We start from the raw sequence: 57,671 nt of genomic DNA, 5'->3' as shown, positions 1-57,671 counted from the left end.
CTGCGTCAGGCAAAGCTGGTTCCTGCACGGCCGCGAACGCAGCGAAGACGGCGAAGCGGACGTGAGCTGGCTCGGCCTCGACGGCGGGGCGGTCGACTGGGATGACCCGGCACTCGCGGGGTTCTGCCTGCTGCTCAGGGAATCGGCCGAGGCGCCGGCCTATGCGACCGACGGCGATGTCGTGGCCGTCGTCTTCAACGGATCGGACAAGCCGGTATCGACCCGCCTGCCCGGCCTGCCGGGCAAACAGATCTGGCTGCGCGCGCTGGATACCGCCCAACCGGAAGCGCCGAAAGCAGTCTGCAAAAACACCTCGCAGGACATCCCGGCGCGAAGCCTGGTGGCTTTTGAAACCGGGTTGCTGCTGTGATGCCCCGTTCCGCCGGCAGCACCGCACTGCAGGACCTCGCCGGGATCATGGGGGTGCTGCCGCGCTGGCGCGACCTTTCGGGCAGGGAGCATGTAACGGGGCCGGAAACCCAACGCGCCCTCCTGACCGCCATGGGCCTTTCGGTCGAGACAGAGACCGCGGCAGCGGCCACCCTCAAGACACGCCAGGACGAGGAGGCCAAGCGCCGCATTCCCAAGGAGCTGGTCTTGAACGCGGGAGAGCGGACCGCGATCCCGCTGACCGCGCCCGTGAAGTGGCACCTGGAGTTGGAACAGGGTGAGGTTCTCTCCGGCGACGGCGAAGATCGGATCGTCATCACACCGCCGCCCGGCCTCCACCGCCTCCACGTCGGCGACCAGACCGGCCTGGTGATCTCCGCGCCCCGGCGGGCGCCCTCTGTACAGGATGTCGTGGGGCCGCAAGGGGATCGCGGCCGGGCCTGGGGCGTCACAGCCGCGCTCTACGGCCTGCGCTCCGCGCGCAATCTCGGTCTCGGCGATTATGACGACCTTGCCGTTGCGGCTGCGCAGTTGGCCCGGCGGGGTGCCGACTTCATCGGCATCAACCCGCTGCATGCGCGCGGGGCGGCCAGCGACGACATCAGCCCCTATGCGCCCTCCTGCCGAACGGCCTTCGAACCGCGCCACATCGCCCTCGATGCGGTTCCCGGGTTCGACGACTGCAGCGAAGCCCGGCAGTTGATCGACGCGAACGCCGACCGCCTTGCCCAGGCCCGGGCAGGCACACTGGCGGACTACGCCACGCACGACACCATCCAATCGCCGGCTTTGCGTGCCCTTTTCCAGGCCTTCCGTTCAGCCGCGCAGGAAGCCGCTACCGACCACGCCGCCTGGCGGAAAGACCGCGGTGCCGCCCTGGCAGGCTTTGCCCTCTTCGAAGCGCTTTCCCTGCGGCATGGCGCGGACTGGCGGCGCTGGCCCGGCGCTCTACAGGACTCCAAAGGCAGCGCCGCAGGGGACTTTGCGGTGGAGAATGGCGGGGAAATCGCCTTCCACACCTGGCTGCAGTGGCTCGCGGACCGCCAGCTCGGCCGGGCCCAGGCGGCAGCAAAGGGCGCGGGGATGCGCTTTGGCCTTTACCTCGACCTGGCCGTCGGCGTGCGCCCCGGCGGCGCCGACACCTGGACCGCGCCGTCGTGTTTCGCCGAGGGAGTCTCGCTGGGTGCGCCGCCGGACGCCTTCAACCCCGGCGGACAGGTCTGGAATCTGGCGCCGTTCAACCCGATGGGCCTGCGCGCAGCGGCTTACCAGCCTTTCATCGCGATGCTGCGCAGCGCCATGCACCATGCCGGCATCATCCGTATCGATCACATCCTGGGCATCAACCGCAGCTTCTGGGTGCCGGAAAACGGTTGCGACGGCGGCTACGTCGCCTACCCCATGGAAACACTGCTCGCCCTGATCCGCCTGGAGGCCCGGCGCAGCGGCTGCATCGTCGTCGGCGAAGACCTCGGCTCCGTTCCCGATGGCCTGCGCGATCACCTGGCGGAGGCGGGGTTGTTGGGTTGCGCGGTGATGCAGTTCGAAAAAAAGGACGGGCGCTTCCGGCCACCCGCCGACTATCGCCCGGCGACCCTCGCCAGCTTCGGAACGCACGATACCCCGACCCTGCGCGGCTGGTGGTCGGGCTGGGATATCGACCTGCGCCACGACCTCGCACAAAGCCGGAGCGCCGCAAGACAGGCCGAGCAGCAGAAGCGCAGCCTGGACCGCAGCGCCTTGGCCGGGCTGCTGGTTCAAGAGGGATTGCTGCCCGGTGATATCGATCCTGCCGCACCGCCCTTGGAAGCCAACGATGCCATCGCCGCCGCCCTGCACGGCCTCCTGTCCAGCGCGCAGTCCGGCTTGATCGCAGTGCAGCTTGACGATGCCTTGGGCGTAGTCGAACAGCAGAACCTGCCGGGCACGGTGACTGAATATCCCAACTGGCGCCGCCGTTATCCCATTGGCGTCGACCGCCTTGCCGAGGACGAAGGGCTCGCCGGCATTGCCGAGACGCTCGCACCGGCCTCTCCCGAAGATCCGGTCAAAAAGGAGAACCAGCCTTGGCTGTGAAGACCGTCGCAACGAAGCCCATCGAGGGCCAGAAACCCGGAACCTCGGGCCTGCGCAAACAGACCCGCGTGTTCATGGAACCGGGCTATCTGGAGAACTTCGTCCAGTCCATCTTCGATGCCATCGGCGGCCTGCAGGGAAAAACCCTGACCCTCGGCGGCGACGGGCGTTACTTCAACAAGCGCGCCATCCAGATCATCCTGAAGATGGCCGCGGCCAACGGGGCGGCCCGCGCCCTGGTGGGACAGAACGGCATCCTCTCCACACCGGCGGCCTCGGCGGTGATCCGCGCGCGTAAAACCGACGGCGGCCTGATCCTCTCGGCCAGCCACAACCCGGCGGGCGAAGACGGCGACTTCGGCCTGAAGTACAACATCCCCGCCGGCGGTCCGGCGCCCGAGGCGGTGACCGAAGCCATCTACCGGCACAGCCGGGAAATCCGGGAATACCATATTCTGGAGGCGGCGGACCTGGACCTCTCCACCTGCCGCGAAGTGCAGCAGGGACCCATGACCGTCGAGATCATCGATCCGGTGACGATCTACGCCGATCTCATGCGCAAGCTGTTCGACTTCGATGCCATCCGCGCACTCTTTGCCGGGGGTTTTTCGATGCGCTTCGATGCCATGCATGCGGTTACCGGACCCTATGCCCGGGCGATCCTGGAGGGCGAACTGGGCGCGCCGGAGAGCACGGTCATCAACGCCGCGCCCCTGCCCGACTTCGGCGGCGGCCACCCCGACCCCAACCCGGTCTACGCCAAACCACTGTTCGACCTGATGATGGGCCCTGACGCGCCGGACTTCGGTGCCGCTTCCGATGGCGACGGCGACCGCAACATGATCCTCGGGCGCGGGGCCTACGTGACCCCCTCCGACAGCCTGGCGGTATTGGCGGCAAACGCCCGGCTGGCACCGGGCTATGCCGCAGGCCTCAAGGGGATCGCAAGGTCGATGCCGACCAGCCGCGCCGCCGATAGGGTTGCCGCCAAGCTCGGCATCCCGGCCTTTGAGACGCCGACGGGCTGGAAGTTCTTCGGCAACCTGCTAGACGCCGGCAAAGCGACGCTCTGCGGCGAGGAAAGCGCCGGCACCGGCTCCGACCATGTCCGTGAAAAGGACGGCCTCTGGGCGGTGCTGCTATGGCTCAACATCATCGCCCGGCGCGGCGAATCGGTGCAGGAGATCCTGAATGCGCATTGGGCCGACTACGGCCGCGACTATTACTCGCGTCACGACTATGAGGGCGTCGACAAGGCCGCCGCAGAAGCGCTGGTGGCGGACCTGCGCGCGCGCCTGACGGAACTGCCCGGTCAAACCTTCGCCGGTCTGACCGTCGCCGCCGCCGACGACTTTTCCTACAACGACCCGGTCGACGGCTCGACATCGAGCGGACAGGGCCTGCGCCTGTTTTTCGCGGAAAACGCGCGCGCCGTACTGCGCCTTTCAGGAACCGGAACCGTGGGGGCAACCCTCAGGGTTTATCTGGAACGCTTCGAGGACGATCCCGGCAAGCTGGCACTCGATGCACAAGATGCCCTGGCCCCGGTGACCGCCGCTGTCGAGGAGATCACCGGGCTGAAATCCCGCCTCGGCCGCGACGGCCCCGACGTGCGGACCTGACCTTGACCGGAATAATAAATCACCAGGAATTATTTGCCTGGGACAGGAGAAATCAGCATGCTGGGCCAAGCAGATATGTCTGACAGGCAACGGCACCCAACCCCGGCACGAACGGCGCTGACCAGCATGCAAGGCGACAACCAGATCCGCGGCGGCGACCAGCTTGGCCTGCGCGCCTACAACAAGCGGATGATCCTCAACCTGATCCGTCAGGCCGGCGCCCTGCCGAAGGCCGAGATCGCCCGCCTGACCGGGCTGAGCGCCCAGGCCGTTTCCGTCATCGTCAACGCGCTACTGAAGGAAAAGCTCGTCCGCAAGGAAAAGAAGGTGCGCGGCAAGGTCGGACAGCCCCATACGCCGATCGCGCTGAACGCCAACGGCGTGTTGTCGGTCGGCGTCAAGATCGGGCGGCGCAGCCTGGAGCTGATGCTGGTCAACTTTCACGGCGAAGCAATCGTCTACCAACAGTTCCCCTACGCCGCGCCGCGCCAACGCGCGGTGGCCGCGCTGCTGCGGCAGGAGCTGGCGAACCTTCTGGCGGGCGTCGACGAAACACTGCGCGATCGCATCATCGGCGTCGGCGTGGCCATGCCCGGTCAGATCTCGGCCTGGACCGATGTCATGGGGCTCGACCCTGCGGAACTGATGGACTGGGACCAGATCGACATCGTTGCTTTCATTGCCGAGCAGACCGGCCTGCCGGTGGAAATCCACAACGACGCCACGGCGGCCTGTGCCGCGGAAATGGTTCTGGGGGGCGCCCTCACCTTCTCCAACGCGCTTTATCTCTACGTCGGCACCTTTATCGGCGGCGGCGTGGTCATCAACGGACAGTTGTTCGAAGGGGCACAGCACAACGCCGGCGCCCTGGGCTCCATGCCGGTCGCAACCGCGGGCGGCGGGCGCGAGCAACTGATCCGCCAGGGCTCGCTTTTCCGCCTGGAAAGGACGCTCCGCGAGGCCGGCATCCGCGAAGCCGGAATGATCGCCGACCTGGTCCAGGACCCTCGCGCCAAGGACGCCTTTGGCCAGTGGCGGCAATCCGCCGCCGCGCCGGTCGCCCAGGCCATCGCCGCCGCCCTCAGCGTCATCGACTTCGAAGGCGTGGTCATCGATGCGATGCTGCACCCCCCTGAAGTCGAGGCCTTCGTTCAGGATGTGCGCGACGCCCTTCTGAGGATTGACATGACCGGCACGAGCCCCATGGTGCTGCGCCATGGCAGTATCGGTCCGAAAGCCCGTGTCACAGGGGCGGCCCTGCTGCCGCTGATCCGCCAGTTCTCGCCCGATCAGGAATTGTTGGTCAAAAAGGCGGTTGCCGCCGCCTGACGACCATTGATCACAGCACGTTTTATGCTTTGCCGCCCTGCAGGCGGTGAAGCGCCCAAAAGGTTCGAATGTTGAGCGAAGCAAAAATCCAAGATCTTGTCCCGGAACCCGATGCAGCGGCCCTGCGCCGTTCGATCGAGTATCATCTGAAGTATACGACGGGCAAGGACCCCTCGGCAGCTACGCTGACCGATTGGCGGCTCGCCGTATCGCGGGCCGTGCGCGACCTGGTGATCGCCCCCTGGTTCGAGACCACCCAGCGCGTCTACACCGAGGACCAAAAGCGGGTCTACTACCTGTCGATGGAGTTCCTCATCGGCCGGCTTCTCGAAGACGCGATCCTGAACCTGGGCCTCGATGACAAGCTGCGTTCGATCGTCGGCAACTTCGATGTCGACTATGCGGCCCTGCTGACCGACGAGCCGGATGCGGCGCTCGGCAACGGCGGCCTGGGACGGCTGGCTGCCTGTTTCATGGATTCGATGTCCACCGTCGGCCTGGCCGCCTATGGCTATGGCATCCGCTACAATCACGGCCTGTTCCGCCAGTCTTTCGAGAACGGCTGGCAGGCCGAAGAGGCCGAGGACTGGCTGCGCCAGACCCATCCCTGGGAATTCGAACGGCCGGAAGCCCATTACCCCATCGGCTTCGGCGGCGCGGTCAGCGTCGACGGCGCCAAGGCCACCTGGACCCCGGCGGAGACGGTCCTGGCCGTCGGCTACGACACACCGGTGCCCGGCTGGCGCGGGCGCTGGTCCAACACCCTGCGTCTCTGGTCGGCCAAGCCGGAGCGCGAGTTCGACCTGGAGCCCTTCAACAGGGGCGACTACATGGCGGCGGCCGCCCCCTCCGTCCTGGCCGAGACCATCAGCCGGGTGCTCTATCCCGACGACACCACCGCACAGGGAAAAGAGCTGCGGCTGAAGCAGGAATACTTCTTCACGGCCGCCTCTCTGGCCGACATCGTCAGGCGCTTTCTCGCCCACCACGACGACGTGGCAAAGCTGCCGCAGTCCATCGCCATCCAACTGAACGACACCCATCCCGCCATCGCCTGCCCGGAACTGGTGCGGCTGCTGATGGACCATCACGGCCAGCCCTTCGAGACCGCCTTTGAGATCGCCCGCGGCTGCCTGCACTACACCAACCACACCCTGATGCCGGAGGCCCTGGAACGCTGGCCGACCGATCTGATGGGCCGAGTCTTGCCCCGGCACATGGCATTGATCGAGCGGATCGACGATCATCACGCCAAATCGGTGAAGCGGCCGGAGAGCGTGAAAATTCTCGACGGCGGCGAGGTGCGCATGGGCGACCTCGCCTTCATCGGCGCGCGCCGGGTGAACGGCGTCTCGGCACTGCACACCGAGCTGATGAAGCAGACCGTCTTCAAGGATCTGCACGAACTGCACCCAGAGCGCGTGGTCAACCAGACCAACGGCGTCACGCCGCGGCGCTGGCTCTACAACTGTAACCCCGCTCTGCGCAGTCTGCTGAACGATACCATCGGGGAGACATGGGTCACCGACCTGGACAGGCTCGAAGCCTTGTTGCCGCTGGCCGACGATACGGCCTTTCGCGCCCGCTTCGCCGCCGCCAAGGACACCAACAAGCGCCGCCTCGCCGACCATCTGAAACACAGCATGGGTATAACGCTTGACCCCACGGCGATGTTCGATATCCAGATCAAGCGTATCCACGAGTACAAACGCCAGCTGATGAACATCCTTCACGCGGCGGCGCTGTGGAACGCCATCCGCCAGAATCCGGAAAAAAACTGGGCGCCGCGCATCAAGATCTTCGGTGGCAAGGCGGCACCGGGCTACGTCATGGCAAAGCTGGCGATCAAGCTGATCAACGACATCGGCGCGACGATCAACAAAGACCCGGCCATGGCCGGGCGCCTTCAGATCGTCTATCCGCCGAACTACAACGTTTCCATGGCCGAGCTGCTGATCCCCGCCGCCGATCTGTCCGAGCAGATCTCCACCGCCGGCATGGAGGCCTCGGGCACCGGCAACATGAAACTCTCGGTGAACGGCGCCCTGACCGTCGGCACCCTGGACGGCGCCAATATCGAGATCGGCGAGGCGGTCGGCAGCGACAACATTTTCATCTTCGGTTTGACGGCAGCGGAAGTGGCGGCCACCCGCGCCGCGGGCTACGACCCGGCCAGTCATATCGCCGCCGAACCGCGCCTCGCCGAGATCCTGGAGCAGATTGCTTCTGGCGCCTTTTCGCCCGACGACCCGGGCCGCTACACAGACCTGGTTACCAACCTGCGCGAGCACGACTGGTTCATGGTGGCGGCGGATTTCAGCAGCTACTGGGATATCCAAAGCAAAATCGACGAAGCCTGGCACGATCGCGACGGCTGGCACCGCAGCGCGGTTCTCAACACGGCGCGCATGGGCTGGTTCTCCTCAGACCGGACCATTCGCGGCTATGCCCGCGACATCTGGAACGCCGGAACGGCCTACTGAGAACCCATGGCCATGCCGCTCACCGATCCCGCCCAGGATGCCGCCCTCGCCAACGGCGATCATGGCGATCCCTTTGCCTATCTCGGCCTGCATCCGCTGGCCGAAAGGCGCAGGGTGCTGCGTGTCTTCCGGCCGGGCGCGGCGACGGCGATGCTCCTGCCGGAACAGAAACGCCGTAAGCCAGTGGCCCTGGCACCGCAGGGTGATGAGGGCCTCTTCGCCGCTGAGCTGAAAAGCGATCCCGGTGCCTACCGGCTGCGCTTTACGGCGCAAGACAGCGAATGGGAGGAGGAAGACCCCTTCCGCTTCGGCCCGGTGATCGGCGAGATGGACGAGCATTTCCTCAGCGAAGGCTCCCACCTGAACCTCTGGCAGGTGCTGGGGGCCCATCCGATGGTGCACGAGGGCGTGTCCGGCGTGCACTTCGCCGTCTGGGCACCCTCGGCAAAGCGGGTCTCGGTCATCGGCGACTTCAATCACTGGGATGGGCGGCGCCATCCCCTGCGCAAACGCGGCGCCACCGGCGTCTGGGAGATTTTTCTGCCGGATCTGCACGAGGGTGCGTCCTACAAATACGAGGTCAAGGACAGCAGCGGTGCTCTCCTGCCGCAGAAGGCCGACCCCCTCGGCTTCGGGTCGGAGCATCCGCCGGCCACCGCCTCGGTGGTGCGCAACCTGGGAAAGCGGCGCTGGGACGATAGCGATTGGATGAACAGGCGCGAGGCCGCCAGCCGGCGCGACCAGCCGATATCCATCTACGAGGTTCACCTCGGCTCCTGGAAGCGGGCCGGTGATGGCGGACGCCCGCTCAGCTACCACGAACTGGCTGCCGATCTGGTGCCCTATGTCCGGAACATGGGTTTCACCCACATCGAAATGCTGCCGATCACCGAGTATCCCTTCGACGGCTCCTGGGGCTACCAGCCCATCGGCCTCTATGCCCCGACGATCCGCCACGGTACGCTCAACGAGTTCCGCGACTTCGTCGAGGCCTGCCACAGCGCTGATCTGGGCCTGATCCTGGACTGGGTGCCCGGGCACTTCCCGACCGATACCCACGGCCTCGGCCGCTTCGACGGTACCGCCCTCTACGAATACGCCGACCCACGCGAGGGTTTTCATCAGGACTGGAACACCCTGATCTACAACTACGGCCGGCGCGAGGTTCAGAACTATCTGGTCGCCAACGCGCTCTATTGGCTGAAGGAACACCATCTGGACGGTCTGCGCGTCGATGCCGTCGCCTCCATGCTCTACCGCGACTACTCCCGCCAGGAAGGCGAGTGGATACCCAATGCCGAAGGTGGCCGGGAGAACCTGGAGGCCATTGCCTTCCTGAAGCGTATGAACGAGGTCGTCTACGGCGAATGCCCGGGGGTCATGACCCTGGCCGAGGAATCGACCTCCTTCCCTGGTGTTTCCCAGCCGACCAGCGCCGGTGGCCTGGGCTTCGGCTACAAGTGGAACATGGGCTGGATGAACGACACACTGGACTACATGAAGCGCGATCCGATCCACCGCCGCCACCATCATCAGCAGATGACCTTCGGCCTGCACTACGCCTTCTCGGAGAACTTCGTGCTGCCGCTCAGCCACGACGAGGTGGTTCACGGCAAGGGATCGCTGCTGACAAAGATGCCCGGCGACGGCGACGTGCGCTTCGCCAACCTGCGTGCCTACTACGGTTTCATGTGGGGCCATCCCGGCAAGAAGCTGCTGTTCATGGGCCAGGACTTCGCCCAGACCAACGAGTGGAATCATGACCAATCTCTAGACTGGCACCTGCTGTCGGACCCGCTTCATGCCGGTATGCAGGCGCTGATCCGCGACCTCAATGCGCTCTACCGCGCAACCCCGGCACTGCATGCGCTGGACTGCGAGAGCGCGGGCTTTGAATGGATCGAGGCCGACGCCGCCGAGGAATCGATCTTCGCCTGGACCCGACACGGCCCGGGTGACACGGCGCCGGTGGTGGTGGTCTGCAACTTCACGCCGGTAGAGCGCAGCAGCTGGCGCCTGGGCGTACCCGCCGCCGGCCGCTGGGTCGAGCGCATCAACAGCGACGCCACCACCTATGGCGGCCGGGGCCGCGGCAACCTGGGCGGCGTCGAAAGCAAGGCCGTGGTCTGTAACGGCAGGGCGGACTCCATCGAGATCATCCTGCCCGCCCTCTCGACCCTGATCTTTGAGCTGAAACGCTAATCCACCACCAGGCTGCCGTTAACGCTCACTGGCAGTGACACCCGCAGAGGCCCCGGCGATGAACCCGAAGGCGATGGCCGTCAGCAGGCCGTTGCCAGACAGGTATCCGGAGACCGATGGCCCGGACACGCCGCAAGCGGCCCCGCCACCGGCAAAGAGGTTCGGAAAGGCCAGCCCCGCCTGATCGACGACGCGGGCGCCTTCGTCGATCATCAATCCCCCCTGGGTATGGAACAGCGCGCCGGTTACCTTCACGGCGTGAAAAGGCGGCGCCAGAGCCGGCTTGACCGTAAAGTCGCGGCCAAAACGGTCTACAGCCCGGCCCGCCTGCAGCTCGGCGGCCTCGCTCAGCGTTTCAGCCAGGGCCCTCTCCGGCAGGCCCGTCACCTTTGCAAGGCCGGCAACATCGGCGGTTTCGCGGATCGCCCCGGCCTGCACCGCTTGCCGGTAGTCCGGAAAGGACAGCGCAAAGTCGTGGATACGCCGGTCATAGAGGTTCCAGGCAACACCGCCGGGCTGGGCCAGGATCTCCACCGCTTGTTCCGAATAGCCACCGTTCTCATTGGAAAAGCGCCGCCCTTCGGTGTTGACCTGGATGCCGCCCTCCATCATCAGCGCCCAGGAGATGAGGATGCCCTGAGGGTGGGCGAGCGAGCCATGCCCCTGATACCCCGACAGATGCTCCAAACGGGCGCCCAGCGCCTCACCCCAAAGCACGGCGTCGCCTTGATTGCCGGCATGGCCGAAGTACGGCCCCCCGGCGATCTCAGGAATGTAGCGGCGCACGAGATCCGGATTGCCACCATAACCGTTGCAGGCCAGCACCAGCGCCCCGCAACCGATGACCTCCCGCGCGCCGTCGGGACGCTCGACTTCAACGGCATCGATACGCCGTCCCTTGCCTTCGAAAAGGCGGATCACGCAGGCATCGGTGACGACAGGAATCTCCGCAGCCTGTGATGCCGCAAGAAAGCGGGCAAGCAGGGCTTCCCCCGTCTTCTCCGGTACGGCATGCATGCGGTGACGAGAATGGCCGGGATAGAGAAAATCGTCGAGCACGATCCAGTCGATACCGAATCTGTCCGCCAACCACTCAAGCGCCGGACCTATCGTCTCGCTGGCAAGCTTGACGAGATGCGACTCAGATTTGCCTTGCGATTTCGCCATGATATCGGCCGCAAGGCGTTGCGGGGTATCGTCGTCGATACCCCGCGCAAGCTGGAACCGCGTCGCCGGCGCCGGCACGAAACCGGACGACATGGCGGTGGAGCCAGAGGGCGAAGCATCGCGCTCCAGCACGATCACCTCTGCACCGGCGGCCTTGGCACGCAGGGCGGCGACCAGCCCGCAGGCCCCCGCCCCGATAACCACGACATCCGCCGTCGTGCCGATATCGGCGGGCACTTCTCGGGAAACCTCGCCGGACGCCATGCTTTACAGACCGGCGATCAGGCTTGTCGCGGCGGCACAGGTCGTCACCCCGGCGACCGTGGAAAGATCGCCGACCGCCCGCTCGTGAACTTCCAGGGAGAAGGCGGCACAGCCGTCCGACAACACGGTTGTCCGGAAATCGCGCAGATGGGCATCGCGGACCGTCGAGGCGACACCGCCGTTGGTCACGATACCGCAGACCAGAAGCGTCTCGATGTCCGCCTTTTTCAAAACCCATTCCATCCGCGTCATGTAGAAGGCCGAATAGGCCACCTTCTCCACGACGAGATCCGCCGGCTGCAGTTCGTCGACCAGGCTGTGGCCCCAGCTTCCGGGTGAGAAGTCGCCTTTTCCCAGGAACGGGCGAAGGTCTTTCAGGTGCGGCGAGATGAAGGGTTCGCCCCCCTTGCCGGGCACCAGCGTGAACTGTGCCGAAACGATCCAGCCACCCTTGTCGCGCAGCGCCCTGGCAAGCGGCAGGACCCGGCCCGGCAGAGCGGCGATGTCAACGCTTTTCTGGCCGCCGCGGGCGTAAGCGCCTTCAGGGTGCAGAAAGTCGTTCTGCAGATCGACGATCAACAGAGCGGTCTTGGCAGGGTCGACAATGCCGGGATTCAAGATCAGCTCTCCACAGCCGTGATGACAAGATTGCCGAAAGCATCGACTTCGGCCTGCAGACCCGGATCGACGAAGATCGTGGCATCCGGCTGCTCGAGAAGCGCCGGCCCCGGCAGAACCGCGCCAACCGCCAGTTCCAGGCGTTCATAGACAGCGGCTTCGTGTTGCCGCCCCTCGGCATAGATCTGCCGGGTTCCGCTGCGGCAGGCCTCGGCCGACTTGCCGCCCTGCGGCGCGAAGACCGCCATATCGAGCTCGGCCCGCCGGCCGATCACCGCGATGCGATAGTTCATCACCCGCATCGGTATGTTCTCCAGCAAGCGCCCATAGGCCGCACGATAAGCAACCTCGAAAGCACCGCCGATCGCTTCGCGCGTCAGGCCCGTCTCAGGCATCACGATGGCGACGCCGACGGTGTGGGTCTGACCGAGGTAGAGCATGTCGAATTCGTAGACCCGGTCGATGCCGCTGAAGGTCACGCCGGCGCCGGTAAGCAAGGCCTCGGTTTCCTCGGCAACCTGGATCATCTCCCGGCCCAGCGCCTCCGCGTCGATCTGATCAAGAGGGCGGTTGACGGTCTGTACCCGGTCGTGGCGCATGTCCGCGACCACGCAGCCCAGCGCCGAGGTGACGCCCGGGAAGCGCGGCACAAGGGCCGATCCCAAGCCGACCTCCTTGATCAGCGCACCGGTATGAAGCGCGCCGCCACCGCCAAACGGCATGGCGGCAAACTTCGCGGGATCGTGTCCCTTCTCGATGGAGACGAGACGGATCGCACCGGCCATCTTTGCGTTGGCGAGCCTCAGCACCGCCTCCGCCGCTTCCTCGATCTCCAGCCCGAGCGGATTCGCGATGTGCCGTTCGATTGCCCGCCGGGCCGCGGCAATATCGAGCTTTGCCAGCTTGCCGCCGATCGGCCGGTCGGGGTTGATGCGGCCCAACACCAGGTTGGCGTCGGTGACCGTGGGGCGCTCGCTGCCGAGCCCGTAGCACACCGGGCCGGGGTCGGAGCCCGCAGACTCAGGCCCGACCTGGAGCAAGCCGCTGGGATCGACCGAGGCGATGGAGCCGCCGCCCGCGCCGATGGTAGTGATCTCGATCATCGGCGTGCGGACGACCATGCCGAAGTCGATGGCGGTCTGGGCCGCCAAAGCCGCCTCGCCCTCAGCCACCAGGGACACATCGAACGACGTTCCCCCCATGTCGCAGGTGATGATGTTGTCGAAGCCCGCCGCCTTGGCGATGGCGGTGGCGGCAATGACCCCGGCGGCAGGACCGGAAAGCGCCGTGCGCACCGGATAGCGCTTGGCGGTATCGACCGACATGACGCCGCCGTTCGACTGGACGATCAGAATGTCGCCGTGAAATCCCTTGCCGCGGAGCCCGGTTTCCAGGCGGTCAAGATAGGAAGAGACGACAGGTTGCAGATAGGCGTTCAGGGTTGCCGTCGACAGCCGCTCGAACTCGCGGATCTCAGGCAGGATCTCTGTCGCCGCCGTCACATAGGCGTTCGGCCAGACCGAACGCACCGCCGCTACCGCCCGCATCTCGTTGTCGTTGTTGGCGTAACCATTGATGAAAAAGACGCAGACCGCCTCGCAGCCGCGCTCGGCAAGCGCGCTGGCCTGGGCGCGCACCTCGTCCTCTGCCACCACCCGCAACACGGAGCCGTCGGCCAGCACTCTTTCACCCACCTCCACCCTATCGGTACGCGCGACCACCGGCGTGAAGCTGCCCTTCAGCCCCCAGGTTGTCGGCCGGTCGCGGCGGCGCATCTCCAGGACATCGCGAAAACCCTCGGTCGTGATGATGCCGGTGCGCGCACCCTTGCGCTCCAGCAATGCGTTGGTGCCAACGGTCGTGCCGTGCACCACGGTGCCGATCTCGGCAAAGTCGCCGATCCTGCTGGCTATGCCTTCGACAAACCCTTTGGATTGATCGCCCCGCGTGGAGGGCACCTTGGCGGTGGATACTCTGCCGCTGACCTCGTCGAGGATGAAGACATCGGTGAAAGTACCACCGACATCGACGCCAATCACATAGCCCGGCTTGATCATTGCGCAGCCTCCCGCGCGCGCAGCTCGCTGGTCGCCGCATAATCGATGCTGCCGTCGGGCCCGATCACAACCCCGAACGCCGCCCTGGCCTGTTCCCGGCTCACATAGCCAAGCCGATGATCCCGGTCGACGCTTTCGACGGGACGGGCAAAGGGTTCGCCGTAGCCGCCACCGCCCGGCGTTTCCAGGCGCAGCTTCTGTCCCCGTTCAATGTGGATGTCGACCATCTTCGACAGCATCGGCGGTTCGTGCAGTCCGTCGCTCTGCTCGTAGGTGAAACGGTTCGCGGCAGCCGAATGCCCACCCAGAATACCGCGCGGCGCCACCTTGCCGCGCTCGCCGAACAGGAAGACGTCGGCCTGTTCCTCGAGCAGTTCGATCTCATAGACCGCGCCAAGGCCGCCGCGGTGTTCACCCGGACCGCCGGAATCCGGCCGCAAGGCCCACTGGGTAAAGCGCACCGGATAGGCCGCCTCCAGGATCTCAAGCGGCGGAATCGTCGCCGTGGAAATCGGCGCATTGCCGTGATTGAGCCCATCACCCGCGCTGTGTGCGCCATGCCCGCCGCCAAAGAAGGAGAACATCACCCAGCGCCGGCCGTCGGCGCGGTGTCCCGCCAGGGACAGCGCGTTGATGGTGCCATAGGCGCAGGCCATCGCCGCTTCAGGCGCAATCTGTGCAACCGCCTGGAAAACAACGTCAATCAACCGAAGGATAGTCTCCGTATAGCCGCCGACGGGCTTGGGTGCCTTCACCGCGAGAAGCGAGTCTTCATCGATGCGGAACTCTACCGGTTCCAGCACCCCGGCGTTGGCCGGCACGTCGCCGAAGATGTGTTTCAGCGCAACGTAGCAGGCGGCAACGGTGGTGGCGCGTGAGATGTTCACCGGTCCGGCACAGGCCGGCGAGGAACGTGTGAAGTCCATCACCATCCGCTCGCCTTCGATGGTGAGGTCGAGGGCGATCTTCAACGGCTCATCGACAATGCCATCGTTGTCCAGAAAGTCCTCAGCCGAGACGGTAGCGGAAGGCAGCCCGGCGATCTGCGCCCGCATCATCTGCGCCGCCCGCCGCTTCAGTTCCACAAGGCAGTCGGCGACCACAGCCTCGCCATAGTCGTCGAGCAGGGCCGCCATCCGCTTCTCGCCCAGTTCCAGCGCATTGAGCTGGCCATTGAGATCGCCGTAGAGCGAGCCCGGCTGGCGCGAATTCGCAGAGAGAATATCAACGATATCCTGGCGAAACGCCCCGCGGTCGAACAGCTTCACCGGCGGGATCAGCATGCCTTCCTGAAAACATTCGGTGGCCACCGGATTATAGTTGCCCGGCACGTTGCCGCCGACATCATGCCAATGACCGACGGAGGCGAGGTAGCAGAAGAGTTCTCCCTTACGAAAGATCGGTTTTACCAGGCGGAAGTCGGAAAGATGAGTGCCGCCGTCATAGGGGTCGTTGAAGATCCAGACATCGCCTTCCCGGGGACCGCCCTGTTGTGCAGCCTTGTCGATTACCGCTTTCACGGCGAAGGCCATGACGCCGACGAAAACCGGCAGCCCCGACTTGCCCTGCACCAGGGTGTCGCCTGATACCGCATCGTAGATTCCGTGGGAGGCGTCATGGGCTTCTGCAATGATCGGGTTGAAGGCCGAACGGAACAGCGTCGCGTCCATCTCATCGGCGATCTGCTCCAGGCGCCCCTTCAGGATCGCGAGGGTGATCGGATCGATGGCCATCAGGCCGCCCCCCCATCATCGTAACGCTTGCCCCTGGCAAGCAGTTCGCTTGTGCCGATGATTTCGTTGAGACCGCCCAAATCGAACATGCGGTCGCGAAAAGCCGCGTTCGAACCGCTGGCAACCAGATTCCCGTAATAGTCCTGCGCCGTCGCCGCAAGGGCGCGCACGACACCACCGGGGAAGATGACGAAACTGAAACCGAGCCGCTCCAATCCGGCCGCATCGACGGCCGGCGTCTTGCCGCCCTCCACCATGTTCGCCATCAGCGGCGCACGGCCCGCGAAGCGCTTCACAACAGCTTCGATCTCCGCCATCGACTGCGGTGCCTCGATGAAAAGCATGTCGGCGCCGGCCTCCAGATAGGCTTCACCACGCTCAAGCGCCGCCTCAAACCCTTCAACGGCGACCGCGTCGCTGCGGCCGATAATCAAGGTTTCCTGCGAGGCGCGCGCATCACAGGCGGCCCGGATCTTGCCCGCCATTTCAGCTTGGGTAATCAGCGACTTGCCGTCCAGATGGCCGCAGCGCTTCGGCATGGTCTGGTCTTCAAGCTGCAGCGCAGCGGCCCCCATCCGCTCGAACAGGCGCACGGTGCGCTGAACGTTCAGTGCATTGCCGAAGCCATTGTCGGCATCGACCACGATGGGCACAGCGACGCGGTCGCGCAGCACGGCAATGGTATCGGCGACCTCGCTCATCGAGACCAAGCCGATATCGGGCCGCCCAAATCGCGTGTAGGCAATCGAGGCGCCGGACAGATAGACCGCCTCCGCACCTGCCTGTTCCGCCAACAGCGCCGTCAGCGCATCATAGACACCCGGCGCAAGCAGGATGCGATCGTCCGCCAATCTTTTTTTCAGGCTCATGGACCGGATTCCTCCAGGCGTTTCTCGGCAAAGCGTTCCTTCAGGTGCGCCACCAGCCCGCCATCGGCCAGCAGCCGCTTCAGGTTCTCCGGCAAAGGCTCAAGGCGCACCACCGTTTCCTTTCCGGTCAACCGAAGTACGGCCGCTTCCATGTCAAGCTCTGCCGCGTCACCATCGGCAAGGTCACCCAGGTCCTCGGCGACCATGACCGGGAGCCCGAGGTTGATGGCGTTGCGATAAAAGATGCCCGCAAAAGATCGCGCAACGACACCGGCAACGCCGAGATGCCTGAGCGCCTCGGCCGCCTGTTCGCGCGAAGACCCTATCCCGAAGTTTTTGCCCGCGACGACAAGGTCGCCGGCCTTGACGGTACTTGCGAAGTCCGGCCGCAGATCTTCCAGGCAGTGCGCTGCCAGGCTGGCGATCCCGCCGCTCATGAAAGCGCCGGGCGCCAGTTGGTCGGTGTCGACATCATCGCCGAAGAGAAAAACGCGCCCGCTCATATCGCGCTCATTTCGATCGTCAGAAAATGGCGTGGATCGGCAATCTGCCCGGCAACGGCGGAGGCCGCAACGGTAAGTGGCGAGCCCAGCCAGACCTTCGACGAGGCCGCGCCCATGCGCCCTTTGAAGTTACGTGCGGTCGAGGAGATGCAGGTCACATCGGCGCCCAGGCGATCCGCACCATAGCCCGCGCAGATGCCGCAGGCGTTGCTGAGGATGCGCGCGCCGGCATTCTCGAACACCCGCATAATGCCCTCCTCGGCGGCGCGGTCCTGATCGCGTTTCGACGCCGGCGCCACCAGAAGCTCGACACCCGACGCCAATACGCGGCCGCGCAGGATCTCCGCAGCGCCCTTGAGGTCGTCGTATTTCGCGCCGGTGCAGGCGCCAATATAAGCGACATCGATTGGTGTCTCCGGGATTGCGCTTACCGGCGCCGCGTTGGCGGGGGAGTGCGGCGCAGCCGCCTGTGGCTCCAGGGCCGCGGCATCGAATTGATAATGGGCAAGCAGCTCCGCACCGCCATCGGTCCTCCAATCCCGCCAGTCGCCCGGGTCGCCGCCAACGCTGTTCAAATAGGCCGACGTGGTCTCATCAGGCGCGATAAGCCCGGCCTGCGCGCCAAGCTCCGCCGCCATGTTGGAAAGCGTCATGCGGTCCTGCATGGAAAGCGCGGCAATCGCCGTGCCCGTGTACTCGACGGCCTGGTACTGGCCGCCATCCATGCCGAGTTTGCCGCAGAGCGCCAACATGATGTCCTTGGCGGTCACGCCCCGGCTCAGACGGTTCTGCCAGTCGATCAGGATCGTGCCCGGCACCTTCAGCCAGATTTCGCCGGTCGCCAGAACACCCGCCATCTCGGTGGCGCCGATACCGAACATATAGGTCCCGAAGGCACCACCGGTCGGCGAATGGCTGTCGCCGCCGACGACGAACATCCCGGGCCGCAGATGGCCGCGCTCGGGCAGCACCACATGACAGATGCCTTCACCGTCGTAGAACGTGACCTCGCGTTGCTGCGCCCAGGCGCGGGTGAAGTCGAGGATGTCCGAGCCCTCCTGCGTATCGCCGGGCACGAAGTGATCGGCGATCAGCACCACCTTGTCGGCATCGAAGAGCCCGACCCCCAACTCCTTCAGGATCGGCTCGACACGGCGCGGCCCGCCGGAATCATGAATCATCGCGAGATCGACCTTGGCGGTGACGACTTCGCCCGGCTGAACCGCCGTCCGCCCCGCCGCCCGGGCTATGATTTTCTGCGCCAGCGTCTGGTTTACAGTCCGATCCGGAGTCTGCGCCATCATGCCAACCCCAGGTAAGAACGCCGGAGCCCTTCATCTTCGATCAATGCTTCTGCGGCGCCCTGCATGGCAATCGCTCCGTTTTCAAGTACATAAGCGCGGTCGGCGATCTCCAGCGATTGCACCACGTTCTGCTCGACCAGAAGGACGGACAGTCCGTCATCGTTCAGCCGGCGGATCAGTTCGAACATTTCCTCCACCAACAGCGGCGACAGGCCGAGCGACGGCTCATCGAGAATGAGCAGGCGCGGCTCCGCCATCAGCCCGCGGCCGATGGCGAGCATCTGCTGCTCGCCGCCCGACAGGGTGCCGGCTTTCTGGTCGAAACGTTCCGAGAGACGGGGGAAAGTCGCCACGACCCGGTCCAGGTTCGCGCTGCGCCTCGCCCGCGCGCGGCGATAGGCGCCAAGCTCCAGGTTTTCGCGCACCGTCAGGTTGGGAAAGACCCGCCGGCCCTCAGGCACATGGATGACGCCGGCAGCGACGATCCGCTCGGGCGTGTGTTTGGAGATCTCTTCACCCTCGAAACGGATTGACCCGCCGAACAGCCGGTAGAGTCCGCTGATGTTCGCATTCAGCGTGGTCTTGCCGGCACCGTTCGAACCCAGAACGGCAACGATCTCTCCGGCCGAGATGCTGAGGTCGATACCCCGCAGCACCTCCAGGGCACCGTAGCCGGCTCTTAGCGACGATATCTCAAGCATTTGCACGATTCTCCGCCTCAATGCGCGCCGCCAGGCCGTGGCCGAGATAGGCTTCGATCACCGCCGGATCGCGGGCGATCTGTTGTGGGGATCCTTCAGCGATGAGACGCCCCTGATTGAGCACCCAGGTGTATTCCGACAGCTTCATGACCGCCTGCATCACATGTTCGATCAGCATGATGGTCAGGCCGCTGTCGCGCAGCCGATGGATGACGGGGATGATCTCCTCGATCTCAGTGGGATTGAGCCCTGCCATAACTTCATCCAGCAACAACAGTTTGGGTTCGGTGGCCAGCGCCTTGGCCAACTCAAGGCGTTTACGCCCGGCAATCGTCAGGCTGCCCGCAAGATCGTCCATCCGCCCGGTCATCCCGACCAGTTCCGCCACCTCATCGGCCTTCTCGGCCGCATCGCGGTGCCCAGCCCGGCGCAGATGAGCGCCGACCAGTATGTTTTCGCGCACGCTCTGCTCGGCAAAGGGCTTCACCACCTGAAAGGTCCGCACGAGGCCCAGACGGCATATTTCATGGGGCGGCAGGCCGGTGACGTCCTGCCCCAGGAAGTGGATGGAGCCGGAATCCGGCGTCAGAAAGCCGGAGGCTATGGCAAAGAGCGTCGTCTTTCCCGCGCCATTCGGGCCGATCAGCGAAACGATACGCCCTTCCGGCACGGCGAGACTGACATCCGCGGTCGCCAGCAGCCCTCCGAAACTCTTGGACAGGGATCTTAGTTCGAGCATCACGAACGCCACCCCTTGAGCAGGCGCCGGGCCGAAAAGCTGGCAAGGCCGAAAAGGCCCTTGGGCAGGAACATCACCATTACCACCAGCAAGGCCCCGTAGAGGGCCAGGTTGAGGCCCGGCGTATCACCCATGGTCTCACGCGCCACTTCACTGAGGGTATGAAGGGCGGCGGCCCCCAGCAAGGGGCCGAACACGGTCCCCATACCCCCGACGATGGAGACCAGCAACACCTCGACCGAGACCGAGACCCCGAAGGCGATATGCGGGTCGACGTAGAGGAACATCTGGCCGTAGAAAGCCCCGCCAAGCGCGGTCATGGCCCCGACCAGAACAATCGCCCGAAGCTTCGTCCGAAAGATATCGACGCCAAGGGCGCGGGCGGCGTCTTCGTCGTCGCGGATGGCGATGAGATAGACCCCGAAGCGCGAGCGCTCCAGCTGCCAGGCGAGCAGCAGCGAGCCGACGGTCAGCGCCAGAATGATCCAGTAGAATCCCTCGCGCCCGACGAACTGCAGGTTCGCGGGAGAAGGATCGAGCGGCACCTGCAGGCCCGCCCCGGCCCCGGTGATGGCAATGGAGTTAGCGACGATGCGGAAGACCTCGGCGAAGGCCAGGGTGATCAGGGCGAAGTAGGACCCCCGCAGACCGTAGCGGAAACTGAGCCAGCCGATGGCAAAGGCGACGGCAGCCCCGGCCAGCAAGGCCGCGGCCAAGCCCGCCCAGGGCCCGAGCCCGAACTGCACCTGGGTAATCACCGTCACATAAAGCCCGGCGCCGAAGAACACGGTGTTGCCGAAGGAGAACTGGCCGCCATAGCCGCCGAGGATGTTCCAACCCTGGCCGAGATAGGCGAAGAGCAGCATCAGCGTCAGAAACGACAACATGAAATCGGTGGGCCCGAAGGCCGGCAGCACCGCCATCGCGAAACCGAAAACTGCTATCGCCGCGAGGGTGCGCACTAGACCCTGCTCCCCAACAGGCCGCTGGGCCGGAACAGCAGAACGACGATAAAGACCAGAAAGATGCCGATCTGCCCGAAGCTCTCGCCCAGAAACAGGCCGCCGAAACTTTCACAGAGGCCGATCAGCAAGCCGCCCAGCAAGGCCCCGGGGAAGCTGCCCATGCCGCCGAGCACCACAACCGTGAAAGCGATCAGAACGAAGGCATGGCCGACCGTCGGGTAGACCAGATAGGTCGGCATCAGCAGGCAGGCCGCGGCCCCCAGGCAGGCGATACCGACCCCATAGCTGACGGCGTAGATGTGTTCCACGTTGATGCCGACAAGCCGCGCACCCTGCTTTTCCTTTGCCACGGCGCGGATCGCCCGGCCGACGTCGCTGCGCTGGATCATCAGCCACAGCAGCCCGGCAATGAGCAGGGCCGCAGCAAAAGCAATCAAACGGGGAATGGCGATAAAGACCCCGAAGACCTCAAGCGAGTCGAAGGCGTAAGGCACATCGATCGTCCGGGTGTCGCCCTGGAAGAAGAAGAGGGCGAGATTTTCGATCACGATGGAGATACCGAGGGTGACCAGAAGAATGTTCTCGTCCCTTCCGTGACTGGCCCGGCTGATCAGGCCGCGCTGCAGGCCATAGCCCAGCACGAACATGCCGACCACCATGATCGGCAAGGCGGCATAGGGATCGATACCGAACTGCGAGAACAGCAGGAATACCCCGTACATCGCCAGCATCAGCAGGCTGCCGTGGGCAAAGTTTATGATGTGCAGCACGCCATAGATCAACGTCAGCCCCAGGGCGACAAGGGCGTAGATCGCCCCTTGCAGCAGCCCGTTGACGAGGCCCGACCAGAGCAGAATGGGGTCTAGCACGTTGTTTTTCCCACAGCAGCCGGACCGGCGCCCCGCAACGGCAGCCGGTCCGGCTTTTCCATCCGTCAGCCGCGCGACGGCATGGGATAGACAACCTTGGCCGAGGCCAGCTCATCGGGGAAGATGATCTCGATATCGTCGCCAATGATCTGGGTGTTGACCGGCCGCGCGTGCTTGTTCTGGCCCTTTTCGTCGAACTCGACAGCCGCATAGGGCATGATCATGCCCTTCCAGTTGGCCGACGACAGCGCCGCTTTCACTGCGCCGCGTTCGGCCGAGGCGGCGCGTTCCAGAGCGTCCGCAAAAAGACGCACGCAGTCGTAGTTCATCGGCACTTCGTAGGTAAAGAACTTGCCGGTGGCCTCAACCTTCTGACGCAGCGCCTGGGTACCGTCCTTGCGCGGGTCGGGCCAGTGGTTGCAATCCATGATGTACTGCGCCGCCTTGGGATGTTCTTTGACGAAGCGGTAGTTCGACGCCGCGCCGCCGAGGACGGAGTAAATCGCCTTGGGCTGAATCCTCTGCTGCAGCATGGTGCGCGCCAGCAGCACATATTCGTTGTAGTAGTTGGCCGGAACGATGAGATCGGGTTTTGTCGACCTGAGTTTGGTCACCACATTGCTGAAGTCGCGCGTCGGCGTTGCATGGGCAATGGTCTCGATGACTTCGAAACCGAAGTCCGGCAGGCGCTTGTTCAAAAGCCCCGCCAAGCCCGAACCGAAGAGCGAGTCCTCGTGGATGATGGTGACCGTCTTCGCCAAGTTGCCGGCTGAGGCGTTGATGTTGACGAGGTTGTTCAGCGCATCCTCGGAACACTTGCCGAAGCCCGGGCTGAAGCGAAAGACATTATCCAATCCGCGACCGACGATCTTGTCGGAAACCGCCACGTCGACGATGCAGGGGATACCGTGTTTCGCGGCGGCCTGGGTGGTCGCCAAAGTATTGGAACTGGCAAAAGAGCCGATCAGCGCGACGATCTCCTCGCGCGCCATGCGGTCCACTTCCGTGGCGGCGACTTCGGGCTTGCCCTGGGTGTCGCCGAATACCGGCTCCAGCTTCGCGCCGCCCAGCGACTTGATGCCGCCGGCCTTGTTGATCTCCTCAATCGCCATCTCCGCACCGATGCGCGCCTGGGTTCCGGCAAAAGCGATGGCGCCGGTTACCGGATGAAGGACGCCGACCTTGACCGTCGCGCCCTGGGCCCGCAAGACGTTGGGAAATCCGCCAAGGGCGGTCAGAGCGGCAACGGAGGCCGTACCTTTGATGATCCTGCGACGCGATACGCCCCGCCCTAGCGGGTGCTTTGCCTTAGTCATTTTCTATTCCCCCTGTTCTTCAGGTTTTGATTTGTTTGCTCAGTCTATCGGCACAACGGCTTTAAAAGGCCCCAACAGGTCTCCCGCATTTTCCGCTTCCGCCAAGCGCAGGCAGCTTTGCAGAACTGCATCGCTCGGCCCCGCCCCCAGAAGCGGCGCGACCATTTCGCGGAACTTGTCGGTCAGGTCTGCGGGACCGTAGGGATCTTCGGTGTCGCCGCGATTGATATCGGTCGCGCCCTCAAGCAGGGCGCCGTCGCGGAGGTAGACCTTGACGCGGGCGGGCCGAAATTCGGGCATCATCGCAGTCAGGGCCGCGTCCTCGCTGAGGGTGACCCGCTGCGCCAGACTGCGAATCTCTTCATCGCCGATCTTGGCCATGCGGAAACTGTCGACGCCGGAGGACCCGTTGATGATCGTGGTCGCCACGGCAAAGGGGACCGAGAACTTACCGGCCAGCGTGTTGCGCGGATCGCGGTCCTCCAATTGGGCCGCAAGCGAGTAGGTTCGAACCTCGATCCGCTCGATCTCATCAGGCCGCAGACGGCCGCCGCGCTGCCGGACGATCTGCTCCAGCGCATCCAGGGTGCCATGGGTGTAGCGGCAGCAGGCGTGGCGCTTGAAATAGTTGCGGGCGATTTCATAACGCCGGCCGAGGTCCGCCACCATTTCTTCGGGCCGGTAGTCTTCGGCGATCACCGTGCCGTAAACCGTCGCAAGGCCGTCCGCTTCGCCGCTGAAGCCCGCCTGGATCAAGTGATGCGCCAGAATGCCGATGTGATTGGAAAAACCCGTGAAGGTGTTGCGGACCGTGCCGCCCTCCAGCATCGTCTTGCGGCTGGTGGTGAGGCCGAGGCTGGTCGAGAGAGAAATGATCTCCCGCAGCCGGGCCGCGTCGTAGCCCATGAGCTTGCCCACCGCGACCGCCGCGCCGACCGTACCCCAGGTGCCATGGGGATGCATGGTCATACGCAGTTTGGATGCAATGCCGATGCGCGACCCCACCTCATAACCGGCAACCAGGGCCGTCACCAAGTCACGCCCCGATACATCAACCTGCTGGGACAACGCGGCCAGTGCGGGCACGACATGCATGCCCGGATGCCCCCTGGCGAACTGATTGCCCTCGTCGAGTTCCAGGAATGTACCGGCCGTTCCATTCAGGAAGGCTGCCGTCATCGCCGGCGCCGTCATGCCGCTGCCCAGGACGCCGGCCGGGCCGGAACCGCTTTCTTTCACCAGCCTGCGGGTCAGGCTGCGCATTTCCTCTTCCTGCGCGCCTGCGGCAATCGCACCGAGACAGTCGGCATAGACCCAGCTTGCACGCTCAACCACTTCAGGCGGCAGGTCGTCGAAGCGCAGGTCTGCAAGAAACCCGGCCAGGACGTCGAGGTAACCTCTGCCTGCGGCCTGCACAGCCGCTGTCGCCCGCTCAGTCATGTAGCCCACCACCCGCCAGCGGCTGAAGATCGCTATCGTCCTGCGCTTTCCTGGACCGACCGCCCGCCGCAGAGGGCGCAGCGCCCTGCGTTGTCCAGCGCATGCCCTCTTCTTCCTGCACCCGGCGCATGGACATCTCGAAACGATAGAGGTCCGGACGATAGAGCACCCTGATGTACTCCACCGGGCGCTCGGCGCCGTCGCGCACCACCCGGCGAACCTCGATCAGCGGTGCGCCGGCATGGACGGAAAGCGCAGCGGCAACCTCCCCATCGGCAATGGTGGCGGAAATCGTCTGGCGCGCCGAGGCCACGTCGACGCCCGCCCGCTCCAACAGATGCAGCAGCGGCGTGGTGTTGAGGTCGTCGCGATCATAGTGGCGCCCGATATCGGCAGGCACGTAGGTGACCAGAAACGACATCGGCTCATCATCAAGGATGCGCACCCGCACCGCCCGCTGAACCTGCGCGCCCTGCTCAACCCCCAGCGCAGTGGCAATATCCTCGTTCGCCGGAACATAGCCGAAGTCCAAAACCCGGGCCTCGGTCGCAAGCCCCATCAGCGAAATATTCTCAAGCCAGCCTTCGATGGAGGCGGTCACGGCCGGTGCCGGCGGGCGCTTGATCACCCGCGTTCCACGGCCCCTTTCGCGCACCACCAAACCGGCGTCCGCCAGTTCATTGAGGGCCCGTTTCGCGGTGATCCGCGACACACCGAACTCATGGCAGAGTTCCTGCTCGCCCGGAACCAGATCGCCCGGCGTTATCTCACCGCCATAAATGCGGTTTCTCAGGATGATGAAAATCTGGTGGTAAAGCGGGACCCGGGCCTCGGGGTCGAGGCGGCTGTAACGCCGGCCGGCATCGCCGTCGGTTTTTTCCCCCGTCTTGAGGCTGCTGTCGCCCATTATCCCCGATCCCTGTTTTTTTAATGATATGCCATTATACCATTAAGTCAATCGGGTTCGAAGACCGCGCCACGCGGCAGCCCCTGAGAAACGACAGAGGGATGGAATTAGGCAGAATCGAATAGAGCAGGGATCGAACAGGAAAGGTGGAGCGTCCGGCAGTTTGCCTGAACAGCCGCTCAGGCCGAGGCAATAGCCTCCAGCGCGGCCTGGGTTCGCCGCCGCGCGGTCTGCTCGGCATTCAGGATGGACAGCAGAATGCCATGGGCTGCAACGCTCTGCCGGCAGGCCTCGGTCAGGCTATCGGCCCGCCCTTCCTCCAGACAGATCGTCATGGCCTTTTCCAGATCGGCGGCACGACCGGACGCAATCACGCTCTCCAAAGCCGCGCGCCTGACGAGGAGCGAGTCATCGCGCAGACCGTCAAAAGCCCGCTCAGGCGCCGTCGCGGCGGCATGCCGCAAAGCGACAGCGCGGACAATCGCATCGGGATCGTCAAGAAAAGCCAGCAGTTTGTCGGCTGCATCGGCAGAACAACCGGCAACGGCCTGCGCCGCATAGCCCCTGACCACCGGTTCGACATCGCCGAGGGCTGTCACCAGAGCAGCTTCCGTCGCCGGCGACAGCGGCAGGCTCTCACCGCGCTGTGCCAGGGCCTTGAAGGCGGCGATGCGCAGGACCGAATCGCCCGATCCGAGCGACTCCACCAGAGCCCCCTCGATCCCTTCTCCGGGACAATCGGCTGCAACACCCAAAGCGATCAGACGAAGATCGTCGCCGATGTCGTCCGGACCGTCGACGGCCACCCGCCGGCGGCGGCTTTTGGTGTAGCCGGCGGCGAGATCCTCGGCATCATCCGGCGCCGCTTCACCCTCAGCTTCGGAAGAAACGGGCTCAGGGCCTTGAATGGCGTCCAATGTCGACCGCGGGAAACGGCCTTCGACGACGTTGCTCTCCGGCGCATCTTCCTGCCCGCCACCTGACGGCCCATCTGCCGGAAGAATTTCGCCGTCCCGCGATATGACGATGCGCCCGGCCCCGCCCTCTTCAATCTTCGAAGCGCCCAGCGCGCCCAGCACGCCCTGTTGCTCCGGGTCCGCACCCCGGGCCTCAGGGTCAGGCTCTGAAAGACGCCCGTCTATGGCCGCGATCAGCAGATCTGCCGCTGCCGGGCGCATCGGGTTTTCAGGTGCCTTCGACAGCACCGCCAGGGACGCAAGCGCCACTGCCCGCACCTGCCTGACGGGGTCCGTGGCCGCGCGGCGCAAAACCTCGACAGTGGTGTCGGAGGCAAAGCCGCCAAGCGAACGCAAGGCGGCGATACGCAGTTCCTGGGGCCGCTGAACGTCGACAGCGACTTCGCAAAGCGGACCCTCGGCCTCAAGCCCGGCAATCGCCGGCAGCAGCGTCGCGCAGGCCGTCGCCAGGCGAAGACCGCCGCTTGCCATCCAGGCCGTGGTGTTGGCGGCCAGGTCGTCGGTGATGAGCGGTTCCGGGCCCGACACCAGAGCTTCCAGCGCAATAGCCTTCACTTCTTCGTCGGGGTCGCCAAGCGCGGCCTGTGCGATTTCCGGACGCGACGCAGCAAAGGCCGCGACGCCGGCACGGCGAACAGCGGCATCCGGATCGGCAAGGGCGAGACGCGATGCCAGCGGATCCCCCGCATCGAGGCAACCGATCGCAAGCTGCCGGATCTCGGCATTCGCATCCTTTGCAAAGAGCCCGCTTAGCGGCATCAGAACGTCTTTACGGGCTTTCGACAGCGCCCGAAAAGCCCCGGCCCGCACCGCTGCACTTCTATCGCGCAGCAGGCCGGCCAGAACGGCAACGCCGCCCTCGGAAATCTCCGCCAGCGCGTTGAAAACCGCGGCATCGAGTTCCTGCCCCAGCTCGTCGGAGCGGGCTTCGAGAAGAGTCTCGATCGCATCACCGGCGCCCATCGCGCCCAAGGCCGCTATCGCCGCAACCTGCACATCCAGCCACTCATCCCACATGCCGGTATCGTCTTCCCAGGCGACGTCATGACCGCAACGATCCTTCGCCAGGGCACAGAGCAACGGCACCGATGCCCCGTCCGCCAAACGGCCCAGGGCTTCGATCGCAAAGACTTTCACTTCCTTGACCGGATCACCCATCAGGGAGCGGCGGATCGCGTCGGCATCTTCGGCCCGCGCACACTGCACGAGGGCCGCCATGACATCGATCCGCACGTCCGGATCCTCGTCAAGCAAGGCTTCGACGAGCGCCGGCGCCGCCTTGCTGTCCCCCAGGGCAGCGAGGGCGCGGGCCGCCGCACAGCGAACCACATCCTCGCCCTCGCGCAGATGTCGCAAGACAACGCCGACGGGGTCGAGAGGCCCTGTCGGCGGGAGGCTCACTGCACTCATCATGGCGATCTTCTCCCGGAAAGACAGTCGGCGCAGCGCCAGCCGCGCCGACCCTGGCGAATCAGGCGATGTCGCGACGCGCGAAGGACATCGAACGGTACTGGTGCTTGTACGGGCTCTCACCCAGACGCTGCACCTGGCCGACACCCATCTTGTAGTTGTAGTTGCCGCTGATCCAGTCGACGACCCGGCCGGAAAGCGCGTTGGCCGGCTGGCTGGTATGGAGGAAATCCATGTAACCGACACCCTTCTTCACCGCCGGCGTCACGATCGCCACGGCGGTGATCGAGGCTTTGGTCAACTCGATGTGCCCGTTCTTCAGCAACGAGGCAAAGTCGAAGTCATCGCCCTCCACGCCGACGATGGTGTCTTTCTGCACCGGTATGCGATCAGAAAAGACCATCACATAGTCGCCCGACTCCACGCCATAGGCGGCCGCATCATCCGGATGCAGCTCGATCCAGTTCTCCGGCCAGCGCTGGACGATATAGGGGCGGCGGCGGTCGTCGTAGCCGGACTGCCAGCGCTCGTTGATGCGCCCCGAGGTCATCCAGATCTCACCCTCGCGCGGCTTCAGCCACTCCCAGTAACTGGAGAACAGGTCCCAGGGCGCTTTCTGCAGGTTGCACTTTCCGGTCTGGGTGTTGAAGTGGGTGAGCTTCTTGTTGAACACGGTGCCGCCGGCCGGCCCGTTCTCGGGCAAAACCCGGTTCACGTCGTGCAACCGTTTGGTTTCCTCCAGACTGCCGTCGGCCAGCATCAGGACCGGGCCCTGAATACCGTTGGTGCCGAATTCGCCGAGCTTTTGATGCAGCGTCTTGCCCTCGCGATGGGCCGCGACCTTCACCATGTGGAAGTCCTTGCGCGAACCGCGGGAGAAGCGCGAGCCCTCCTCCAGAACCTCGTTGGAGTTCTTCCAGTCGAAGCCCTCGAAACCCATCTTCTTGGAGAGCTGGGCGACGATCCACCAGTCCGGCTTGGCTTCGCCCGGCGCATCGTAGAACTTCGGATACAGCCGGATACGCCGCTCGCCGTTGGCGCGGGTGAAGTCGTCCTCCCCCCAACCGGCGGCGGGGAAAACGATGTCGGCATAGCGCGCACCGATGGGGTCGACCAGGTAGATGTCCTGGTCCCACACCACCATGCCGCCGGAATCCGCCCGCTTCTTCAGCGTCTCGATAATCTCGGCCTTGTCGAAGGACTGCACCTGATGCGGATTGCGGGTGGTCAGCTCGTCGAACTTGGCCTGCAGCGACTGGGTGCCGCACATCGCCTGAACCCAGGTGGTGCCGATGACATGGGCCAGCCGGGTATGGCCCGACATCAGATAGCGGTCGGTATCCATCGCCCGGCGACGGCGCCCCGGCAGCTTTTCCGGGCTCTTGTTGCGCGGGTAGGAGCCGCCGCGCAGCCCGCCGCGCTGGTGCCCGCCGGCACGCGCGATCACCTGCCCCGGACGGCCGCCACAGCCGGCGATGATACCCAGCGAGGAGATCGCATTGGTATTGCCGGTGTTGTTGGACCAGTAGAAGCCCTTCTCGATCATGATCGAGGTTTTGGGGCGTGACCCGTCATCCCTGGGCTTGGCCATCCACTCGGCCGCGGTATAGATCTTCTTCACGTCGATCTGGGCGATTTCGGCGGCTTTCTCAGGCACCGCGTAGTCCTGCGCCGTCAGCCACTTCTTCCAGTCTTCGAAACCGTCGGTCTGGAACTTGCCCCAGGTCGTGCGCCACTGCCAGGGCGTGTTGCGGGTGCCCTGGCCGAAGCCCGAAGAGCTTTCCCACTTGGAGTTGACCCAGTTCTGGATCCACTCCTTGTCCTCCCAGCCGTTCTCCACGATCACCCGGGCGATGGCGAGCACCACCGGCAGGTCGGTGCCCGGCTGAATGTCGAGCAGCATGCCGCCGTTCTTCTCGGCATAGGCAACGCCGCCGGTGCGGCGCGGAACCATGAAGATCGCCTTCTGGCCGTTCTGGATGGCCGGCATGATCCAGTCGGTGAAAAGGATCGTCTTGGTCTCGTAGGGGTCCGTGCCGCAGATCAGCAGAGTTTCGGCGTCGCGCCAGTCCTCGTAGCTCGGCCCGAAGTTGTCGAAGCCGGCGTCCCGGAAACCGGGCGTCGAGGTCACGTCCGAGGGCGTATCGTGGAAGGTGAAGTTCGCGGTCCGGACATTGCCCAGGGCGTACTTCGTGATCGCGTAGGTGTTCTCCATGTAGCCGTAGGAGAAGGTCTTCACGCCGTAGGCATTGGTGCCGTGCTTGTCGAGAACATGACGGCCGACCTCTGCCGCGATGTCGAGGGCGAAGTCCCAGGTCACCGGCATCAGAACGCCGAACATGCGCACCATCGGCGACTTCAGACGATCGCGCGTCGGGCTCTGCGGATTATAGACCTTCTGCGCGATAGCACCGCCGCGGATCGACGAATTGCCGTTCGGATTGACGTATTCCGTGTCCTTGTCCGGAATGATGACGACGTGGTGCGGTTCGCCGTTGTGCAGCACGATGTTGTGCTGGTTCGGCGCGATCCAGGCACCCAGCGGGCTGACCGGAAAATCCTCGCCGAAAGCATTCTGATCGGCTGCCGGGCCGCCGACTTTTCCGCCGCGCACCGGCCAGCGATAGACCTTGTAGCCGCAGGCGACGATGCAGTAGTCGCAGGCGGTGGGGATAACATCCGCATCGGGCGGCGGCAGCGGCACGGACTCTTCGGGGACATAGTACGGGGTAGACATGGTTATCTCTCCTTAGCCCTGAAGATTGTCGAAGCGGCCGTAGATCAGGCCGAACATGCCGACGGCGTAGATGTCGTCGCCATCCAGCTCCATCAGCACCTGCGGCAGCGACTGGTAAGCCTGGCCCGATATGAAGATGCCGTGGCGCGTCAGATCGAAGGTCGTCAGATGTAACGGGCAGGGCCCGAGCGCCTTGTCCGCTGCCTGATAGGTGCCCTGCAGCGGGCCGCCCTGGTGCGTACAGGTATAGTTGAAGGCGACAACGTCCTTGTCGGGACCGAGGCCGCCACCTGCTTCCTTGCCCAGTTTTACCAGAATCGATTCCGCATACTGACCTTCGTCCGGATATTCGAAGTCGAACGGCTCATCGACCTTGAGGTCGGAAAGCTTGGTAATGAACTTCCGCGGATAGGTGGCGACGACGGCCGGGGTCTGGGCAGCGGCGAGCCCCGGAATGCCGATCATCATCACCGTTGTCGCGATACCGCCGGTCAGCAGGAAAGAGCGCCGGTTCATCAGGCAGGACCGGGTTCCGGCCTTCTCAGCCTCGCCGTTCTCGCCGTTCACGGCGGCGGCGATGCGGGGGTCGATAGTCATGATCTCCGACTCCTCTTAGTTCTGGGCCGTTGCTGCTGGCAACGGCTCCATGACCGGCAGGGCCGGTTCGTCCATCAAAATCTCATCGCCTGAAAGGCTCTCAAGAAAGGCCACGAGATCGTCGACCTCGCTGTCGCTGAGCCCCAGGGGCTGCATGAGCGGGCTCTTGGTTTCGGCGAACTCGTTCTCGCCGCCGCCGTCGTTGTAGAAGACCACGACGTCACGCAGCGTCTCCAGCATGCCGTTGTGCATGTAGGGGAAGGTGTACTTCGTGTAGCGCAGGCTCGGCGTGCGGAACTTGCCCTTATGTCGCTTGTCCTTGCTGCGGAAGTAGAGGCCCGGGTCGTCTTTCGTGTGACGATAGAGCTCCTCCGTCGAGCCCTTGGCGTAAAGCTCGAAGCGGAAGGTGATCTGCGCCAGCTCGTCGTCTTCCCAGCCTTCGTAGGGCGGCACACCCAGGTTGTAGTACTGCTCGTCGCTCAACAGCGGTCCGCTGTGGCAGGCGATGCAATTGGCTTTGCCGGCAAAGAGATCCAGGCCCCGCTTCTGCTGGTCGCTCAGTGCCGAGTCGTCGCCGCGCATATAGTTGTCGAAAGGCGTGTCGGTCTGCACGAGGGTGCGCTGGAAAGCGGCGATTGCCATGTAGGCATGGCGGATGTTGGGCCAATCGTCGCCGAACACCTCGGCGAAGCGCTCGCGGTAGGTGGGCACGAAAGCCAGACGCGCTTCCATCATGTCGTCTTCGCCGTTGCCGGCGACGCCGCCGCGCGCCGCCGAACGGGCCTGCGCTTCAAGCGACTTGGAAGAGCCGGCCCAGAACAGCTTGGAGTAATAGGCCGAGTTTATGATGGTCTGGCTGTTGCGCCAGTGGGTCGTGCCGGGATAGCCGAAGCTGATCCGGTCCTGGACTGCCCAGCCGGCGTCCGGCAGATGGCAGGCCGAACAAGGCATCGCGTTGTTGCCGGAAATGAGTGGATCGAAGAACAGCATCTTGCCGAGTTCGATCTTTGCCTCCGTCATCGGATTGTCGGCCGGGATCGGCGGCGGACCCAGCGCGGCCAGGCCCTCCGGGCGCGGATTGTCGGCCAGCGCCGGACCGGACATCACCGGAGCGGTCAAAACGGCGGCGAGCATGACAGCGCCGATGGATTTGTATGCGGTCATTGTCGCCTCCCTCAATTGGTCGTTTCGCGCCAGTTTTCGATCAAAACGTAGTCGTAGTCGTCGGCGCGCCAGACATAGGCGTCGGTGTCGAAAGACTCGCCGCTGAGCGCCTCGAGGAAGGCCACCAGATCGGCCTTCTCTTCCGGCGACAGACCCAGAGGACGGACCCGCGGGTCCTTCAAGGGGTCGTCTCCACCGCCGGCGTTATAGAAATCCACAACCTCAGCAAGGGTCGCCATGGAGCCGTTGTGCATGTAGGGCGCGGTCCAGGTGAGCTCCCGCAGTGTCGGGGTGAGGAAGCTGCGCTTGGTCCGCCAGTCGCGCGTGCGGATGTAGGCGCCGAGATCCTCGCGCAGGTTCATGTAGTTTTCGACGCCCATGAACTTGGCGTAGGTGACAAAGGCCGAGTGCCGCTCCGGCTCTGCCCAGATATCCGGATTGTTCGGCACCGCAGTGTTATGGGGCAGGTCGTCTGTGAAGCGCTCACCGGAATGGCAGGCCGCGCAACCGGCTTTGCCTTCGAAGAGATCCTGGCCGCGCTCAGCCGCCGGCGACAACGCGCCGCTATCGATTGGCGCCCCTCTGGAAACAATGGTCTGCATGAAGGCCTGCAACGCGTTGCGGGCGCCGCCGTTGGAAGGTTCGCTCATTCCCGCGGCCTTGAACATCTCCACATAGACCGGGTCCTGTTTCATGCGTTCCTGCATGATCCGCATGTCCATGTTCATCAGATAGGTCTCGGTGATCATCTCCCGCGCGACGTCGTTCAGGTTCGTGCCCAGGCGGCCGTCGTGCATCCAGGCGGCCCGGTAACCCACGTTGGCCAGCGTTGGCGAATTGCGGAAGTGCCCCGCGCCGGTATAGGCTGCAGAGAGTGCTTCGCCGTCGGTGAAAGCCTTGTCCGGCTGATGGCAAGAGGCGCAGGCGAGCGTCGTGTCGCCTGATAATCTGGCATCGTAGAACATGCGCTTGCCGAGTTCGGCCAGCGCGGGTTTCACGTCCATCGGCTTGATCGGCCCCTTGTCCTGGGCCAGGGCCGCGGCGCCGGCAAGGCCGGCAAAAGCGGTGACAACAAGGGTAAGTAGCAATCGCATCGGAGTCCTCCCGTCAGGCAGCATCGGTCGCGCAGCCTTCGACGGGACCCTAGGCGATATCCCTCCGACTCTCCTTTGATTGCAATCAATGTGCGCCGCAAAAACCGAAAATGAGGCCTCCGTGCAACAGCCATCCCCCAATTCACAGGAATTTGATGTAGATCAACGAAGCGTAACCCTCATCTCATTACGCAGGTGCACAACAAAAGGAAGGGGGAGACATCATGCAAGAGCTTCAGAGGGTCGCTGACGGGCGGGCGCCGTTTCTTCCCGACTATCCACCCTGGAACAGACTGACAGCGCCGAGCGTGAGCGATCTGTTGGATGCCGCAACGATGATCAGCCTGACCCGCGGCGACGATGCCGGCGCCGGCCTGGGTATCGTGATCTCCGGCGCCTTGGCGGTGGAGCGGGAATTGTCCGATGGACGACGGATTCTCTGCGCTTTGTTTCACGAGGGCGATCTGGTCGACCTCCGCCGGACCGAGCGTGCGCGCCAGGGAGATCTCATCGCGTTGAAGGAGTCCGAGTTCCTGGCGCTCGATGAAAGTCGGGCTGAAATCTGCACTTCCGAACATGCCGACGTCGCCAGGGCTTTCATCGTCCAGCTCGGCGACCACCTGGCCCGCATGCGCGATCACGCCACCGATCTGGCCTTCAAGACACCCTTCGAAAGCCTGGCCTCGGTCTTGTTCGAATTCCGGCGCTGGCCCGGAGCGGATTCCGGCAACCCGGGCGGCAGCACCGTGCGCATACCGATCCCGCGCGGCGATGTCGCCGATTATATCGGTGTAAAGCCTGAGACCGTGAGCCGGGCGATCAGGCGGCTGGAGCGGGAAAGGCTTATCGGGATCCCCGAACAGGATCAGGTCTTCCTCGCCGATATTCCCTCAATGCGCCGCCTCGCAAACGGCGGACGCCCAAGACAGTCCACCCGCCGCAGCTGATCGCGTTTACTTCGTCTCAGCCGTGAAAACACCGTCCCAATCCGCGGGCGGCGGGCGGCGGCGGAAATTCTCGATGCGCCTGCGGTACATCGGCAGGAAGACGTCCAGGTCCAGCAGCGCCAGCCGGCGGCCGGCCAGCCCATCGATCATCTGAAGCGCCCTGTCCCAATCCTGCGCGCGATAGGCGGCCAGAACTTCGGCTATCCCGCCTGTCGTAGCACGAACATCGTTGCCATCCATCAGAGCGGGGGCATCCGGCAGCGCCGCTCCGCCGAGCAGGGCGAAGATGCGCTGCGGCTCGCGCTTGCCTTTCACCCGGATCATATCGAGTTCCACAAGCACACCCTCCGTACCCAGGACAGCGGCCGTCGCCTCCCCCAGAATGATCGACGCCCCATAGGTCTTGCACTGCCCTTCCAGGCGGGAGGCAAGGTTCACCGCATCGCCAAGCACCGAGTAATCGAAGCGCTGTTCCGACCCCATGTTGCCAACGACACAGGTCCCGGTGTTGATGCCGATACCCACATTCATGCACATTGCCTCACCGCCCCCGGCCTCCCGGGCTTCCTGCACCAGCGCCTCGTTCAACCGTTCAAGGGCTTCCAGCATTGCAAGGGCCGCCTTGCAGGCATTGAAAACGTGATCGGCATCCGGCAGGGGCGCATTCCAGAAGGCCATGACGGCATCGCCCATGTATTTGTCGATGGTGCCGTTGTTCTCCATGATCTCCGCCGTCAGCGGCGTCAGCAGGCGGTTCATCAGGCGGGTCAGCTCCTGTGGCCGGTCCTGCAGACGCTCCGAGATCGACGTGAAACCGCGCACGTCGCTGAACAGCACCGTCATCTCCCGGCTCTCGCCGCCCAGAACCAGCCGGTCCGGCTCGTTGGCCAGTTGATCGACCAGGGTCGGCGACAGGTACTGACGAAATGCACTGCGCACCCTTTGCCGTCGGCCCTCCTCGCGCAGGTAGTTGGTAAAGACCAGCAGGGTGAAGACCGCGAAGGAGCCGATCAGCGGATAGGCGACGTCGATCAACAGCCCCTCGCCGGTGAACAGGAACCAGGACGCCGTCCACAGCGCCGCCGCAACCAGCGCGCCCAGCAGCAGGGTCAGGGCGGCACCGAGAACCGGCACCAGGGCGATCATCGTCAGGGCCACGGCGGCCAACATCAAAAGCTCCGCCCCCAGCGCATAGTTCGGGCGCAGCAGAAGCTGCCCGGAAAGGATCATCTCAAGCATCTGGGCATGCACCTCGACCCCGGGCACACGGTCCTGCAGCGGCGTCGCCTTGATGTCGAAGAGCCCGGCGGCGGAGGTTCCGATCAGCACCAGCTTTCCGGCCAGGCGTTCCGTCGGCACGCTGCCCGCCAACAGCTCCCGGGCCGAGACATAGAGTTCCGGACGCGACTTGGCATAGTACATCCAGAGGCGGCCGTGGCGGTCCGTCGGCACCTCCACCCCGCCGACCACAAAGGCGCTGATCCCGGCCTCATTGGTCTTGATGGCAAAGGCGTTGCCGCCGGTGGCGAGCCGCAGAAGTTCGACGGTCAGGCTCGGCACGATCTCACCCGCGGCCACCACAAAGGCCGGCACGCGCCGCACCACGCCATCACTGCCGGGCACCAGGTTGAAGACCGCCCGCCCGGGCGCCGCTTCATCCAGCACCGGGGTGTTGCGCACCAGGGCCGGGAAGCGAAAGAGATAGGGCCGCGGGTCACCGCCGATGGTGGCCAGCGGAACTTTCGGCTGCGGCGCGCTTTCTTTGCCGGTCACATTACGGTGGTAGCCGGACTGGCCAAGCACCAGGCGGGTCTGCGCGAGTTCGCGGGCCAGGACCTCGTCATTGCTGGGCAGGGCGCGCAGGGCCGCGGCCACCTCAGGTTCGAGCCCGCCGAGAGACTCCGCATAAAGGGCGGGCGAGGTTCGGTCCGGTTCGGCGAAGACCACATCGAAAGCGATGGCCACCGCACCGGCCTCGCGCAGCTGCGCGACCATGCGCGCAACTTCGGTGCGCGGCCAGGGCCACTGGCCGATCTCGGCGAGACTCTCTTCATCGATGTCGACAATGATCGCCGGCTGCATCGTCGGCTCGCGCGGCTGGGCGATCTGATAGAGATCGAAAATCTTCAGGCGAAGAATCTCAAGCGGCGCCGGGTCCCAGACCCTGAGGGCCAGCAGGGGCAGCAGCAGGGACAGTCCCAGGACCCGGCTGAAACCGAAACGCCGCAGCAGGGCAAGCAAGCGCCGCTTGGCCGCGGCCGCGCCGGACAAAGCCTCCCCACTCACGTCCTGGATTCCCTTTCCACCTCGGCCGACATCTTATGGGCGGCCGGCATCACGATATCCCGGAACCTAGGATAGCCCAAACTTCACGACATTGCGGTATCGATATTGTCAGGGCTGATATCCGCGGCGGAAACGCCCTGAACCACGGCCAGGAAGGCGCCCGTCGACTGCAGGGCGATCACCGCGTCGCCCTCTGGGGTTTCGCTGACCGTCAAATCGTCGCCCGTCAGGCCGTCGACGAGTACCAGGCTGTCGATGCCGACCTCAAAGTCCCCGATGACGTCGGTCAGTTCCAGGGTTTCGGCGGCGTCCGCCGCCCGCAGAACGAAGAGGTCCGCGCCACCGCCGCCGAACAGGCTGTCGCTGCCCGCGCCGCCGTCCAGGGTATCGTCGCCAGGGCCGCCGCGCAGAACGTCGTCGCCGTCAAGGCCGTCAAGCGCCAAACCGGTGAGCGAAGACTCGCCCAGGATAAGGTCGTTACCCTCGGTTCCCGTCAGCCTGCCGTCCTCGCTGTTGGTGACCAGGGTGAAGTCATCCACAACCGGCTCCTCATCGTCAGCGATATCCTGAACAACGGTCGAGAAAGAAGACGTGAAACTGGAACCCGGCGTGAACTCGATCTCCGCGGCCACCGGATCGGTCGACAGATCGCTATCGCTCACCGAGACATCGTAACTCGGCGCATCCTCACCGCCGTCGTGGAAGAAAAGCACTTCCTCTTCGGTGATCTGCTGCTGGGTGAAGGAGGTAACGGTTTCCTCAACATTGCTTCTCAGCGCGAACCATCCGCCGGTGACGTTACTGACCGTAAACACCAGAGCCGCGTCGTCATTATCGATATCGCTGGCGCTGAGATTCTCGAAACTTAGCTCCACCTGACCACCTTGGGTGACACTCAGGCTGTTGGTTGCCAGAACCGGCGCGTCGTTCATCAGCACGAAATCGATCTCCGCCGCCGCCGGCTCCGTCGACAAATCACCGTCACTTACCGAGACGCTGTAGCTCGGCGCTTCTTCATCGCCGTTGTCGACGAAAACTATTTCGCCATCCGTAACCTGCTGCTGGGTAAAACTGGTAATGGGCTCTTCAGGGACGCTGGCCAGCTCGAACTGCCCACCGGTTACGCCACTGACCGTAAAAACCAACTCCGTAGGATCATTATCGACGTCGCTGACGCTGAGGTTGTCGCTGCTCAGGGTGACGGCCTCACCTTCGGAAACGTTCAGGCTGTTGTTTCCGAGCACCGGCGGATCGTTCACCGCGGTGAAGTCGATGTCCGCCGCCACCGGGTCGGTCGAGAGGTCGCCGTCGCTCACTGAGACGTTGTAGCTCGGCGCGTCCTCGCCCCCGTCATGCACGAAAGAGACGGCTTCCTGGGCAATTTGCTGCTGCGTGAAAGAGGTGACGACCTGGCCCACATCCTCACCCGGCAACCACAGTATGAACTGGCCGCCGGTCACGTTGCTCACCGTGAAGAGGAGCCCGGCATTACTGCTGTCGATGTCATCGGCGCTGAGGTTCTCACTGCTCAGCGTTACGGTCCCGCCTTCCTCAACGCTCAGGCTGTTGTTGCCCAGCATCGGTGCGTCGTTCACCGGCGTGAAGTCGATCTCCGCCGCCGCCGGCTCCGTCGAGAGGTCGCCGTCGCTCACCGAGACGCTGTAGCTCGGCGCTTCTTCGTCGCCATTGTCGACGAAAACTACTTCGCCATCCGTAATCTGCTGCTGGGTAAAACTGGTAATGGGCTCGTCAGGGGCGCTGGTCAGTTCGAACTGCCCACCCGTTACGCCACTGACCGTGAAAACCAACGACACAGGATCATTGTCAGAATCGCTAACGCTGAGGTTATCGCTGCTCAGGGTGACGGTCTCACCTTCGGAAACGTTCAGGCTGTTATTGCCGAGCACCGGCGGGTCATTCACCGGCGTGAAATCGATCTCCGCCGCCACCGGGTCGCTCGAAAGGTCGCCGTCGCTCACCGAAACATCGTAGCTCGGCGGTAGCTCGCCACCGTCATGCACGAAAGCGATTTCTTCGTTGTCAATCTGCTGTTGGGTGAAGGCGGTAACGGTTTGTTCCTGCTGGTCGTCAAGCCTGCGTACGAAGCGTCCTCCGGCTAAATTGCTGACCGTGAAGAACAGGGCCGCGTTATCGCCATCGACATCGCCGGCGCTGAGATTGTCGCTGCTCAGGGTGACGGTCTCGCCTTCGGAAACGTTCAGGCTGTTGGCCAGCAGCTCCGGCGCGTCGTTCTGACCTTCTATAGTGATGGTCACGGTCGCGGTGTCCGTACCGCCATTGCCGTCGTCAATAGTGTAGGTGAAGGTTTCCTGTCTGCTTTCGCCGTCGCCCAGGCTGTCGAACGCAGTGCCTGGCTCGTAGCTGAACGTCCCATCGGCATTCAGCAGCAGCAGCGCACCGGACGTCAGAGTGATCTGGCCGCCAACCGCAGCGGCATTGCCGTTTACTTCGGTAACCGACAACTCGTCATTTTCATCGACGTCGGAATCGCCGCCGTAGATGATACTGTTGTCGTCAAGAACGTTGGCCTCAAGATTGTCGTTCTCTTGGATCGTGAAAACATCATCCACTGCATCCGGGGCGTCGTTCACGCCGTTGATGGTGATGGTAACGGTCGCCGTGTCGCTACCGCCGTTCCCGTCGTCAATCGTGTAGATGAAGGTCTCCTCGGCGCTCTCGCCCGCCCCCAGCGACCCGAACTGCCCAAAGGTCTCGTAGTCGAAGCTGCCGTCTGCATTGACAGTCAGTTCCGCACCCGAGTCCAGCTCGATTGTTTCACCCGGCGTGAAGGGATTGCCGTTCACCGCCGTCACCGTCAGGTCGTCGCCCTCGGCATCGCTGTCCGCGCCGTTGCCGTTGTCGGCGAAAAGATCGTCGGACAGGCTGCTGTCCTCGTCCGTGGCAAAGGCATCATCTTCGGCCTCCGGCGCATCGTTGACCGGCGTGAAATTCACGCTCACCACCTGCGGCGGGCTGAAATTGGTGCCGTCATCACTCACCGCGACGCTGTAGCTCGGCGGCTTCTCGCCGTAGTGCACGAAGATCACTTGACCGTTGGCGATCTGCTGCTGGGTGAAGGTGGTCACAGCTGCTTGCTGCTGTACGGCGGCCGCTGCAAAGGGGGCCGGGCTGACACTCACCAACCGGAACTCACCACCGGTCACGTCGCTGACCACAAAGATCAGGTCGGCGTCGCTCGTGTCGGCGTCGCTGGCGCTGAGGTTATCGCTGCTCAGCACCACCTCTCCGCCCTCGGTCACAGTCAGGCTGTTGGTCACCAGGACCGGCGCATCGTCGACGGGGGTCACACCGATGGGCACCACGGTGGGCGCCGAGACGCCGCCGTTGGGGTCCGCAACGGTGACGGTGAATGACCCCTGGACCGTCTCGCTGCCGTCGTGGGCGAAGAACACCAGACCATTGTCGATATCCGCCTGGGTAAAGCTGAAGACGACCTGGGGAACCCCGCCGGCGATAAGAACGACGAGGCCGTTCGAAGTCCCCGTAACGGTGTAAACCAACAAAGACGGGTCGCTGGTTTCCGCATCGCTGGCGCTCAGAGCCGCCGGGCCGATCTGGACGAGGTCGCCTTCGTCGGTTCCGGTGCCCGGGCCCGAGACCGTCGGCACCGTATTGCCGGGCGGGTCGTCGTCATCGCCGCCGCCACCGCCCAGCGTGGGCGGCACAACGTTGCCGTCGGAGGGGCTGGGCGGCGGGCTGGAGGTCTCAATGTCCGTGCCGCCGCCGGCGCCCGTACCGCCGCCGCTACCGGCCCCCGGCGGCGTCAGGCCGCCGCTGAAACCGCTGCCTTCGCCCAAGGGCTGGCCCGGCAGCGGGTTCTGGGGCGGCCCGGCCGCAGTCTCGATGACCGGTTCGTTCAACAGCGCCTCGATCTGCTCCGGCGTCAGGCCCGCCTCTTCCAGAGCCTGAAGCTGCTCGGCGTCAAGCCCGCTCTCCTGCTCGTCCTGGGGCTCGTTCGGCGGTTCCTCGGTCTGATCCTGGCTGAGGCTGCGTTGGATCTCCACCGCCCGGTTCAGGGCGCGGCCGAAAGCGTTGACGATGTCCTGGCCCGAGATCACGGTGGGCACACCGGGATCGGTGTTGGCGCTGCGCACGTCGAGGAAGTGGTTGGACAGGGTGAACAGCGCGTCGCCGGCGCTGTTGGAGAAAACGAAGCTGCCGAGTTCGCCGGTTTCCGGATTGACCAGATTGGCGATCCGCGTCGCCCCGCCGAAGGTGCCGACCTGCACGCCCACGGTCGTCCCGCGGATACCGATGGTGCCCACCGGGGTTTCCACCTCGATGCCGCCGCTCGGCGCGATCTGGCCGGTGACGAAGACAAAGGTTCCCTGGATCAGGGAGATCCCCATGGAATTCACGGTGCTGCCGGGGTTGTAGATCAGCTCGTCGATGAGCATCCGCGAGTTGGCCGACAACGCAAATACGGTATCGTCGATGAAGAGGATGCCGAGTTCGGAACCGACGCCGGTGGAGACCACGTCGCCCTGAAAGACGGGATCGCCTTCTTCCAGGTCGGCGCGGCTGCCGTCCGCCCGCTGCACCCGGGCGATGCCGTCCAGGTTGCTGACCTCGCCGATCGGCTGACCGAGCTGCGCCCCGCCGAGCTGGGCATAGGCGGTCGGAAATTCGGGACCCGCAAGCGCATCGACGGTTTCCGGCGACATCCGCGCGCCTTCCGCCGTCTCCAAGGCCGGCGGCGGATTCTGCGCGAAGTAGTCCGTCAGCAGAAGTTCTTCGCCGTCGGGGCCGCGCAGCAGAAGGTCGTCGCCAAGCCGAACGAATTCGGCGGCGAACAGCAGGTCCGAATCGACGACGATACCAGCCTCGCCGAGGCCCTGAGTCTCGTCGAGGTTGCTGGTCGTTACCTGTTGAAATGAATCAACTGTCTTCGACATCAGGCCGTCCCCGAATCATAAAAATATATCGGGGTGGCCAAGTCGCTTCGCATATAACGCGACGACCAAACACAAGGAATATCAATGGCGTGCTCTCCCAAGCCCCAGGCGATTTCTATCAGATTTCAAGGCGCCGCGGGAGTCAAAAAGGGTATCCCGGGCGTCACATCAGTATTAGAGGCGGCCCTCCAGACCGTCATTTCAGGACTTTAACTCTGTCCTGTAATAAATCGGCAACACAATCTAAAGTGGAACACAGCCAGCAACCGGCCCTTTAGTCAGCCAGCGATCTGATTAGACCGGTGGTCTGGGTCACCCGGGCCGCCAGCATGCGGACCAGGTGCTCATGAAAGGCGGAGGCGATATCCGGCGCCTCGGCCTTCATCCGCGCCAGGGAGTCCCGGCTGAGGCGCCAGACGACCGCTTCGGTATCGGCGACCACGGAAGCGGAGCGGCACTGGTCCAGATAAAAGGCGATCTCGCCGACGATGGTGCCCATGCCCATGGTCCTGAGGCGCACGCCGATACCCTCCGGCGTCTCGATCTGAACGCTGACCCGGCCGGACTCGACAAAGAACAGGTCGCTTGAGACCTCGCCCTGGTGAATCAGCGTGGCCTTCGGGCCAAGCGTCATCTTTTCGAGATAAAGCTGCATGATGCCGGCGGCCCGCCGGTCACCAAGGGCGCGGGTCAGGAGGCCCTCGATGGAATTATCCTGCCGCGAGCGCGGCCCACCTGCCGCAGCCTCCAGCAAGCGCTCCTCACACCACTCCAGGGCACGGTCGAACTCCGGAAACGAGCGGACCGGCAGGCCGCTCTCGGTCCCAAAGCCGCCGTCGTTCAGCAGGCGGCCGATCCGATCCGGGATATTGGTTACGACCACCGTCGCCCAGTTGCGTTCGGCGCGCTGGCCGATCTTGATGAAGCTGAGCACCGCCGAAGAATCGAGGCCTGTCAGACTGCGGCAGTCCAGCAGAAGGAAGCGCAGCCGCGGCTCGCTGCGGTCCTGCATACGGGTCCGGACAAGCTTTTGCAATCGATGTGCCGTGCCGAAGAAGACGTAACCTTGCAGCCTCAGGATCAGGATCTGCCGACCCTGGGTGACAAGGATCCTGCGTTCCTCTTCGGCGCGCTCCACGCTGCTGTGGAAGTTGTCGCCGGTGGCGGCGTACTTCACGATCTCGACCCGGCTGTAGTCGAGGGTGAAGAGCACCACGGCGGAAATCACCCCGACCAGAACGCCTTCCAGGAATCCCACCCAGCCGATCACCAGCAGGATCAGCAGAATGATCAGGTACTCGCGGCGCGGCATCTTGAAAAAGGCCTCGACCAGCCAGTCGTAAAGCAGGGAGATGCCGATCCACAGCAGCAGGCCGCCGAACAGCGGGATCGGCATATAGGCCAGCAACGCCGAGCCGAAGAACAGCGTCGCCACGCAGATCGCCGCCACCACCAGGCCGACAAGGCGGAAGTCGCCGCCCAGCTTGTGGCCGAGCAGCGAGAGGCCGAGGCCCTGAAAGCCCGCCGCGCCGCCACCGGTACCGGCGAAGAAGTTGGCGAGCCCGGCGGCGCGCAGTTCGCGGTCCAGGTCGATATCGCGGCGCAGCGACAGCTCGATCCCGCTGGAGGCCAGCAATACCGAGGCCGCGGTCACCACCACCATGGCCATGACCTTGGGCACCTCCGCCCAGATCACGCCCCAGTCGATGCTGTCCAACGGGTTGCCGGTGAAGGGCGGCCAGACCGTGCCCTGCATCGGCAGGTCGAACAGCCAGCCCTCTGCCTGAAGCTGCGACAGCGGCAGGGCCAGAACCCAGGTTGTTGCATGAAACAGCAGCAGGGCGGCGGCAATCGCGGCAGGCAGGCTAAAGGCACTGCCGCCGCGCTGAGAAATGGCTGCCAGGATGCAGGCGAAAAGGGTGGCCGGCGCCCACTTCGCGACGTTGGCCGGCTCCACCAGGATGGCGAGGTTTTGCAGGGTCGGCGTCTCCCCCAGGATGACGCCGAAGGCGCCCTGGACGATCAGCCAGCCCATGCCGGCGAGAAAACCGCCGATCACCGGATAGGGAATGAAGCGGATCAGGCGGCCGAGGCGGAAGACGCCCAGGGCCAGCAGGCAGAGCCCGGTGAAGGAGGTCGCCAGGCCGATCGCCACCACGATGGTCACCAGCATCTCGCGCTCGCTGCGGAGGCCCTCCATGGCCGTATGCATGGAGGCGGCGATGACCGCCAGGGTCACCACCGTCACCTCCTGGGACAGCCCGATCATGCCGGGATGGGAGGAACTGCAGGCGATGATGGCGGCCAGGACGGCGCTGCTGAAAAGACAGAGCCCGATGCCGACGGCGACATAACCGCTGAGCGCACCGTTGAACAGCAGCGCCGCATCGGAGATCGAGAAGACCACCACCAGCAGGCCGCAGATGACCCCGGCGGTCAGGCTGGCCAGCAGCGGGCGCAGGCCGGTCGCCACGGCCGCCGGACCCTTGGGTCCCGCGACGTACCCCGCCTTAGGTGTCTGCGCCTGGCTCACATGCCCTCTCCCCACAGAGTTCACCGGGTCTTTACATCACCCGCCGCCGCCCTCTCGTATTCCCAAGGGGGCTAAACCACCAGATTGCCGTTACTCAGCATAGAGTCGATGATCGCCTGGCTCGATAGTGCGCCGCCACCTGTCAGATCGATGTTGGTAATGGCAATGAAGGAACTGACCTGAAAATCAAAAGTGCTGGTGCCGCTGGAATCGATGAAGACAAGTGTGCCGGAACCGGATTGCGAGAACTGCAGGTAATCGTCAAGATCCCCGCCATCCGCATCGTCCGGCACATCCTCCAGCAGGTCTGTCAGGTCCAGCACATCGCCACCTTCGCCGTTGGTGAAATCGGTGATGAAGTCGAATTCGACGGCAGGCCGGGGCGCGAAGCTGAAAGTATCGCTCCCCAGGCCACCGGTCAGGATGTCCTGGCCAAGGCCACCGGCCAGCGTGTCGTTGCCGGCGCCGCCCAGCAGCGTATCCGCACCGTCACCACCCTCAATAAGATCGTTGCCGGCTTCCCCGAGCAGGACGTCGTTGCCGGCGCCGCCATAGAGCGTGTCGTTGTCGTCTCCCGCCAAAGTGTCGGTGCCGTCGCCCCCGACCAGGGTGTCACCGCTGTTACCGCCATAGAGGCTGTCATCACCCGCGCCGCCTACCACCGTGCTCCCGACATCAAGCGCGCCGACGATGTAGTCGTTCCCCTCGTCCCCTTCGTGGAGGCCTGCTACGCCCGGCGCGGCGAGGATGATATCCCCCTCCGCCGAACCGCCGATACCCGCGTCCGTGACAATGCCGACATCGACGACGACATCGCTTTCCTGCCCGGAACCGTCGCGAACAGTATAGGTAAAGCTGCCGCTTGACACGGCGTCGCCGGGTGTGAAGCGCACCGCGTCGAATTCGGTGTCGTTGTCGGTATCGACCAGTTCGGCCGTGCCACCGACGGCGGCCGAGACGGCGGTGATCGAAAGGCCGGTACTGCCGCCCGCCAGCAGGGCCGCGAAAGGAATCACAATCGGCGAACCGTCTGAGATGTTGGTCAGCACCGGCTTGCCGGGGATCGACGGGGGCAGGAGAACGCCGTCAACATCGACCAGGGCATTGAAGTTCTTGACGATGGTATCGACATTGCCGTCGCCGTCCAGGTCGAAACTACCTTCTTGATCGTTGTCACCGTTGTTCTGGATAAATTCCTGCAGCCGGCGAAGTTCATCTTTGACCGCGTCACTGGGCGGACTGTCGAAGCTTATTTCCAGGGTATCTGTGCCGCTGCCGCCATCGAGCCTGTCCACCAGGCCGTTCGCGCCGCCCACTCGGACCTCTTGGATCACGCGGTCGTCGCCTTCGCCGCCATACAGCGTATCGCCACTGGTACCGCCGTCCAGGGTGTCGTCGCCGGCACCGCCATAGAGAATGTCGGAACCTATGTTGCCAAAGAGGTTATCGTTGCCGATGCCACCGTCCAGGAAGTCGTTCCCGCTGCTGCCGTCCAGGCTGTCATCGCCCTCACCGCCATACAGCGTGTCGAAGTTGCGGCCACCGGTAAGAGTATCGTCGCCGAGGCCGCCATAGAGCGTGTCGGCGCCGGAGTCGCCATAGAGGACATTGTCCTTGTCATTGCCGGTAACCTTGTTGGCCGACGAATTGCCGCCACCGTATTGCGCATCCCCGGTCAGCTCAAGGTTTTCCAAGTTCCTGTCGAGCGTGTGGTTGACTGAGCTTCTGACCGTGTCGAGGCCCTCATCCGACCTCTCGTTCGTTACGTCGCTTGCGCTGTCCACAATGTAGACATCGTTGCCGGTGCTACCCCATAGAGTGTCAACGCCTGCACCGCCATCCAGCGTGTCGTCGCCCGCCCGCCCGAGCAGCGTGTCGTTGTCATCGCCGCCATACAGCAGGTCGTTGTCGTCACCGCCATCCAGGTTGTCTTCGCCGATACCGCCGTAGAGCGTGTCGTTGCCGTCACTACCAAACAGGCTGTCATTCCCGTCGCCGCCGTCCAGCAGATCGTCGCCGTCGCTGGCACTCAGATCATCGTCACCGGCCTCGCCGAACAGGCTGTCATTGCCCTCTCGTCCCAGCAGTACGTCGTTGTCATCGCCGCCATACAGCAGGTCGTTGTCGCCACCGCCATCCAGGAAGTCTTCGCCGATACCGCCATAGAGCGTGTCGTTACCGGCCCGCGCGGTTATGTCGTCGTTACCCTCGCCCCCGTAGATCAGATCGGCGCCCAGATTTGTGTTGTTACTATCACCGTCCAGGTCGTCATCCCCAGCGCCGCCGTACAGCGTGTCGTCGCCTACGCTACCTGACAGCCTGTCTTTACCCTCGCCGCCATACAGCAGGTCATCGTCTTCTTCGCCGAACAGGATGTCATCACCCAGGCCGCCATAGAGGGTGTCGTCGCCTTCGTTGCCCTGCAGGGTGTTCTCACCGTTGGTCGCGCCGACAACGTAGTCGTTGCCCCCCAGCGCTTGCTGATTGGAGGAGATATCAGGGTCGACAATGACGATCTCATCCGCCGATGAAGCGTCGATGAAGTTGCCGGTTTGAATATCGATGTCAATCGTGGCGCTGCGTTCGTTGAAGCCGTCGGAGGCGATGTATTCAACGCTGCCAAAACCCCGGCCGCTGTCGCTGGCGATGAAGCGTACCGCGTCGGGCTCGTTGTCGCCGTCAGTATCGACCAGTTCCGCCGTGCCGCCGGTGACGGCGCCGAGGCCGGTGATCGTCAGCGTCTCGCTGTCGTTGGACAGCAGGGCGGCAAAGGGGATATCGATGGGCGAGCGGTCGGCGATGTTGGTCAGCACCCTGTTGTCGGCGGCCTGCGGATCTTCGATGCCGCCGATGACGACCGTCAGGTTCTCGAAGTCCTGCACGGTGACATCGGGGCTGCCATCGCCGTTCAGGTCGAAGCTCTGCACGGCACCGTTGTCGCCGGCATTGGCCTCGATGAAGGCCTTCAACAGATTGAGTTGCTCCAGGGCCAGGCCCACGGGTCTGCTGTCGTAGGTCAGCGCCAGAGTGTCCAAACCGCTGCCGCCGGAAAGGGTGTCATGGTCGTTACCAGCGACGATCTGATGGGCCACTTGATCGTCACCCGCACCGGCCAGGACTGAATCGCTGCCCGCACCGCCGTCAAGCAGGTTAGCACCGGCATTGCCGGTAATGCTGTTGTTCAGGGCGTTGCCGCTGCCGTCGATGTCGGCCTCGCCGGTCAGCTCCAGGTTCTCTAGGTTTTCGCCCAGGATATAAGTGACCGAAGCTTTCACCGTATCGGTGCCTTCGCCCGGGTCTTCGGTCACCACGTCGTCGAGGCTGTCGACGACATAGCAGTCATCGCCCGCGCCGCCTTCCAGGGTATCCGCACCGCCGCCGCCGATCAGGGTGTCGTTGCCCTCCAGACCGCTGAGTCGGTTATTGCCGCTGTTGCCGGTCAGGCTGTTGTCCTGATCGTTGCCGGTACCGTCGACGTCGCCGTCCCCGGTCTGCACCAGGTTTTCGACGCCATCGCCCAGCACCACGGAGAAAGCGCTATAGACCGTGTCGTTGCCGCCGATGTCGGTGACGTCGTCATCGCCTTCGACGCCGTAGAATGCATCGTCACCCATGCCGCCGTAGAGAAGATCGGCCCCCTCGCCGCCATAGAGGCTGTCGTTGCCGCCGCCGCCGTAGAGCGTGTCGTCACCATCAGCGCCGTAAAGCAGGTCGTCGTCGCCGGTCGAGGGGTCGTCATCATCCGGCGTATCGCCGTAGATCAGGTCGCCGTCGGCGCCGCCGTAGAGCGTGTCTTGGCTGCCCTCGCCGCCGATCAAGGTATTGGACCCGGCCTCTCCATAGAGCGCGTCGTTGCCGCTGCCGCCGTCGAGGAAATCATCCCCGGTTCCGCCGTATAGCGTGTCATCACCGGCGCCGCCGTAGAGATGATCGTTGTCGTCGCCGCCATAGAGCGCGTCATCGCCGCCGACGCTGTCATCGGTATCGCTGCTGTCACCATAGATCGTGTCGTTGCCGGTACCGCCATAGAGCGTGTCGTTGCCGCCGGCGATGTTCAGTTCCGCCGTCGCGCCGCCCAGCGCCAGCACGTCGCCAGCAATCAGGTCGTCGCCCGCCCCGCCGCGGATCGAATCGTCGCCGCCGCCGTTCACCACCGCGGAACCGGAGACGCCGTCTGCCAGCGCATCGCCGGAAATGGTGTCGTTGCCGGCCCCTGCGTCGATGGTATCGCTGCCCGCAACGCCGCCGTCACTGGCGGTATTGGTCACCGTGGCCGACACGATGCCGGCATCACCGGCCAGAGCATCGCCGGCTATAAGGTCGTTACCACTTCCGACGGTGATGCTGTCGTTGCCGGCCCGGCTGCCGGCCCCGCTGGCCATGTTCTCGGTCAGGACGGTGGCAAGCAGACCATCAAAGGCCATGGCATCGCCGGAGATCACCTTGTCGCCGTCGCCTCCCAGAATGGTGTCGTTGCCGGCTTCCGCCCGCGTCGAAGGGGCGCCATCGCCTTCAACTGTCGCTGTATTGATGGCTTTGGCATTACCGCCGACGAAGTTGAGAGCTAGCGCATCACCCGCGACGAGGCCTTCTCCGGTGCCAATACTAATGTCATCGCTACCCGATCGTGCAGCAGCAGAGCCTGGCCCACTCGCGCTTGCAGCGGCCGTGTTCTGTGCGATGGCTGCGATGCCCGGCTCACTGCCGAGGCCGCTAATTCCAAAACCAAAAGCGTCACCGGCGACGACCATCCCGTCGAAAACGAACCCGCCCGTCAAATCCAGAGCGATGCGGTCGTTGCCGGCCGAAGCCAGGCCGCCAACAATCTCCCCAACCGCAGCGGTAGCGGAATTGACCGCCAAGGCGACCACGTCATCCGTGCCGCCTTCACGAGCCAGGGCATCTCCGGCAATCACACCGTTATCGCCAAGGCCGGTAATGCTGTCGTCGCCGGCCTTGGCCTCGCCGCCGAACCCGCTCACATCCGCAGAGTTGACAAGCGTCGCGCTACCGTCATACGCGACGCTGCCACCGGAAACGTCCAATCCGCCCTCACCAGGGCTACCAGCAAAGATAAGATCGTTGCCGGTACCGGCCACTGCCTGACCATCGCTGGTCTTGGCCGTATTCATCGCCACGACATCACCGTCCGGCGCATAGTCCTCACCAGCGACAAGAGAATATGCGTCGTCGCCGTAGATCACGTCATTGCCCGCCCCGCCGACGAGGTGATCAACTTTGAGAGCAACGCTGTCGCCGCCATAGAGCGTGTCGTCACCGCCGCCGCCAAAGAGGCTGTCGTCCCCATCGCCCCCATAGAGCAGATCGTCATCGCCGCTCTGCGGGTCGGCATCGTCGGGGGTGTCGCCGTAGATCAGGTCACCGTCGGCGCCGCCGTAGAGCGTGTCCTGGCTGCCCTCACCGCCGATCAGCGTATCGACACCGCCGTCCCCATAGAGCATGTCGTTGCCGACCCCACCGTCGAGGAAGTCGTTCCCCTCGCCGCCATAGAGATCGTCATTGCAGAAACCGCCATAGAGGCTGTCGTTCCCGCCCTCGCCAAAGATGGTGTCGTTGCCGGCGCCGCCATTCAGGCTTTCGCCGGTGTCGTCGCCGTCGATCCGCTCCGCACCCAGTTCGCAGAGATCCTCGATCACCACACCGTCGATCACCACCTCGACTTCTTCCCAATCGGCCACGGTGATGTCGTCAGTACCGTCGCCATCCAGGTCAAAGCTGTTGTCGGCAAAGCCGTTGGTGGTGTTGCCCCAGGAGGCACCGCCGAAATCGAGCGGATCGCGGTCCGCCGCCGGGTCGCTGAAGGAAGCCAGCAGCGCCACCATCTCCAGTAATTCGTTGAGCGCGGTATCGTTGGGCTCAGCCGCATAGGTGACCACCAGCTTGTCCAGGCCCAGGCCGCCGTCGTAGAGGTTGCCCGTACCCTGCCCATCCGCATCGGCAATGTAGAGACCGGTGTCGTCGCCCGCGCCGCCGTAGAGGGTATCGCTGCCATCGCCGCCGTCGAGGGTATCGTTGCCGCCGATGGCGGCGGCGGTATCGCTGCTATCGCCATAGATCGTGTCATCGCCGGCACCGCCGGTGATGGTGTCGTCGCCGCCGGCGATGTTCAGTTCCGCCGTCGCGCCGCCCAGGGCCAGCACATCGCCAGCGATCAGGTCGTTGCCTTCACCGCCCAGGATCGAATCGTGACCGCCGCCGTTCACCACCGCAGCGCCGTTGGCGCCGATCGCCAGCGCATCGCCGGAGATGGTGTCATCGCCATCCCCGGCCGCGATGGTGTCGCTGCCGGCGACGCCGCCTTCGCTGGCGGTGTTCCTCGCCAAGGCGAAAGTCTCTCCGTCGCTGACCGCCAGCGCGTCACCGGCTATCAGGTCGTTGCCATTGCCTGCGGTGATAGAATCGTTGCCCGCGGAAGAACCGTCGTCCGTGGCATTGTTGATACCGAAGGCCGTCGTCGTACCGTCGGCGTTCGATACCAGTGCCATGGCATCGCCGGCCAGCCGGTTGTCGCCGGCGCCCGCCACGATGGTATCGTCACCGGCACGGCCGCCCAAGGAGGCCTGGTTGGTCTGATCAACACTCACGCCCGTCGCAGCATCCCCCAGCGAGCCGCCGGAGATGATGTCGTCGCCGCTGCCGGCGGTGATCGAGTCGTTGCCGGCTTCGTTGTTCCCGACGGCGGTGTTTCTGGCCGTGGCTTGTGCATTGGCGGAAGCGGAAACGGCCTGTGCCTCACCGGCCAGACGGTTTTCGCCATTGCCGGCCTCTATGGTGTCGTTGCCGGCCCGATTGCCGAAGCCGAGCCCTGTGCCGTTGCCCACGGTGTTGCCGGTGTTGGCAAAGACAAGCATGTCGCCAAAAACCTGAGCATCGCCGGCGATACTGTCCGCACCTTCAAGAGCGGAGATCATATCGTTGCCGGCGGTATTACCTTGCCCCCCGTCGGCGGCATTCACCGCATCGGCGGTAGGTCTATCGGGCGCCAAGCTCAGCGCCAGGCTCTGCGCGTCGCCGGCAACCCTGTTGTCGCCGCCCGCAGCAACGATGGTGTCGTCACCAGCCTTGTTGAAACTGCCGCCGTCTTCGCCACCCTCGGCCCGGTTGGTCTGACCAGCATCAGCGCCTGACGCGCCTATGGCCTGGGCATCGCCGGAGATGACATCCCCCGCCGCCGCCCCGGTGCCGGTGGTCTCGATCCGGTCATTGCCGGCCTGGTTGCCGCTGTGGCCGCCCACGACACTGTCGCCGGCGAAGTTGTTGCCGCGAGCCGCCACGGAATTGCTGGAAGCGAATGCCTGGGCGTCGCCAGCGATGGTGTCCGCGCCGCCGTAGGCATTGATCTCGTCATTGCCGGCAGAGGCCGAGTCACCCCTTGCCGCATTGGTGGTGGTCGCCACGGCAAAGTTCGTCAGCGGCGCCAGGGCCTGGCCATCGCCGCTGATGATGTCGCCGTTATCGCCGCCCGTTGCGATGGTATCGTTGCCGCCCAGACCACCATCCAGGGCTTCGTTGGTCACATTCGCGAACGCAAAAGAGGAGTTCTGGCTGACCGCCATGGCGTCGCCGGCGACCTTGTTGGCGCCAGAGCCCACGCGGAGAAGATCGTTGCCGGCCTCGCCCCCGCCGCCTTGAAGCCCGGCCTGGTTGACCGCGTCGGCCTGGGTGCGCCCGAAGTCCGAGCGCGCCATGGCATCGCCCGCGACTTCGTCGTCACCGCCGCTCGCATCGTTATCCGCCAAGATAACATCGTTGCCGGCGGAACCGCCATCGTTCGCGGTGTTGGCCTGATCGGCCAGCGCCGAATTCACCCCCACCGCAAGCGCACCGCCGGAAAGGGTGTCGTTGCCCGCGCCGGCCGTGATGCTGTCGTTGCCGGCCGTGCCGCTGCCCTCGGCGAGGTTGTCGCCATAAGCTTGCACTCTCTTCCCCGTGGCCAGGGAGTCGCCGGCCGCCAAGTCGCCGCTGCCGTCGGCCGCGTCGAAGCCGCCGGTGAGGATCTCATCATTGCCGGCCGACCCGCCGCCGGTCGCGTCATTCGTCGCCTGGGCCAGCGCAGTGCTGTCGATACTCTTGGCCCAGGCATCGCCGGAGATCACGTCGTTGCCGCCGCTGTCGCCATCGGCGGAGATGACATCGTTTCCGGCAGTTCCGTCGCCGACCGCCACATTGGTGTTGGTCGCCGTCGCCGCGCCGGACGCAGTCGCCAGGGCGCCGCCGGAGATGGTGTCGTCGCCGTTACCGCTGGTGATGCTGTCGTTGCCGGCCCCGACACCGTTGCCCGTGGCCTCGCCGTAGTTCACCACCGTTGCGTCGCCGCCCAGGCTGAGGGCCTCACCGGCGATCAGATCGCCCAGGGAACCTATCGTCGCATCGATGCTGTCGTTGCCGGCGATGGCCGCGCCGTTGGCACCCGCCGAGGCTCTGTTGTTCACCACCGCAGCGCTGCCTTCGCCCCTCACCAGGGCGTCACCGGCAATCGTATCGGTGCCGGCGCCGGCGATGATCGTATCGTTGCCGTCGCCGCCGTCAAGGAGATCGTCGCCGCCGATGCTGTCGCCGGGGGTGTTCGAATCGCCGTAGATCGTGTCGTCGCCCGCGCCGCCGTAAATCGTGTCGTCGCCGCCGGCGATGTTCAGTTCCGCCGTCGCGCCACCCAGGGCCAGCACGTCGCCGGCGATCAGATCGTCGCCGGCACCGCCCAGGATTGAGTCGTTACCGCCACCGTTGACCACCGCAGTGCCGCTGGCGCCGATCGCCAGCGCATCGCCGGCAATGGTGTCGTTGCCGCCTCCGGCCTCGATGGTGTCACTGCCGGCGACGCCGCCGGCGCTGGCGGTGTTTGTCGCCGTGGCGGAAGCCTCGCCGGCGCCGCTGATCGCCAAAGCATCGCCGGCGATGATATCGCCACCGTCGCCAGATAGGATGGAATCGTTGCCGGCGCCGTTGCCGTCACCGTCTGCGGTATTGGTCGCCGCTGCAAAGGCTTCGCCATCGCCGCGCGCCAGGGCGTCGCCGGAGAGGATATCGGCCCCATCGCCAGTGACGATGGTGTCGTTACCGGCGAACGCCACACCCAGGCCCGTCTCGGCGTTGTTGGTCACCATGGCCCTGCCGCCGGCGCCGGTCGCCGCCGCATCGCCGGCCACAAGGTTGGCGCCGCCGCCGGCATCGATGCTGTCGCTGCCTGCCGAGGCGGTGGAACTGGCCGACGCCATATTCACCGCCGTTGCCACACCGTTGTCGCCGGTCGCCAGGGCGTCACCGGAAACGATGTCGTCGCCGTCGTCAGCCGAGATGGTGTCGTCGCCTGCCGTGGCTGTGGCCCCGTTTGTCGCCGTGGCGTCGTTCTTGACGTCGGCAATACCGTAGTCGCCGGTGGCCAGCGCGTCGCCCGCCACCGTGTTGGCGCCGCCGCCGGCCTCGATGGAGTCGTCTCCGGCCGAAGCCACCGCGTTTTCATCGGTCGCCGTCGCCGTGTTGACGATCCCCGCCGTCACCGCATCCACTGCCGCCAGAGCGATACCCGCCGCCAGCGCGCCGCCGGAGATGGTGTCGTTGCCGTCACCGGCTTCGATGGTATCGCTGCCGGCCGAGGCGTTGCCGTCGTCCTCGGCAGTTGCATTGTTTTCCACCGTGGCGTTGCCGCCCGCGGCGTCGGTGCTGCCACCGTCGCCGGCAACGACGTTCCCGCCATCCCCGGCATCGATTCTGTCGGCGCCGGCACGGCTCTGACCGTACCCGCTGGCCGTCGCTTCGCTGGAGACTTCGGTCCGGCCGCCGACGCCCGTCGCCAGGGCATCACCTGAAATCACATCGTCGTCACCACCGGACCCGATCCTATCGTCACCCGCATCCGCGCCGTCCGCATCGCTAAGGTCGTCCGGATTGTCGGACACCTTCTCAGCGACGTTCACAACCTTAGCCAGACCGTTCACACCGAGCGCCCCGGAGTCACCGGCGATGACGTTCTCACCGTCGTCCGCCTCGATGTTGTCGGTGCCCGAATCGATATCGCCTTGCGCCGCAGCGTTGTCGACCGTAGAGGTCGCCCGGTTCTCGGTCAGCGCCGTAGCGCCCCTGCCCTTGGTCAGGGCGTCGCCGGCCAGCGTATCGTTTCCGCCGCCGACCTCGATCCGATCACGGCCAACATCGATGTCGTCGTGGTTGGTACCAGTGCCGGTATTCAATGCGGTGGCATTGCCGCCGGCCGCACTCGTCACCAGTGCATCGCCGGCCACCAGGTTTTTGCCTTCGGCACCGTCAATGCTGTCGCGACCGGTATCGACGTCGCCGCCGTCGCTGGCCAGACCGGTATTGGTGGTCGTGGCCGTGCCGCCGGCCGCCGTGGTGACCGCACCACCGGAGATGGTGTCGTCGCCGTCGCCGCTGTCGATCTCATCATTGCCCGCGTCGGCATCGGTAAAGTCGCCCGAAGCCGCGCCGTAATTCAGGGCCGTGGCGTTGCCGCCCAGGCTGAGGGCCTCACCGGCGATCAGATCCCCGGTGTCGCCCGCCGTGGTATCGATGTTGTCCTCGCCGGCGTCGGCATCGCGGCCGCCGCTCGCCGAGGCTCTATTGTTCGCCACCGCAGAGCCGCCCGCACCGATGGCCAGGGCGTCGCCGGCCACCGTGTCGGCGCCGTCACCGGCATCGATGGTGTCGTTGCCCGCCGCGGCGTCGTCGCCGTAATCGCTGATCGCGGCCGTGTTTTCGACCCGCGCTATGGCCCCGGACGTCGATACCGCCAAAGCGTCGCCCGCCAGGACATCATTGCCGCCGATTGTGGTGACCACATCCGACCCGGAACGCCCGCCTGAATCAGCTTCGTTTCTGGTATCCGCCAGGGCCCGCAGCGTGCCCTCGGCCAGGGTACCGCCGGAAATCGTGTGATCGCCAAGACCAGCCGTAAGCGTGTCGTTTCCGGCCGCACTGCCGTTGCCGCTGGCCACGTTGTCCCCATAGGCTTCGGCATCGTAGCCGCGGGCCAGCGACTCGCCGGCGACCTTGTCGCCGTTTTCCGCATTACCGCTGCGGATCACATCGCTTCCGGCGGCCGTGCCATCATCACCAACCGCCCGGTTGTCGGCTTCGGCCCGGGCCGAACCCTCCGCAACATCGGCAAGGGCCGCGGAATCGCCGACCAAAACATCATCGCCAAAGCCGGTGCCTGTAAGGCTGGCCTGGATCACATAGTCGCCGGTGGACTCTTCATCGTAGGCGCGAATGGCTATGTAGTAAACGCCGTCAGCCGGCACCGTAAACGTCAGAAAGGAGTCGTAGTTGCCATCGTCAAATTCCACCGAACCCGGATCGACCGGCAGATCGGAATCGTCGTTTTCGGACACCACATCGCCGGCGGCATCCAGCAGCGCGATCCGCGGGTCGACGCCATCGCCCTGGCCCCAGGCAAAATCGACATCGAGGGTAAGGACCTCCCCGGCTTTCAGGTCGATTCGGTAAAGGTCGGTGTCGCTCTGCTCGTTGATCAGACCTTCGATCCGCACCCGGGGCAGGCTGTCGTCATCGACGTTCGGATCCTCTGCGATACCAAAACCTGCGCGGTCGATGACCTGGGCACCCGCCAGCGTGCCGTTCACATCGACATGGTCGCCGTCTGCCGGAAGCTCGACACCCCCGCCCTCGTCACCGCTGGGCACAAAACCGGTGTCGCCGTCCACAATCGTCGCCGGCCCGCCGGCTTCGTCCGCGCTGACGGATACGATATCGGCGTTGATCACATCGTTGCCGGCAGAGCCGTAGTCGCCACCAAGGTTAGTGGTCTGCGCAGAGGCATCCTTGCCCTCGGCAAGGGAATCGCCGGCGAGGGTGTCGTCGCCAGCACCGGTGACGATACTGTCGTCACCGGCCTCAGCGCCCACGGCGTCAGCCGTGTTTTCGGTCACCGCGTCGGCCATACCGGAAGAAAACTCCGCCGCGTCGCCGGCGCCGGCATTGTCGCCGTCGCCGCCAATGGTGGCGCTGTCGCTACCCGCCTGGGACCCGGCGCCGTCGGCCGTATTGCGGGTCGTCGCCGTATTGCCGTCGCTGTCGAAACTCAGACTGTCCAGACTGAACCTGTTGCTGCCGCCGGCATCGATCCAGGTGTCGCTGCCCGCCGAACCGCCGGCTGCCGCGGAGTTGCCGGTCGTCGCCGTCGCGCTGCCCAGGACGTCGTCCGCCAGGGCTTCACCGGCGACGGAATCGTTGCCGCTGCCCGTGACGATGGCGTCATTGCCCGCCGAAGCCCCCGCCGCCGTAGCGCTGTTAACCGCCTCCGCCATCGCTGTACCACCAACGGCAACAGAACCCACGGCCATGGCATCGCCAGACACCCGGTTGTCGCCGTCGCCGGCATCGATGCTGTCGTTGCCGGCGCTGCTGCCGGCGCCGTCTGCGGTGTTGGTCGCCTTGGCAAAGACTTCGCCATCGCCGCGCGCCAGGGCGTCGCCGGAGAGGATATCGGTCCCATCGCCGGTGACGATGGTGTCGTTGCCGGCGAACGCCACGCCCAGGCCCGTCTCGGCCTTGTTGGTCACCATGGCCCTGCCGCCGGCGCCGGTCGCCGCCGCATCGCCGGCCACAAGGTTGGCGCCGCCGCCGGCATCGATGCTGTCGTTACCGGCTTCAGCCCGGCCGCCGCTGCCCACGGTGGCCGTGTTGTCGGCCTGGGCCAGGGTGTTCTCACCCACCGCCAGCGCACCGCCGGAGATGGTGTCGCCGCCGCCACCGGCATTGATGGTGTCGTTACCGGCGGTCGCCCTACCGGTGTTGCCGTCGGCAACCGTCGCGTTGTTCTCGACCGTGGCCTTGCCGCCGTCGGTGCTGATGCTTGCCGCATCACCGGCAATCACCTCGCCGGCGGAACCGCTGCTGGCGGTGATCGAGTCGTTGCCCGCCTGGGCCGCGACCCCGGCATCACCGGTGGCATCGGCATCGTTGTTCACGGTCGCGACAGCATCGTCACCCGTCGCCAGGGCATCGCCCGCGACCTTGTCGGCGCCGTCACCGACCGCAATCGTATCGTTGCCGGCAGACGCCAGGCCGAGGGAAGCCGCTGCCTTGTTGATGATGGTGGCGAGCGCCATCGCACCGGCCGCCAGGGCGCCGCCGGAGACGGTGTCGTTGCCGCTGCCGGTGACGATGTTGTCATTACCGGCGGTCGCGCCATTCACGGAGTCGTCGCCCGTCGCGGTGTTCTCCACATTGGCCTCGGCACCCGGGCCGTCGGCCGTGGCTTCACCGGAAACCCGGTTGTTGCCTTCGCCGGCGTCGATGGAGTCATCGCCCGCCGAACCGCCGGTCGCCGCCGTGTTGTCGACCTCGGCCAGGATGTCGCCTTCGTTCTCGTTGTCGGCCTTCGCCCAGGCATCGCCGGCCACGTCATCGCCCGTGCCGCCACCCGCAAAGTCGGAGG

At 64.8% G+C, this 57,671-nt stretch carries 30 protein-coding genes (2 of these 30 cut by a window edge); 7 read left to right on the top strand and 23 right to left on the bottom strand.

The window, feature by feature from the left end; genetic code table 11:
* From glgX to glgB, 6 genes are all read left to right on the top strand, one after another.
* Positions 1 to 370, top strand: the 3' portion of a protein-coding gene (gene glgX / locus HBA54_RS15185; RefSeq protein WP_167226067.1) for a glycogen debranching protein GlgX. Its footprint begins 1,724 nt before the window's first position; the window shows 370 of its 2,094 coding nt (coding positions 1,725–2,094); its start codon lies off the left edge, out of view; its stop codon occupies positions 368 to 370.
* Complete coding sequence (gene malQ / locus HBA54_RS15180) at positions 370 to 2,466, top strand: 4-alpha-glucanotransferase (protein WP_167226065.1); 2,097 nt, start codon at positions 370 to 372, stop codon at positions 2,464 to 2,466. Before glgX ends, malQ begins: the two co-directional genes overlap by 1 nt.
* Entirely contained in the window at positions 2,463 to 4,088 is a 1,626-nt protein-coding gene (locus tag HBA54_RS15175; protein WP_437126204.1) for an alpha-D-glucose phosphate-specific phosphoglucomutase, read from the top strand. The genes malQ and HBA54_RS15175 overlap by 4 nt, the downstream gene beginning before the upstream one ends.
* A gap of 57 nt (positions 4,089 to 4,145) precedes the next feature.
* A complete protein-coding gene (locus HBA54_RS15170; RefSeq protein WP_167226061.1) occupies positions 4,146 to 5,417 on the top strand; it encodes an ROK family transcriptional regulator in 1,272 nt (423 codons plus the stop codon).
* Between the two features lie 68 nt (positions 5,418 to 5,485).
* Positions 5,486 to 7,900 (top strand): glycogen/starch/alpha-glucan phosphorylase, encoded by a 2,415-nt coding sequence (locus HBA54_RS15165; RefSeq protein ID WP_167226059.1) that lies wholly within the window; start codon positions 5,486 to 5,488, stop codon positions 7,898 to 7,900.
* Between the two features lie 12 nt (positions 7,901 to 7,912).
* Complete coding sequence (glgB, locus tag HBA54_RS15160; protein WP_240932706.1) at positions 7,913 to 10,102, top strand: 1,4-alpha-glucan branching protein GlgB; 2,190 nt, start codon at positions 7,913 to 7,915, stop codon at positions 10,100 to 10,102.
* 18 nt (positions 10,103 to 10,120) lie between these two features.
* Here the strand turns inward: glgB and HBA54_RS15155 are convergent, their stop codons facing one another.
* The 19 genes from HBA54_RS15155 to HBA54_RS15065 all read right to left on the bottom strand — a co-directional run bounded on the left by HBA54_RS15155 (position 10,121) and on the right by HBA54_RS15065 (position 33,533).
* Positions 10,121 to 11,506, bottom strand: a complete 1,386-nt coding sequence (locus HBA54_RS15155) for an FAD-dependent oxidoreductase (protein WP_322096045.1) — start codon at positions 11,504 to 11,506, stop codon at positions 10,121 to 10,123.
* Between the two features lie 30 nt (positions 11,507 to 11,536).
* Positions 11,537 to 12,151: a cysteine hydrolase family protein gene (locus HBA54_RS15150; protein WP_167226053.1), complete on the bottom strand. Its 615-nt coding sequence runs from the start codon at positions 12,149 to 12,151 to the stop codon at positions 11,537 to 11,539.
* 2 nt (positions 12,152 to 12,153) lie between these two features.
* A complete protein-coding gene (locus tag HBA54_RS15145) occupies positions 12,154 to 14,208 on the bottom strand; it encodes a hydantoinase/oxoprolinase family protein (protein WP_167226051.1) in 2,055 nt (684 codons plus the stop codon).
* Positions 14,205 to 15,941, bottom strand: a complete 1,737-nt coding sequence (locus HBA54_RS15140) for a hydantoinase B/oxoprolinase family protein (RefSeq protein ID WP_205944679.1) — start codon at positions 15,939 to 15,941, stop codon at positions 14,205 to 14,207. Before HBA54_RS15140 ends, HBA54_RS15145 begins: the two co-directional genes overlap by 4 nt.
* Entirely contained in the window at positions 15,941 to 16,810 is an 870-nt protein-coding gene (locus HBA54_RS15135) for an isocitrate lyase/PEP mutase family protein (protein WP_167226049.1), read from the bottom strand. The genes HBA54_RS15140 and HBA54_RS15135 overlap by 1 nt, the downstream gene beginning before the upstream one ends.
* A complete protein-coding gene (locus HBA54_RS15130; RefSeq protein ID WP_167226047.1) occupies positions 16,807 to 17,313 on the bottom strand; it encodes a LeuD/DmdB family oxidoreductase small subunit in 507 nt (168 codons plus the stop codon). Before HBA54_RS15130 ends, HBA54_RS15135 begins: the two co-directional genes overlap by 4 nt.
* Positions 17,310 to 18,617 (bottom strand): aconitase/3-isopropylmalate dehydratase large subunit family protein, encoded by a 1,308-nt coding sequence (locus HBA54_RS15125; RefSeq protein ID WP_167226045.1) that lies wholly within the window; start codon positions 18,615 to 18,617, stop codon positions 17,310 to 17,312. Before HBA54_RS15125 ends, HBA54_RS15130 begins: the two co-directional genes overlap by 4 nt.
* Positions 18,614 to 19,318 (bottom strand): ABC transporter ATP-binding protein, encoded by a 705-nt coding sequence (locus tag HBA54_RS15120; RefSeq protein ID WP_167226043.1) that lies wholly within the window; start codon positions 19,316 to 19,318, stop codon positions 18,614 to 18,616. The genes HBA54_RS15125 and HBA54_RS15120 overlap by 4 nt, the downstream gene beginning before the upstream one ends.
* Entirely contained in the window at positions 19,311 to 20,057 is a 747-nt protein-coding gene (locus tag HBA54_RS15115; RefSeq protein ID WP_205944678.1) for an ABC transporter ATP-binding protein, read from the bottom strand. Before HBA54_RS15115 ends, HBA54_RS15120 begins: the two co-directional genes overlap by 8 nt.
* The gene (locus tag HBA54_RS15110) at positions 20,057 to 21,019 is read right to left on the bottom strand and encodes a branched-chain amino acid ABC transporter permease (RefSeq protein ID WP_167226039.1); all 963 of its coding nucleotides are present in this window, start codon (positions 21,017 to 21,019) and stop codon (positions 20,057 to 20,059) included. Before HBA54_RS15110 ends, HBA54_RS15115 begins: the two co-directional genes overlap by 1 nt.
* Positions 21,019 to 21,891: a branched-chain amino acid ABC transporter permease gene (locus tag HBA54_RS15105; RefSeq protein WP_167226037.1), complete on the bottom strand. Its 873-nt coding sequence runs from the start codon at positions 21,889 to 21,891 to the stop codon at positions 21,019 to 21,021. Before HBA54_RS15105 ends, HBA54_RS15110 begins: the two co-directional genes overlap by 1 nt.
* A gap of 65 nt (positions 21,892 to 21,956) precedes the next feature.
* Positions 21,957 to 23,207 (bottom strand): ABC transporter substrate-binding protein, encoded by a 1,251-nt coding sequence (locus tag HBA54_RS15100; RefSeq protein WP_167226035.1) that lies wholly within the window; start codon positions 23,205 to 23,207, stop codon positions 21,957 to 21,959.
* A gap of 39 nt (positions 23,208 to 23,246) precedes the next feature.
* Positions 23,247 to 24,647: an MmgE/PrpD family protein gene (locus tag HBA54_RS15095; RefSeq protein WP_167226033.1), complete on the bottom strand. Its 1,401-nt coding sequence runs from the start codon at positions 24,645 to 24,647 to the stop codon at positions 23,247 to 23,249.
* The gene (locus tag HBA54_RS15090; protein WP_167226031.1) at positions 24,640 to 25,554 is read right to left on the bottom strand and encodes a GntR family transcriptional regulator; all 915 of its coding nucleotides are present in this window, start codon (positions 25,552 to 25,554) and stop codon (positions 24,640 to 24,642) included. Before HBA54_RS15090 ends, HBA54_RS15095 begins: the two co-directional genes overlap by 8 nt.
* Positions 25,555 to 25,733: 179 nt before the next feature.
* Positions 25,734 to 27,944, bottom strand: coding sequence for a HEAT repeat domain-containing protein (locus HBA54_RS15085; RefSeq protein WP_167226028.1), 2,211 nt, complete (start codon positions 27,942 to 27,944; stop codon positions 25,734 to 25,736).
* Between the two features lie 58 nt (positions 27,945 to 28,002).
* Positions 28,003 to 30,678 carry an arsenate reductase (azurin) large subunit gene (locus HBA54_RS15080; protein WP_167226026.1) on the bottom strand — a complete coding sequence of 892 codons (2,676 nt, stop codon included), beginning with the start codon at positions 30,676 to 30,678 and terminating at the stop codon, positions 28,003 to 28,005.
* A gap of 12 nt (positions 30,679 to 30,690) precedes the next feature.
* Entirely contained in the window at positions 30,691 to 31,275 is a 585-nt protein-coding gene (locus HBA54_RS15075; RefSeq protein WP_167226024.1) for an arsenate reductase (azurin) small subunit, read from the bottom strand.
* A 15-nt stretch (positions 31,276 to 31,290) separates the two neighbouring features.
* A complete protein-coding gene (locus tag HBA54_RS15070) occupies positions 31,291 to 32,439 on the bottom strand; it encodes a cytochrome-c peroxidase (RefSeq protein ID WP_167226022.1) in 1,149 nt (382 codons plus the stop codon).
* An 11-nt stretch (positions 32,440 to 32,450) separates the two neighbouring features.
* On the bottom strand, positions 32,451 to 33,533 hold the full coding sequence (locus HBA54_RS15065; protein ID WP_167226020.1) for a cytochrome-c peroxidase: 1,083 nt from the start codon (positions 33,531 to 33,533) through the stop codon (positions 32,451 to 32,453).
* 224 nt (positions 33,534 to 33,757) lie between these two features.
* Here HBA54_RS15065 and HBA54_RS15060 point away from each other — a divergent pair, with 224 nt between their 5' ends.
* A complete protein-coding gene (locus tag HBA54_RS15060; protein ID WP_167226017.1) occupies positions 33,758 to 34,480 on the top strand; it encodes a Crp/Fnr family transcriptional regulator in 723 nt (240 codons plus the stop codon).
* 6 nt (positions 34,481 to 34,486) lie between these two features.
* On the opposite strand, the gene HBA54_RS15055 is transcribed toward HBA54_RS15060, so the two are convergent.
* The 4 genes from HBA54_RS15055 to HBA54_RS29455 all read right to left on the bottom strand — a co-directional run.
* Positions 34,487 to 36,766 carry a CHASE2 domain-containing protein gene (locus HBA54_RS15055; protein WP_205944677.1) on the bottom strand — a complete coding sequence of 760 codons (2,280 nt, stop codon included), beginning with the start codon at positions 36,764 to 36,766 and terminating at the stop codon, positions 34,487 to 34,489.
* An 83-nt stretch (positions 36,767 to 36,849) separates the two neighbouring features.
* Positions 36,850 to 41,703: a cadherin-like domain-containing protein gene (locus HBA54_RS15050; RefSeq protein ID WP_167226015.1), complete on the bottom strand. Its 4,854-nt coding sequence runs from the start codon at positions 41,701 to 41,703 to the stop codon at positions 36,850 to 36,852.
* A 274-nt stretch (positions 41,704 to 41,977) separates the two neighbouring features.
* Positions 41,978 to 44,236, bottom strand: coding sequence for an SLC26A/SulP transporter family protein (locus HBA54_RS15045; RefSeq protein WP_167226013.1), 2,259 nt, complete (start codon positions 44,234 to 44,236; stop codon positions 41,978 to 41,980).
* A 71-nt stretch (positions 44,237 to 44,307) separates the two neighbouring features.
* Positions 44,308 to 57,671 carry the 3' portion of a type I secretion C-terminal target domain-containing protein gene (locus HBA54_RS29455; protein WP_167226011.1) on the bottom strand. The gene runs 3,868 nt beyond the window's last position, so 13,364 of the gene's 17,232 nt are visible here — the last part of the coding sequence; its start codon lies beyond the right edge, outside the window; it ends in the stop codon at positions 44,308 to 44,310.

Origin of the sequence: Pelagibius litoralis, from assembly GCF_011683915.1 — a bacterium.
Classification (GTDB): domain Bacteria; phylum Pseudomonadota; class Alphaproteobacteria; order Kiloniellales; family Kiloniellaceae; genus Pelagibius; species Pelagibius litoralis.
The sequence above is the reverse complement of the archived record's forward strand: the minus strand, read 5'-3'. Positions and strand labels throughout refer to the sequence as shown.

Coding starts and splice junctions, on each gene's coding strand:
- malQ (WP_167226065.1), top strand. CDS start 370: ATGCCCCGTTCCGCCGGCAGCACCGCACTGCAGGACCTCGCCGGGATC.
- HBA54_RS15170 (WP_167226061.1), top strand. CDS start 4,146: ATGCTGGGCCAAGCAGATATGTCTGACAGGCAACGGCACCCAACCCCG.
- HBA54_RS15165 (WP_167226059.1), top strand. CDS start 5,486: ATGTTGAGCGAAGCAAAAATCCAAGATCTTGTCCCGGAACCCGATGCA.
- glgB (WP_240932706.1), top strand. CDS start 7,913: ATGCCGCTCACCGATCCCGCCCAGGATGCCGCCCTCGCCAACGGCGAT.
- HBA54_RS15145 (WP_167226051.1), bottom strand. CDS start 14,208: ATGATCAAGCCGGGCTATGTGATTGGCGTCGATGTCGGTGGTACTTTC.
- HBA54_RS15140 (WP_205944679.1), bottom strand. CDS start 15,941: ATGGCCATCGATCCGATCACCCTCGCGATCCTGAAGGGGCGCCTGGAG.
- HBA54_RS15135 (WP_167226049.1), bottom strand. CDS start 16,810: ATGAGCCTGAAAAAAAGATTGGCGGACGATCGCATCCTGCTTGCGCCG.
- HBA54_RS15130 (WP_167226047.1), bottom strand. CDS start 17,313: ATGAGCGGGCGCGTTTTTCTCTTCGGCGATGATGTCGACACCGACCAA.
- HBA54_RS15125 (WP_167226045.1), bottom strand. CDS start 18,617: ATGATGGCGCAGACTCCGGATCGGACTGTAAACCAGACGCTGGCGCAG.
- HBA54_RS15120 (WP_167226043.1), bottom strand. CDS start 19,318: ATGCTTGAGATATCGTCGCTAAGAGCCGGCTACGGTGCCCTGGAGGTG.
- HBA54_RS15115 (WP_205944678.1), bottom strand. CDS start 20,057: ATGCTCGAACTAAGATCCCTGTCCAAGAGTTTCGGAGGGCTGCTGGCG.
- HBA54_RS15100 (WP_167226035.1), bottom strand. CDS start 23,207: ATGACTAAGGCAAAGCACCCGCTAGGGCGGGGCGTATCGCGTCGCAGG.
- HBA54_RS15095 (WP_167226033.1), bottom strand. CDS start 24,647: ATGACTGAGCGGGCGACAGCGGCTGTGCAGGCCGCAGGCAGAGGTTAC.
- HBA54_RS15090 (WP_167226031.1), bottom strand. CDS start 25,554: ATGGGCGACAGCAGCCTCAAGACGGGGGAAAAAACCGACGGCGATGCC.
- HBA54_RS15085 (WP_167226028.1), bottom strand. CDS start 27,944: ATGATGAGTGCAGTGAGCCTCCCGCCGACAGGGCCTCTCGACCCCGTC.
- HBA54_RS15080 (WP_167226026.1), bottom strand. CDS start 30,678: ATGTCTACCCCGTACTATGTCCCCGAAGAGTCCGTGCCGCTGCCGCCG.
- HBA54_RS15075 (WP_167226024.1), bottom strand. CDS start 31,275: ATGACTATCGACCCCCGCATCGCCGCCGCCGTGAACGGCGAGAACGGC.
- HBA54_RS15070 (WP_167226022.1), bottom strand. CDS start 32,439: ATGACCGCATACAAATCCATCGGCGCTGTCATGCTCGCCGCCGTTTTG.
- HBA54_RS15065 (WP_167226020.1), bottom strand. CDS start 33,533: ATGCGATTGCTACTTACCCTTGTTGTCACCGCTTTTGCCGGCCTTGCC.
- HBA54_RS15060 (WP_167226017.1), top strand. CDS start 33,758: ATGCAAGAGCTTCAGAGGGTCGCTGACGGGCGGGCGCCGTTTCTTCCC.
- HBA54_RS15050 (WP_167226015.1), bottom strand. CDS start 41,703: ATGTCGAAGACAGTTGATTCATTTCAACAGGTAACGACCAGCAACCTC.